Below are 53,523 nucleotides of genomic sequence, written 5' to 3'. Positions count from 1 at the left end.
CCAGGTTTCATTGCTGCTTCGTCGTCCGCCGGGACGTGAAGCCTACCCCGGCGACGTGTTCTACCTGCATTCGCGCCTGCTTGAGCGTGCAGCCCGCGTTTCCGCAGAATGGGTCGAGAAATTTACCAACGGCGAAGTCAAAGGCAAGACCGGCTCGCTGACGGCCCTGCCGATCATCGAGACACAAGCGGGTGACGTCTCCGCGTTTGTTCCGACCAACGTCATCTCGATTACCGACGGTCAGATCTTCCTCGATACCGACCTCTTCAATGCCGGCGTTCGTCCGGCCATGGATGCCGGTATCTCCGTTTCACGCGTCGGTGGCGCTGCCCAGACCAAAGTCATCAAGAAGCTCGGCGGTGGCGTCCGTCTGGCGCTTGCCCAGTACCGAGAGCTTGCCGCCTTTTCGCAGTTCGCGTCAGACCTCGACGAAGCGACGCGCAAACAGCTTGATCGTGGACGTCTGGTGACCGAGCTGATGAAGCAGCCGCAATACTCGCCAATGTCCATCTCCGAAATGGCGATCACCCTGCTGGCGCTCAACAAGGGTCTCCTGGATGATGTGGATGTGAAGAAGGCACTGGCCGTCGAGAAGCAGATGCATGGCTTCATCAAGCAGAAATACGCCGACCTCATCAGCAAGATCGAAACAACCAAGGATCTCGACGCTGACGGTGAGCAAAAGCTCACCAAGGCGATTGAGGAGTTCAAGGCCACACTGGCCTGATGATCGATCGAGGAGATTGCCATGCCTAGCGGCAAGGAAATCCGCAACAAGATCAAGAGCGTCGAGAGCACGGCCAAAATCACCAAGGCCATGCAGATGGTTGCCGCATCGAAGATGCGCAAGGCGCAGGACAGGATGCGAGCTGCCCGTCCTTATGGCGAGAAGATACGCCTGGTCGCTGGCAACCTTTCGCACGCCCTGACTGATTACCGCCATCCTTTCCTGACGGTACGTGAACAGGTGAAAGCCATCGGCTTGATCACCGTGACGTCTGACAAAGGACTGTGTGGCGGCCTGAACACCAACGTTCTGCGTCTCGCGCTGGCGAAGATGAAAGAGTGGGATGCCGAAGGCAAGAAGCTGCGGGTAACGGCAATCGGCAACAAGAGTTTGGGTTTCATGCAGCGCTCCGGTGCCAACATCGTATCGCAACTGACTGGAATAGGCGACACGCCGCACCTTGAAAAACTCATCGGCCCGGTCAAGGTTCAACTTGACGCCTACATCAAGGGCGAGATCGACGTTCTCTACATCGCCTTCACCCGTTTCATCAACACGATGAAGCAGGAGCCGACGCTTTATCAGTTGCTGCCGCTGTCCGGAGACCTCGTCGGGGGTGGGGAAAACCGCTGGGACTACCTCTACGAGCCTGATGCCAAGACGGTGATCGATGACCTGCTGGTGCGCTATGTAGAGGCGATGATCTACCAGTCGGTTGCCGAGAACATGGCTTCCGAGCAGAGTGCACGCATGGTCGCCATGAAATCGGCTTCGGACAACGCCAAGAATGTGATCGGCGAGCTCAAACTGATCTACAACAAGGCTCGCCAGGCCGCGATTACCCAAGAGATTTCAGAGATCGTCAGCGGCGCAGCGGCTGTCTGACCACGGCATAGTTTGTTTATTGATTAGGGATACGACGATGAGTCAAGGAAACATTGTTCAGTGTATCGGCGCCGTGGTGGACATCCAGTTCCCGCGTGACGCAATGCCCAACATCTACAACGCACTCCAGCTCGACAAGGCTGAAGAGTCGGACATGTGCGAAGCCGAGTTGATATTCGAAGTCCAGCAGCAGCTGGGTGACGGCGTCGTGCGCACGATCGCCATGGGGTCTTCCGATGGCCTCCGGCGCGGCATGAAAGTCAACGATACCGGTGCCGGCATCTCGGTACCGGTCGGTAATGCAACCGTTGGCCGCATCATGAATGTGCTGGGGCGACCGATCGATGAAGCCGGACCGATTGCGACCGACGAGCGTCGCGAGATTCACCAGCTGGCGCCGAAGTTCGATGAGCTGATGCCATCGGTAGACCTTCTGGAAACCGGAATCAAGGTTATCGACCTCGTCTGTCCTTTCGCCCGGGGCGGCAAGGTCGGTCTGTTCGGCGGCGCCGGCGTTGGCAAGACCGTCGCCATGATGGAGCTGATCAACAATATTGCCAAGCAACACTCGGGTCTTTCGGTCTTTGCCGGCGTCGGGGAGCGGACTCGCGAGGGCAACGACTTCTACCACGAAATGAAAGAGTCGAACGTCCTCGACAAGGTGGCGATGGTGTTTGGGCAGATGAACGAGCCGCCAGGCAATCGCCTGCGCGTTGCCCTGACCGGTTTGACGATGGCTGAACGTTTCCGTGACGATGGCCGTGACATTCTCTTCTTCGTAGACAACATCTATCGCTACACGCTGGCCGGTACCGAGGTCTCGGCGCTGCTTGGCCGGATGCCGTCGGCCGTGGGTTACCAGCCGACGCTGGCAGAAGAAATGGGCCGTCTCCAGGAACGGATCGCCTCTACCAAGGTGGGTTCGATCACGTCCATCCAGGCCGTTTATGTGCCCGCCGACGACCTGACCGACCCGTCGCCGGCAACCACCTTCCAGCACCTCGATTCGACCGTCGTGTTGTCGCGTGACATCGCATCGCTCGGTATCTATCCGGCCGTTGATCCGCTGGACTCGACCTCGCGCCAGCTCGACCCGCAGGTCGTTGGTGAGGAGCACTATCAGGTCGCCCGTGCGGTCCAGATGACCCTCCAGAAGTACAAGGAGTTACGCGACATCATCGCCATTCTGGGGATGGACGAGCTGTCGCCGGAAGACAAGCTTGCGGTCTATCGCGCGCGCAAGATCCAGCGCTTCCTTTCGCAGCCATTCAATGTGGCTGAAGTGTTCACCAACTCGCCGGGCAAGTACGTTCCGCTCAAGGAGACCATCAAGGGCTTCAAGATGATCGTCGATGGCGAATGTGACAATATCCCCGAACAGGCGTTCTACATGGTTGGCGGGATCGAAGAGGTATTCGAAAAGGCCAAGACACTCTAAAGCGGGATCAGGGAACGTCGAGTCCAACTGCCCGTCGGGCACGGGACTCGACCCAGCAAGGAAAACACCATGGCAATCAGAGTACATGTTGACGTCGTCAGCGCCGAAGAGCTCATCTTTTCCGGGCAGACGGACTTCGCCGTATTTCCAGGCGAGGCCGGTGAGCTCGGAATCTATCCGAGGCATACGCCGCTCCTGACGCGCATCAAACCGGGCACCATTCGTCTGAAGGTGCCCGATAGCGATGAGTACGAGTTGGTCTACGTCTCGGGTGGGATGTTGGAGGTGCAGCCGGCGCTGATTACCGTTCTGGCCGATACGGCAATCCGCGCACACGATCTGGATGAGGCCAAGGCAAGTGAAGCCAAGCGTCGTGCCGAAGAAGCGCTCAGAAATCGTACTTCAGACCTTAACCTGGCAACGGCAGAAGCCGAACTGGCGCAGGCAGTGGCCCAGCTGCAGGCGATCAAGAAGCTGCGCAACCGCCATTAGCCGATACCTGTTCCGATCGGACAACAAGAAAGGCAGCCCGCAAGGCTGCCTTTTCTTCTCACAAGGCTTTTTCTCAGCCCAATCTGACCCGTTCCAGCCTCTTTTCGCAGCGCGCAAGATCGTCGCGCAAAGCGTCGACCTCGGCGCAGAATCGCTCGATATCCTGTCGGCGAGCGATGGCAGGCGCTTCTTCGGTGAGGTACTCGGTCACAGACAGCGCAAAATTCCTCGCGCCCGACACCTGCCATCGTGCCAGGCGACCCATCAACTGTACGGCGCGGCGAGCGACAATATCGCCAACAACCTGCGACAAATCTTCTTCGATATCCCAGCGCAAGTTGCGATAGAGAAAGCCCAGTGTTTCCGCCAGATCGGCGGAGCCAGAAATCGTCGCTGCAGAAAGCAGGGAAGCGCTGTCGGTCAGCGCTCGCACAGGCGAATCCGCGGGGAGAATGATGCTGACCGTTGGGGGAGTATTCGCGTCAGCAACTTCGAGGAGACCCGACTCACTTATCCTGACAAGAAAAACGATGCCGCTACCCAACTGCAGGCGCGCCGTTTTGCCCGCAAAAGGCACGAGCTTGCAGCGCGCCCAATCTTCGCTCGCCAGGAGGTGATTGAGGACAGCGAGTGCGGGTTTTTCAAGCATTCCAGTCAGAACTTGAAACCGCGATGCAGAGCAACCACCCCGAGCGCCAGATTGAAATACTCGACCTGCTCCAGTCCCGCCTGTTCCATCAACGACTTCAGTGCATCCTGGTCCGGATGAACCCGGATCGACTCCGCTAGATAGCGGTAGCTCGCCTCGTCCTGCGTGATGAGCTGGCCAAGATGCGGGATCACCTTGAATGAATAGAAATCGTAGGCCGGGGCCAGGGGTTTCCAGATCTGTGAGAACTCCAGCACCAGCAGGCGCCCACCCGGTCTGAGTACGCGTTGCATCTCGGCCAGTGCCAGGTGCTTGTGGGTCATGTTTCGCAGACCGAAGGCAACCGTAACACAATCGAAGTAATCGTCGGGGAACGGGAGCTTCTCCGCGTCACACTGGGCAACGGGAACGATGAAGCCCCTGTCGCAAAGCCGGTCTCGTCCGCGGGCCAGCATCGCATGGTTGATGTCCGTCAGCCAGACTTGTCCTCGGCTTCCCAGTTTCCTGGCGAAGGCCAATGCCAGGTCGCCGGTACCTCCGGCGACGTCAAGCACGCGCCAACCCTCTCGCACATCGCTCTTGGCGATCGCAAATGCCTTCCACAGGCGGTGGAGTCCGCCCGACATCAGATCGTTCATCAGGTCGTAGCGCTGTGCGACGGAATCGAAAACCTCGGCGACGTGGCGCGCCTTCTCCGCCTCAGCCACTTCCTGATAGCCAAAGTGGGTCGTGTTTCTTTCTTTCATCAGTCAGTGCACGGGAATGGATCGGGCTGGATCAATGCTTGCGACAGGCGCCATGCGCGCCTGCGGAGGCGACGGCAGGGTGGTCGGCTGAATCGCGGCTGGCGTGCGCCTTCTCCAGACGGTCCAGATAGGTCTGCCAAAGCTGGTCGCGATTGAGCCCCAGATTGTAGAGCAGATCCCAGGAGTAGAGTCCGCTGTCGTGACCATCCGAAAAGACCGGCCTGATGGCGTAGTTCCCGACGGCTTCAACACGGTCGATGGCGACGTCTCGCTTGCCGACCTGCAGGACTTCCTGCCCCGGTCCATGGCCGCGCGCTTCAGCAGAAGGCGTAAAGACGCGCAGGAACTCGTAGCTCAACTCGAAACGCTCGCCACCCTCGAAGCTGACTTCAAGGATGCGGGACTTCTGGTGCAGCTTGATCTCGGTCGGGATCTTCGTGCTCTCGTCCAGGCCAGCCATGGCTCTCTCTGCGCAAAATTCGACGGACCATGATAGCGCAAATCAGCTGGCTTCTGCCGTTCTATACGCGGCCTGACGGCAGACGCCGTCCTCAGTCAACGACGAAGGTCGCGCGTTCAAATTCCGGACCGGCAGCGACGAGACGCTGCAGCCTCACGCGCATCAGGCTGTCCGTGTAAACCTCCAGAACGCGCTGCGGTCGGTACCAGCCTGCGGGAATGACCAGTGTCTGTTCCGCAGCGATGGCAGGAACGGCCGGGAGGATGAACGCCCGACCATAGAGACCAGAGAGCCCGGGTTCCGGCAGCAGAGGACGGGCTGCAGCGGCCTGCGGGCGACCAGGCAGGGCGGCGACCCCCGCGACCAGGTTGCCGCCTTGTTCCTGCAGCAGCCAGACGACCTGGGCCAGCAGTCGCGAGTTGCCGTCATGCGGGCAAATGGATAGCAGCTGCCCGGGCTCGACCTTCTTGCCGGCGACCGATCTCAGCAGACGAAAGCCATTGGCGCACTGGTCAAGTACTTCCCAGCTATCAAGGCCGACGCCAAGCTGTACCTGCCGGATTTCAAGCATTTGCGTCGGGTCAACCGTATGGCGAAAAGCAAACAGGTTGTCGAACTCCTGGCGCGAGTAGATGCGGGCGCTCTCGGGTTGGTTGAATTCCTCGCCGGAAATGTGGAAGTGCATGCCGACAAATCCAGAACACACTTTTGAGGTTCCCGATGCAACGTGGCGGCGGAACTTGCGTGTGGCGCGCAACATGCACCAAGGTCTGGAAAGCCGATTGAGCAGCTGGTGGCATTGCGCAGCCGTGCAGTCTTCGCCGAGGCCGATCTGCGCTGGCGACATTCTCTCCTGCAACTGCTTCCTGGCCTGGCTCATCTGCATGGCCAGGCGAGACGTGTCCAGGCGACGCAGTTGCTCGGTTTGCAGGCACTCACTTGCCGCACGCAGGCCGCAATCCTGCATCAGGTCGACGACAAATGGCGGCAGAGGCTCGTTCGGCACCGTCGGATGGATGCTGACCAGGGGTGACCAGTTGTGTGCCCAGCGCCGAACCAGACCCAACTGTTGCACCGAAAGGCTGTAGGGCCCCGCAAGGTCCGCCAGTAGCAGGCTGACAATGGCTGCCGTGCAATGCGTGCTGCGACCATGAGAATCAAGCGAGTCCGGAACGGGGACTGTTGCCACGCCCCATTCTTCGGCGCTGGCGTAATATCCGTGCAGGTTCAACCAGAGGCCGGGTGGCAGTTCCCGGCGAGCGCGATAGTGCTCGACTATCGCCATTCCCGTATAGTAGATGCAACGGTGCAGGATCAAGGCGATTCGCTCGCCATGGGCGGCACTGTCTGTTGGCGACTGCAACTGCGCACAATGCGCATAGGCGCGCGCCGCTTTCAGCCAGGTACCAACGACTTGCCGGAACGTGCGTTCCTCGGTGTCTCCGATCGGCAGCGGCTTGTTGGTGTAGCGCCGGGCCAGTTCTTCCTCGATGAAGCAGAGCGAAATCCGCGTCTGTTCGAGCAATTGCAGGTAGACATCCCCTTCTGGAGGCGCCTCCAGAAGGCTATCCAGGAAACGGTTTATTTCAATCTCGGCCTGTTCCGAATTGGCCAGCGGCAGGCGCGAAAGAATATGGAAACCGGCTTCCAGGTTGGAAATCTTCGTTGTTGCCGGGACTTTGGCAAGCACTGCGCTCATGATGCTCTCTCCTCTCTCCACCGTTGCGGACTATTTGGTACGTAGGGCGGTGATGATCTGATCACCCAACTGCCGCCCGTCGACCCGGCGTCGGCACGGGGACTCCGGCCGCTGCGGTTCTGCCCAGACGGGATTGGGAAAATGGCGGTCGTCGCGCCAGCGTGGAATCAGGTGCCAATGGACATGCGGCGTCATGTTGCCCAGGCTCGCAAGATTGACCTTGTCGGGCTGGTACAGGGTACGGATGGCGGTTTCCACGGCAAAGATCACGGTCATTAGCTGTATCCTCTCCTTCTGAGACAGGTCGGTCATCTCGCGCAGGTGCTGGTTGACGATGATTCGGCAGTAGCCGGGATAATCACGATCGCCGACCATGACCACGCGACACAAGTCGCTTTCCCACACCACCTCGCCACCTGGCGAGTCGCATAGATCACAATCCTCCAAAACCCGCTCACCCACTTCCTGACTCCTTGCTGAATTCTGGCCACCGATGCGCCGTCTTGAAGCGAACGATACGCAAGCGGGGCGTCGAGCGCTAGGAACTAGGTCACGGATCGGGCGATGTCGCGGTGAAGCGGAACGGGGCATGCGAGAAGGCACTTGCGATGTTCTGCCGGTCGTCGAGGGGTGATTGCCGATGCCGTCTCCGGCGTTCGCGGACGTCCGCCCGGCGCTGGCGATTGGTGTTGACATCGCCTTGGAATCCCAGGAAAGTGAAGACGTGCCGATACGCGAGAATGGTGGGATCGATCCGACAGACTATGCCGAGCGCGTCGCTGACCGCGATGGAGCCGCCGGTCACTTTTCATTGCCAACGCTCGGCTACCACTGCTGGCGGGACCTGGATTACCTTCCCGCAACCCGCGACATGCTGCCAGTGGCGCTGGCTGCACATGTTCGTGCCGGACAGCGTGCGCTCGATGTTGGCTGCCATCAGGGGGCGACCGCTTTTTACCTGGCGGCCCTGGGGCTGCGGGTTCTCGGCGTGGACATCAATCCACGGGCGATCGAGGCGGCTCGCCAGCGGCAGCCCGATGCCCCATCACTCTGTCGTCCCGAGTTCGTCGTCGCTGATTTTCTGCGGGATCGTGTGGCCGCCGCCGGAAGTCTCGATGTGGTCGTATTGAACCGCTTCCTCACCTGCCTGCCCGCAGTCGAGGACTGGCAAGACGCTTTGAGCCGCGCCCTCGAACTGTTGACGGAAGGAGGACTGATCTATGTCGGGGATTTCCTGCTGATGCCCGCCTGTCCGCACAATCGCAACCGCTATCGGCAGGCTCTCGCCAACGGTGGCCGCTGGGGCAACTTCGCTGTGCTCGACGATCACGGCAGGCCAAGCTTCGTCGCTCACCACCACAGTGCGCTGGAATTACGGCGCATTGCGTCACCGTATCGAGTGCTCTGTTTCAGGCGTTTCTCGACCCGCTCGCGGCACGGACACGCGAGCCGGATGTTTGAACTGATCGGCGTCAATGAGCGTTGCCCGGCCTGAAGGGGGTGGGTTGCCCGAGCCGGAGGCTTCCTTGGCCACTGCCAGCCGCGTCATTCTCGGCCTGTATCAGGGCTACAACGCCAACGCCTGCCTGCTGGTCGAGGGCGAACCGACGGTCATCGTGGAAAACGAGCGCCACACCCGGGTGAGGCACGCGTACGGCCCGTCTGCCGAGTGCGTCGAGGCCTGTTTGCGCGGCGCCGGCATGACCATCGGCGACGTAGACCGCGTCGCTTTTTGCGGGGCGTCGGATCTCGATACCGACTACGCTTACGACATTCCCGCCTCAGGCAAGGACGGCAACTGCTTTCCTGCGCTCGCCGGGACACGGCTGCTGTCTGCCGACTGCTTTCGCGAGACGCCGATTCGCGTTCTCGGACGAACGCTGCCCGGGGTGATTGTCGAGCATCACGTCGCGCATGCTGCCTCGGCCTTCTATACCTCGGGTTTTCAGCAGAGCGTGATTCTGGCGTTCGACGGGCTGGGTGATTTCGGGCGCTCTTGCCTGATCCTGCGCGGCAGCGGGACGCGGATCGACTGCCTTGAGTCGGTCCCGCTGCGCATTGGTCTGGCGTTCAAGAAGGCGGGAACGCACCTGTATCGGCTGGCCGGGACGGGCTTCGACGCGGCCGGCAAGCTGATGGCCCTGGCGGCGCTTGGCGAGCCGCGTTATCTGGGCGCTGCGCGCCTCTTCCTCGATCATGTGGACGTCTCTACCGGCACGCGCGAGTGGCTCCTGCCGGAACTCGGGAAGCTGCGGCAAGGGGCGCTGAGCGATCTGGACAGCAGTCCGGCGAGGGATTTTGCCGCGTCGCTGCAGGCGGTTTCGAGCGCTGCGACCCTGAATCTGCTGCGGCGATATCTACGACCGGGCGATCGCCTGTGTCTGGCCGGCGGTTGCGCGTTGAACGTCATCATCAACCGCGACCTGCTACGGGAATTGCCAATCGCTGCCCTCTACATTCCACCGTGCCCGCACGACGGCGGTCTGGGACTCGGCGCCAGCCTTTATCTGCGAAACCACATCGAGGGCGCCAGCAGCCGAAGCAACGGGCTCGATCCCTATCGTGGCCTGACCAACCTCGACGGAGTAGGTTCCAAGGCAATGCCCTGCCTCGGGGGCCCCAACGGTGGGCCGATCGGTGTCGCCGAGCGCGGCGCGGAAGAGCAGGTCGACGCAGCGGTTCGCCTGCTGGCGCAGGGCGAGGTGATAGGCTGGTGCCATGGTCGCTCGGAGGTCGGCCCGCGGGCGCTTGGCAACCGCAGTTTGCTGGCCGATCCTGCTCGCGACTGGATGGCCTCTCACCTCAACCGCCGCGTGAAGCATCGGGAATCGTTTCGCCCCTACGGCCTCTCGCTGCGCGAGGAGAACGTCGGGCGCGTCTTCGGCACGGACGCCGTGCGCTCACCCTACATGATGCTCGCCGCGACGATGACAGGAAACTGGTGCCAAGCGCTGCCGGCGGTGGTGCATGTGGACGGCAGCACCCGTTATCACACCGTGTCGCAGCAGGCCAATCCCCTCTTTTGGCAGCTGCTGGCGGCTTTCGAAGCGGCGACCGGCGTCCCCGGTCTGCTCAACACGTCCTACAATCTGCCCGGCGAGCCGATTGCCGAGAGCGCGGCCGATTGCCTGGCGGTCTTCCACGACACCGCGATCAATCACCTGTTCATTGGCAGACTACATCTTAGCAAAGGCTGACATGAGCCACGAGAATGCCGTCTTCGTCAGCTATGCGCATGGCGACGAACCCTGGAAGGACCTCCTGCTCGTTCAGTTGCGGGCGCTCGGGCAGGCGGTGCCGCTGGACGTATGGGACGACCGCCGCATCAAACAGGGCGATGACTGGTATCAGGCGATCAAGGAAGCGATGGCACGGGCGCGTTTCGCCATCTGTCTGATCAGCGGCCGTTTCCTTGGATCTTCCTTCTGCATGGAGGAAGAGATTCCGGATCTCCTGCGCAAGCGACAGGCGCAGGGCCTGGACCTGCTGCCGATCCTGATCGAGGACTGCCCGTGGGAAGCGCACCTGTGGCTGAAACGGCTGCAGATGCTGCCGCGCGATGGCAAGACGGTAAAGGTGGACTATCGGGACCACCCCGAGACTGTCTTCAGTGCCGTCGCCAGGCGCATCTACGAGGTCGTCAAGGCGCCGGCGGCGGCGAACGAAATCCGGCCGGCCCTACCGACCTCGGGCCTGGTTGACACGCACCGCTTGCCGCAAGCGGCATCTGCCTTGTTGGGGCGTCGCGACGAGATTCGCATTCTGATCGATGCGCTGACCGAGCCGCCATGGCGCCTGGTCGTGTTTCACGGCTGGGGGGGCGTGGGCAAATCGACGCTGCTTCGGGCCTGGGCCGATTCCCTCGGCGAGCAGGCCGGAGCCCTCTCGAGACCAGTGTATGCTTGGTCGTTTGCCAATCAATCGGCGTCCAGTCGTGAAACCTCGGCCGACGGCCTGGCGATCGCGGCGCTGCGCTTTTTCGGCGATGGTGCGCCAAGCCAGGGATTGCCGTGGGAAAAGGGCGAGCGGTTGGCCGGCCTCGTCGGCGCCCGCAACGCGATCCTTCTGCTCGATGGGCTCGAGCCGTTGCAGGACAGCGACGGCCGCCTGCGCGACCCGATCGTGCTCAGCTTCCTGCGTCAATTGATGCGCCAGGGCGCCGGGTTGTGCGTCGTCACCAGCCGCATCGAGTTGGCCGACTTCGCTGGCGAGGCCGACGCTGCCCGCGTCCAGCAACACGATGTAGAAGAAGTCTCGCCGTCTCTTGGTCGCGCGCTGCTGCGCAGCCGAGGGGTCGATGGAAAGGACGAGGAACTGGAGTCGACGGTACAAGACCTCGGCGGGCACGCGCTGGCAATCGATCTCTGGGCTTCGCTGTACAGTATCGGCGGGGCCAGCTTGCCGGCGCCGGCGAGCAAAGTCCCGGTCCGCACTCGCAGCGAGCATGTCCGTAGCGTCCTGGGCAAGCTCGCCGAGCAGTTGGGAAGCGGCGCCGAGGTCGGCCTGTTGCGCACCCTCGCGCTATTCGACCGGTCGGTCGCCATGCCGGAACTCGATACACTGCTGGCACCGCCCGCCCTCCCGGGAGCAACCGAATTCCTCGACGCTAGCCACGGCGCCCTGCTGTTTCAGCTGATCCAGCGGCTACGGAGACTCCATCTGATCACGGTCAGCGAGCGCGATCCGGTGACCATCGACATGCATCCGCTGGTTCGTCGGTACTTCATCGACGATTGGTCGCGTGCTGCGCCGCAGGCTTTTGTCACTGGCCATCAACGCCTCTATCACCTGTACCGGGGCCGGGTCCCGGCCGAGCCGAAAAGCGTCGACGAGTTCGAGAGACTTTTTCGCGCCATTGACCGAGGCTGCCAGGGCGGCCTCCATCAGGAGGCCTATCGCCTGTACCAGCAGGCAGCCAGGGCGCGCGGCCAGTCGTTGCTGCCTGCGGAGCACGGTCTGATCGGACTGGAACTGTCGGCACTGGCCGGCTTCTTCACACGGCGTTGGTCCGAAGTGGTGCCCGAGTTGCCGCTTGACGCCCGAATGGACCTCCTCCATCGGGTGTCGGAGTGTCTGCAGGCGCAGGGACGCGTGGCCGAGGCCGAAGCGCCGCTGCTACGATGTCTCGAGCAGGAGGCTGTTGCCGCTGCCGATCATTCGGCGGCGGAGACGGCGCAAAGTCTGAGCACCGTCAATCTGGTCCTCGGCGACCTGTCCCAGGCGAGGGTTTACTCGCAGCGTAGCGTCGAGTACGCAGCAGACCAGCCGGCCGACGAGCGGACCGTGTATTTCCTGGCTCGCCACGGCGACATCCTGCAGCTTATCGGCGAAATGGACGAGGCCGAGCCGATCCTGCAGCGCGCCGAGGCGCTCAACGCACAGCTCGATCCCGCGCATCCGCAGCTCCACGGTGTACCAAGCTTCTGGATCTGCGACTGGATGCTCGCTCAGGCCGAGCGATTGCTTGCCGCGTCAGGCCGCACGCCCGAGGGGATTGCCACCTATTGCCAGCGGCTCGACGAAGTTCAGCGGCGGGCGATGACGGCAGCGGCCCATGACCTGGGTGATTCCTTCGCGGTGTCCCTGCATGAGCTGTGTATCGGGAGAGCGATGATGCTCCAGGCGTTGGTCGACCCACACCGCCGCCTGGCCGATGCCGCCGAGCCGCTCGACCGCTGCATCAATGGCCTGCGACAGTCGGGACGGCAACACTGGTTGCCGCGCGGGCTGCTGGCACGCGCTGCCCTGCGTCGCGAGTCGGGCTGGCTGGTCGAGGCCGAAAGGGATATTGCGGAAGCCCTGGAGATCGCACAGCAGCAGCGCATCACCCCGATGCGGCTGCACATTGCCGATTGCCTGATCGAGCAGGCGCGGCTCGATCTCGCCGGCCGTCGCTTCGCTGCTGCCAGTGCGCGTTGTCGAGAGGCGCGCACGCTGGTGGACCGCATGCAGTATCACAGTCGTGACCACTTGCTGACAAGGCTGGAGGGCGAACTGTCGCCATGGTTGCACCCGCCTTCCGGTGACCGTTGACGAGCTGCCGGCTGTCGGGTTGGCGGGCACCGGCCGCTGCCGGTGGCCCTGGTTCCCGTCGAACGCGCTCTTCCCAGAGGGGGGGCCCTACAGAAGCACGCGCTCGATACCGCCGTTGTTGGCCCGGTGGACGTATTGTGTTAGCCACTGCTCACCGAGCAGACGCTTGACCATTTCGACGACGATGTAGTCGGCCTGCGTGCCAGCGTCGTCGTTGTAGCGGGACAATCCCTGCAGGCACGATGGGCAGGAAGTGAGCAGCTTGATCTCGCCCTGAAAGCCATCGGAGCGCAGTCTGCCGGCGCCTTTCTCGATCTCTTCCTGCTTGCGGAAGCGCACCTGGGTCGATACGTCGGGACGCGTGACGGCCAGAGTGCCCGACTCGCCACAGCAGCGCTCGGAAAGCTCGACCCGTTGCCCCAGCAGCTGGTTCACCACCTTGATCGCCGACATCGTCCGCATCGGGGCGTGACAGGGGTCGTGGTAGAGGTAACGGCTGCCGCTGACGCCATCTAGCCTGACCCCCTTCTCCAGCAGGTATTCGTGGATGTCCAGCAGACGACAGCCGGGAAAGATCTGCTCGAAATGGTATTTTTCGAGCTGGTCCATACAGGTGCCGCAGGAGACGATGACCGTCTTGATGTCGAGGTAGTTGAGCGTGTTGGCCACGCGGTGGAAGAGCACCCGGTTGTCGGTGGTGATCCGCAGGCCCTGGTCAGCCTCGCCGGCCGCCGTCTGCGGGTAGCCGCAGCACAGGTACCCCGGGGGCAGCACGGTTTGCGCACCGATTTCGTAGAGGATCGCCTGCGTCGCCAGCGAGACCTGCGAGAACAGGCGCTCGGATCCGCAGCCCGGGAAGTAAAAAACAGCGTCGCCATCGTAATCCGGTGCGCTGACCCGCTTCGGGTCGCGAATCACCGGGACAATCTTGTCATCCTCGATATCGAGCAGGGCGCGGGCCGTACGCCGCGGCAGCCCGGCCGGCATCGGCTTGTTGATGAAATGAATGATCTGCGAGCCGAGGGACGGTGCACCAAGGGTTGCCGGGGGTTGCCGGGTCTGCCCCTGAACCAGGTGAAAGGAACGGGCCAGCCGGTAGGCGAGCCGCTGCGCCCGGTAGCCCCAGTCGATCATCAGCTTGCGAACCAGCTTGATCGTCGCCGGATCCTTGATCGTCAGAAAGGCCATCGCCGCGGCTTTTGCCGGAACAAACTTCTTCCGGCCCTGCTCCCGCAGCAGATTGCGCATCCTGATCGACACATTGCCGAAGTCGATATCGACCGGACAGGGGGTAACACATTTGTGGCAGATGGTGCAGTGATCGGCGACGTCATTGAACTCGTCGAAATGCCTCAGCGATACGCCGCGTCGGGTCTGCTCCTCGTAGAGGAAAGCTTCGATCAGCAGGGACGTCGCGAGGATTTTGTTGCGCGGTGAATAGAGCAGGTTGGCGCGCGGCACATGCGTCGAGCAGGCCGGCTTGCATTTGCCGCAACGCAGGCAGTCCTTGACCATCGTCGAGATGTTGCCGATCTCCGACTGCTCCATGATCAGCGACTCGGTGCCGAGCAGGGAGAACGAGGGCGTGTAGGCGTTGGTCAGGTCGCCTCCGGGCAGCAGCTTGCCCTTGTTGAAGCGGCCTTCGGGGTCGACGCGGGCCTTGTAGTCACGGAACGGCTGGATTTCCTCCTCGGTGAGGAATTCAAGCTTGGTAATGCCGATGCCGTGTTCACCGGAGACGACCCCGTCAAGCCCGCGGGCCAGTGCCATGATGCGTTCGACGACGCCGTAGGCGGCCTGCAGCATCTCGTAATGGTCCGAGTTGACCGGGATGTTGGTGTGTACGTTGCCGTCGCCGGCGTGCATGTGCAGCGCCACAAACAGCCGGCTGCGCAGGGTCTCCTGGTGGATGGCCGCGATACGCTCGACCACCGGTCGGTAGACGATGCCGTTGAAGAGGTCCTCGAGCTGCGGCTTGAGTTCGCTTTTCCACGAGACGCGCAGCGAATAGTCCTGCAGGCGATGGAACAGCGTCGGCGACGAGGCGCGATTCCTCAGCTCATCCGCCTTGACACCGAACGTGGCAAACTGCGCTTCGGCCTCGGCCAGAGGCAGGTCGAGGTTGTCGAGCAGCCACTGCCAGCGTGCCTGGACGCCGGCGACGACCTCCAGCGCTGCCGGTCGACGCTCGCCGATCAGCAGCTCCTTGTCGAGGTCGGCGTCGCCGCGATGCAGCGGCAGGTCGCCCTTCAGGAATTCGGCCAGGGACTCACACAGCGACAGCTTGTTGCGGATCGACAGCTCGATATTGATGCGCTCGATGCCATCGCAGTACTCGCCCATGCGTGGCAGCGGAATCACCACATCCTCGTTCAACTTGAAGGCGTTGGTGTGGCGAGAGATGGCGGCGGTGCGCGAGCGATCCAGCCAGAATTTCCGGCGCGTCTCGGCGTCGACAGCGATGAAGCCTTCGGCACTGCGCAGGTTGCACATGCGCACCACCTCCGAGGCAGCGCTCATCACCGCCGCCTCGTCGTGCCCTACGATATCGCCGATCAGCACCATTTTCGGCCGGCCGGCGGTTTCCGCCCGGCGCTTGGCCTTGGTCGCGTAGCCGACGGCTCGCAGGTAGCGCTCGTCTAGGTGCTCGAGGCCGGCGAGGAGAACGCCCGTTTGCCGGCCGGCGCCGCCGGGCTTGAAGTAATCAGTGATTTCGACTATTGCCGGTACCGCCTCACGGACCTGCCCGAAGAACTCGAGGCAGACCGTCCGCGTATGTTCCGGCATGCGGTGGAGGACCCAGCGCGCGGCGACGATCAGGCCATCGGTCCCTTCCTTCTGGACGCCCGGCAGACCGGCCAGGAACTTGTCGGTGACGTCCTTGCCCAGGCCCGTCTTGCGAAATCGCGCGCCCGGGATCTCCAGGATTTCCGGTTGCCCGTACGCGGTTCTCCCATCCCGGCGAAAGCGCCTGATCTCGAAGCGCGCCGTCTCCTGTTCGTGAATCTTGCCGAAGTTGTGGTTGAGGCGCGTGACTTCCAGCTCGTGGCCACTCGGGTCGACCATCTTCCACCACGCCAGATTGTCGAGGGCCGTTCCCCAGAGCACCGCTTTCTTGCCGCCGGCGTTCATCGCGATGTTGCCGCCGATGCACGAGGCGTCAGCCGAGGTCGGGTCGACGGCAAAGACGCGGCCGGCTGCCGCTGCGGCCTCCGCGACCCGGGCGGTGACCACGCCGGCGCCGGTACGGATGGTCGCGCAAGGCCGCTCACAGGCCGGCAGCAGCACTTCTTCGACGGCACCGATGGTCATCAGCTTCTCGGTGTTGATCACTGCCGACAGCGCGGTCAGGGGAATGGCGCCGCCGGTATAACCGGTACCGCCACCACGCGGAATGATGGTCAGCCCGAGTTCGATGCAGCCGCGCACTAGCGGCGCGATTTCGTCCTCGCTGTCCGGGTGGAGAACGACGAAGGGGTATTCGATCCGCCAGTCGGTCGCGTCGGTCACGTGCGAGACGCGGGCCAGACCGTCGAAGGCGATGTTGTCGCGCCGGGTGGACCTGGCCAGAGTTCTGCTCACCCTGGTGCGCAGTCTGGCTGTGTCGTCGAAATGCTGTTCAAAGGCATTCACCGCCGCCTGCGTGGCGGTGATCAGCGGCGAGACCCGGTCGTTCCCTTGCCGACGTTTGTCGATTTCCCGCAAGCGGTGGCGCAGCGCTTCGACCAGGGCCTGGCGTCGCTGACTGTTGGCGAGCAGGTCGTCCTCCAGATACGGATTCCGCTGCACCACCCAGATGTCCCCGAGCACCTCATAAAGCATCCGCGCGGAGCGGCCCGTGACCCGTTGTGCACGCAGCTCGTCAAGCAGCGCCCACATCCCCGGTCCGAGCAGGCGGATGACGATCTCGCGGTCGGAAAACGAGGTGTAGTTGTACGGAATCTCGCGCAGACGTGCGTTCATCACTGCTCCCCGCGACTGCCAAAGATCGAATTCTAACTTACCGCAGTGCAGCATCACAGCCCGCTACTGTCCCGGGCGGCGGGCTCAGGGCATTGCCACATCGCCTGCGCGGCACGGTGGATCATCCTGGAGATGCGACATCAGGCGCCGCCGGCGTCCGACGCTGCCTCGCTCTTTGGGCCAGCAGGGTCGCTTCTGCTGCTAGAATCGAGCGCCTCGCCAAACGAACGCCCTTCTGCTGCCATGCCCGTGGATTACCTCGAAAGAATTCTCAGAGCACGTGTCTACGATGTCGCGATTGAGACCCCGCTTGATCCGGCGCCGGCGCTTTCGGCGCGTATCGGCAACCGGGTGCTCCTCAAGCGCGAAGACCTGCAGCCGGTGTTCTCCTTCAAGCTCCGCGGCGCTTACAACAAGATCGTCCATCTTTCGGCCGAAAAGCTCAGACGCGGCGTGATCTGTGCCTCAGCCGGCAACCACGCCCAGGGCGTCGCGCTGGCTGCGGCCAGGGTTGGCTGTCGGGCGGTGATCGTGATGCCGACGACCACCCCGCAGATCAAGGTACAGGCCGTCCAGGCGAGGGGCAGTGAAGTGGTGCTCGCAGGCGAGTCCTATGATGACGCCTACACGCATGCTCTCGAACTCGAGAAGAGCGAGAAGTTGTGCTTCGTGCACCCTTTCGACGACCCCGAAGTGATCGCCGGGCAGGGCACCATTGGCATGGAGATCCTGCGCCAGCATGCCAGGCCGATTCATGCCGTGTTCTGCTGTGTGGGCGGCGGCGGGCTGATTTCGGGTGTCGCTGCCTACATCAAGCGGGTCAGGCCGGAGACCAGGATCATTGGTGTGGAAGCCGTCGACGCCGATGCCATGGCGCGCTCGCTGCAGGCCGGCCGGCGCGTCCGGCTTGATCACGTCGGCCTGTTCGCCGATGGTGCGGCCGTCAAGTATGTCGGCGAGGAAACCTTCCGCCTCTGTCAGATGTATGTCGATGAAATGGTTCTGGTCGATACCGACGCGATCTGTGCGGCCATCAAGGATGTCTTCGAGGACACGCGGGCGGTGCTCGAACCGGCCGGGGCGCTGGCGGTTGCCGGCGCCAAGGAATACGTCAGCCAGCACAAGCTGACGGACCAGACGCTGGTCGCGACGGCGTCCGGCGCCAACATCAACTTTGACCGTCTGCGCTTCGTCGCCGAGCGGGCAGAGATCGGCGAGCAGCGCGAAGCCGTCTTTGCCGTCACGCTGCCGGAGCGTCCCGGCGCCTACAAGCAGTTCTTGTCGCTGATCGGGTCGCGCAACATCACCGAGTTCAACTACCGCTACAACGATCAGCGCGATGCGCATGTCTTTGTCGGCGTGCAGGTTGCTTCGCGTGCCGAATCGGTGCGGCTGCTGGGGCACCTGCGCAAGCACGATTACCCGACGCTCGATCTGACCGACGACGAGGTGGCCAAGGGCCATATTCGTCACCTGGTCGGTGGGCACTCGCCCAGGATCAACAACGAGATCGTCTACCGTTTCGAGTTTCCCGAGCGTCCCGGGGCGCTGATGAACTTCCTCAACCGCATGAGCGCCGGCTGGAACATCAGTCTTTTCCACTACCGCAACCACGGTGCCGACTATGGCCGGGTACTGGTCGGCATGCAGGTACCAGCGGGCGAGATGGGCGACTTCGAGGACTTCCTGAAGAAGCTCGGCTACGCGCACTGGAACGAGAGCAACAATCCGGCCTACAAGCTGTTCCTCGGTTAGCCATCAGGCAACAGCAAGTAGGTCGCAGCGAAAGGGGGGTTGGTCGGCCGGCATCGGCGATCGACCGAATTCAGACACGGTTTCCCGCTGGCCAAGAAACAACGGCCTTTCGGGGCCGACGCCACTTCTGGCGAGCAGAGCTGTCCAATCACGATCACTTCAAAGGAGGCCTTCGGATGCCCATGAATATCGCCAATAACGTCACCGACCTGATCGGCAACACGCCGCTCGTCCGACTCAACCGTCTCAGTGCCGGGATCGACGGCACCCTCTGCGTCAAGCTGGAGTTCTACAATCCGGCACACAGCGTCAAGGACCGGATCGCGGCGGCGATGATCGATGCCGCGCAGGTCGCCGGCAGGATCGGCGCTGAAACGGTGGTGCTCGAACCGACTTCAGGCAACACCGGCATTGGCCTGGCGATGGTCTGTGCCGCGCGTGGCATCAAGTGCTGCTTCGTGATGCCGGAAACCATGAGCCGCGAACGTCGCCTGCTGCTCAAGGCCTACGGCGCCGAACTGGTACTGACGCCCGGGCCGGACGGCATGGGTGGCGCCATCCGCCGTGCCGAGGAGATGGCGGCGACCGATTCCCGCTATTTCATCCCGCAGCAATTCGAGAATCCGGCCAATCCGGCCATCCATCGCAGCACAACCGCCGAGGAGATCTGGCGCGATACCGATGGGCAGATCGACATCTTCGTCTCCGGCATCGGCACCGGCGGCACGATCACCGGCGTCGGCGAGGTCCTCAAGGCCAGGAAGCCTGCGGTGCAGGTGATCGCCGTTGAACCCGATGCCTCGCCGGTGTTGTCGGGCGGCGTCAAGGGGCCGCATCCGATTCAGGGCATCGGCGCCGGCTTCGTGCCCAAGGTGCTGAACACGGAAATCTACGACGAAGTCCAGCGCGTCACGGCTGACGACGCCTTTGCCATCGCGCGCCGGATGGCGACCGAAGAAGGCCTGCTGGTCGGCATCTCGTCAGGGGCGGCCGTCTGGGCGGCGCTGGAAGTGGCGCGCCGGCCGGAGAATGCCGGCAAGCTGACGGTGGTGATCATTCCTTCGTTCGGTGAGCGCTATCTGTCGACCGCGCTCTACGCGCACCTCGACGTGTGAGTGGCTTCGACTTCGATCGCGTCATCGACCGCAGCGGCGGCGATTCGCTCAAATGGAACAAGTACGCCGGTCGCGACGTGCTTCCCTTGTGGGTGGCCGACATGGATTTTGCCGCGCCGCCGGCGATCATTGCCGCGCTCGAAAGGCGGGTCGCGCAGGGTTGTTTCGGCTACGCTCAGGAATGGCCCTCGCTCTACGAGGCCGTGCTGGACAACCTGCAGCGCGAGTACGGGTGGCAGGTTGAGGCGGACTGGCTGGTCTGGTTGCCGGGCCTGGTCACGGGGCTGAATGTCGCCTGCCGGGCTGTCGATGGCGACGTGCTGACGGCGACGCCGGTCTATCCGCCTTTCCTCTCGGCGCCGCGCCTGTCCGGCCGGCAGCTATCGACCGCCGCGCTGTGTCAGGCTGACGGCCGCTGGGGCTGGGATTTTGCCGCCATGGAGGCGGCGCTGATGCCGGGCAGCCGCCTGCTGCTGCTTTGCCACCCCCACAACCCGGTCGGGCGGGCCTGGGATGAGGACGAACTGAACGCAGTCGCCGCTTTTTGCAAGCGCCATGACCTGATCGTCTGCTCCGACGAAATCCACTGCGGTCTGTTGCTCGACGAGCACCGGCAGCATCTGCCGCTGGCGATGATCGACGCCGGCGCTGCCCGGCGCAGCATCACGCTGATGGCGCCGTCGAAAACCTGGAATATCCCCGGCCTGGGCTGCGCTTTTGCGGTGATTCCCGATGCCGCGCTTCGCCGCCGGTTTGGCGGTGCCATGCGCGGCATCGTCCCGCACGTCAATGTTCTCGGGCTGGCGGCAACCGAGGCCGCCTACCGCGACTGCGACGACTGGCGCCAGGTGCTGCTCAGGGTCCTGCGCGGCAATCGCGACCGCGTCGAAGCCGCCATTGCCGGTCTGCCCGGCCTCGCCATGAGCCATGTCGAGGCGACCTACCTGGCGTGGATCGACGCGCGTGGCCTTGGCGTCGCCGACCCGGCGGCCTTCTTCGAGGCGGCCGGCGTCGGCCTTTCCAGCGGTGTTGATTTCGGTCTGCCCGGCTGGGTCAGGCTCAATTTCGGCTGCCCACCGGCCACGCTTGCCGTCGCGCTTGAACGCATGACGGCGGCCCTGGCGGGCCGAACTCTCGACGCTTAGCGTTGCCGCCTGCGCCGGCGGCAGGCACCGGTGGTCGAATTGCCGTGGAAGGGAAATGGGGTAGAGTATTCACAACATGGAGAGGCAAGCACCCTGCCGCTGCGAGCGGCTTCCGATCAATGGGCTCACCTACCACGTCCGCCACTGGGGGCCGGACGATGCGCCGCTGCTCCTGATGCTGCATGGCTGGATGGATTCCTCGGCCAGCTTCCAGTTCACCGTCGATGCACTCCAGCGGTCGTGGCATGTGGTGGCGCCAGACTGGCGTGGTTACGGGCAGAGCGAGTGGCTGAACCGCCGCTACTGGTTCGCCGATTACTACGCCGACCTCGATTACCTGCTCGACCGCTACAGCCCTGGCGTGCCGGCACGCATCGTCGGCCACAGCATGGGCGGCGCGGTCGCCAGCATCTACGGCGGCGTCCGGCCCGAGCGGATTGCCGGTCTGTTGATGGTCGACTTCCTTGGCCTGCTGCCGAACGAAGCCCGGGAAGCGCCCGGCCGCATTCGCGACTGGCTCGACCGCTCGCGCGCGACGCCGAAACTGCGCGCCTACGCCAGCCGCGAACAGCTTGCGGCGCGCCTGTTGCAGTTCAATAAACGGCTCCTGCCCGAACGCGCCGCGTTTCTGGCGACGCACTGTGCAAGCCAGTTGCCCGACGGTCAGTGGGTGGTTGCCTGTGACCCCTGGCACAAGGTTACTTCGCCCCACCTCTACCGGATCGAGGAAGTCATGGCCTGCTGGCGCGCGATGACTGCGCCGGTCATGCTGGTGACGGCCGACGAAGGCTACGTCATGCAACGCTTCGGTCAGCATGCCGAAGAACTGCAGCGACGAATGGACTGCTTTGTCCACGGTCACATCACCCGCATCGACGACTGTGGCCACAACGTGCAGCACGATCGGCCGGAAAAGCTCGCCGAGCTGATCGAGTCCTTCTTCTGCTACCCGGAGAAGCCATGACCCAGAAAACGTTGCCGCTCGCCTGGCTGGGCCGCGCGCGCGCGCCGCGAGCGTCGGGCTCCCGAACCCTGGCGCGTCGCACCGCATGAAAACCATCGGCCTGCTCGGCGGCATGAGCTGGGAATCGACGCTCACCTACTATCGCCGGACCAACGAACTGGTGCGGCAGCGCCTGGGCGGCCTGCACTCGGCCCGGATCGTCCTCCACAGCGTTGACTTCGCCGACATCGAGGAACTGCAGCGCTGCGGTCAATGGGATGCAGCCGGCAGCCTGCTTGCCGCCGCTGCGCGCACTCTTGAAGCCGCTGGCGCGGATTTCCTGCTGCTGTGCACGAACACCATGCACAAGGTCGCGCCGGCCATCGAGGCGGCGGTGTCGATTCCCCTGCTGCACATCGCCGACCCCACCGCTGCCGCAATCCGTCAGGCGGGTCTGAGCACGGTCGGCCTTCTGGGAACGCGCTTCACGATGGAACAGGATTTCTATCGTTGCCGACTGGAAGCCCATCATGGTATCCAGGTCGTCGTCCCCGACGCGGACGACCGCGAACGCGTGCATCGCGTGATCTACGACGAACTCTGTCTCGGCGTGGTTTCGGAAGGGTCCCGCAACGCCTACCGTGAAGTCATCGCCGCGCTGGCCGGGCGCGGCGCGCAGGGAATCATTCTCGGCTGCACCGAAATTGCCCTGCTGATCTCGCCAGCCGACGCGTCGGTGCCGCTGTTCGATACCACCGAGCTGCATGCCGAAGGTGCGGTGGACCTGGCCTTGAACGGGCGATGACCGATCGACATCATCGGTTCCGGTTGTCGCCGGATCGCACGACCATGGCTGCGCCGACCACGAACATCGCAGCGAACAGCGCCAGCCAGGACCATGTGCCAACAGCGTTCCAGTCGACGCGTTTCACGCTCGCGTCGACCCAGACGAGTCCGAAGATCGGCAGCAGCCCCCAGCCGGCCTGCGTCAGGCCCAGCGTCAGCCACTCGCAGCGCGCCGCGCCGCGCAGCAGGACCCAGGCGCCCAGCGCCGGTGTCAGGAAGGTGACGCTGTAGAGCTGCGCGTGGAAGGTGTCGAGCTTCCACGGCCAGAACGACGACGCGGCAGCGGGCGCGACGAGCAGCGCGAGGCCGTAAGCGCCGAGCAGCAGGACCTCGATCGACAGCAACACGCGCAGCACGCCCTGCGGCCGAGTGGGGTCTGGCGGCGGCAGTTGGCGGTAAAGCCAGAGATGAACGCCGGCGTTGATGCAGACGCCGACGTAAAGGACAAACCAGATCCACGCCTCGACGCGGTGCAGGTCGAAGCGCTCGAGATGGGCGAAAGAAAAGATCGTCACGACCAGCGTGAAGACGAAGATCATCGGCATCACCACGCGCGCCGGCGACCAGCGCCCCGACCATGCCTGCAGGAGCGCGGCGACCAGCGCCGCGGTATACAGCGCTCCCAGATAACGCAGATTGAAGGGTGCCAGCGGCCAGGGCCAGAAGGGCGCCATGATCGGCGGGTAGAAGAGGAGTCCGCCACCCGCCCAGGCGAGAATCGCGACTTCCAGCCAGGTCACCGCGCGCAGCACGACGCTGATGCGTGGATTGGTCTTGGTGTGCATGTGGCGCTCCCGGTGGCTGCTGCGCAGGTGTTATGAATGATGGCCGCAGCAGCAGTCAGTCCAGCGCGTCGGGTCGCCCGACGTGCTGCCAATGGCCGCCGGCTTGATCAGCTAGCGGCCGCCCTTGCTGCCGCCCTTGTCCCAGCCATAACGCGCCGTCCGCTGCCAGCGGGTTTCCGGCTGGCGTCTGCCGGTGGCTGGTGGCGGCACGGGTGGCTTGGCCGGAGCTTTGCTGGCTGATCTGGATCGAGGGGTGGGTTTGCCGGTCATCGCGGTGGGCTCCGAGGGGGTGTCTGGCGCAATGGCAGACTCGGCGCCAATTCTAACGCGGTCGGCTGGCCGATCGGTGGCAAATCCCCCAGGGCTGGCCAGCGGTGATCGCAGGCACCGAGGGCGCCGAGATTCCGTTGGCTGTTCAGGAGCACACGAGCCCGAATCTGAAATTGACGCTGCTTGCTGGGGGCTCATATACTGCCTGCAGTGATCGCTGGATTGTCGGGCTTTATCCGTCCAACCCCATTCTTCCCGAACACATGGAAACCCTGCCCTCAACCAATCACTTCGACGCCAGCGCCAGAACCTGGGACTGCGATCCCGTCAAACAGGCTCGGGCCCTGGCGGTCGCCGAAGGCATCCGAAGCCTGGTACCCATTGCGCCCCACATGCACGCGCTGGAATATGGCTGTGGTACGGGTCTGCTGAGCTTTGCCCTGCAGCCACATCTCGAACACATTTCGCTGGCCGATAGCTCGGAAGGAATGCTGGCGGTGCTCGACGAGAAGATCACCGCCAACCGTATCACGAACATGCATCCCCGCCAGTTGGACCTCGTCACCGACCCCCTGCCAGCGGAGCGCTATGATTTGATCTATACCCTGATGACCTGCCATCACATCCAGGACACCACCGGCCTGCTCAGGAATCTCCACACGCTGCTGGCTTCTTCAGGCCATCTCTGTCTCGCCGATCTCGATGCCGAGGACGGATCCTTTCACGGGCAGGGATTTTCTGGTCACAACGGCTTTGATCGCGGCGCGCTCGGCGCCATCGCCGAATCCGTCGGGTTCCGGGATATCCGCTTCGCGACCGTATTTCGCATGACCAAGGGCGAGGGTCCGGATGCGAAGGAATACCCAATCTTCCTGATGGTTGCCCGGAAGTGATTGGCCAGCGCGGTAGTTCTTCCCTGATTAACCGAGTCCATTCAACACAGCGCCGCATGCCTCGCATGCTCGCCCAACTCAGCTCAGGAGCAGGTCAATGCGCTGGCCGTCATCCCCGCGAAAGCGGGGATCCACCGTTCGGCCCAATGCAGGACAGACGCTGGACTGGATTCCCGATTGCGCGGGAATGACGGAACTCCTGGAGGTTTTGGGATGGCAATTCCTGGAATCTGCCTAACGGTCATTGCGGTTGCCGCCGCCCCGGATGATGAAAGAAGATACGGGTTGGGAAGCGGCGGGTAGAGGTCGCGCAATATTTTGGCGGCTTGACCCCGCAAGCTAACGTGACCCGCTGAACCGACTCGTACCCCGGATTGCTGCCATCGAGCGCACACATTAAAAGGGCCGTTGGCGACCCGTCGCCTTCAGGCAATATCGGTTCTGGCACCCACCGCCTCCCGCCTTCAAGTTTATGGCGAAAGGAGACGGTATGGAACTGGTTCCGATCCACAAGCGGGTCATTGGGCTGGATATTCATCAGGCCCAGGTCACGGCGTGCGCGATCATCGAGGAATCGGGTGGCGAGACACGAATCGAGCAGCGGCAATTTGGCGCGTTCAAACGCGACCGGCGGGAGCTGGCGGTCTGGGCGGCGGCGCTTGATCCGGACGAAGTCGTCATGGAAAGCACGGGCATCTACTGGAAGAGTCCGTATGCGGCGCTGGAGGCGGTCGGTATCCGGGCGACGGTGGTCAATGCCCGTCACGTCAAGCAGGTGCCGGGACGCAAGACGGATGTCGGAGATGCCCAGTGGCTGGCCACCCTGGCGCGAGCCGGTCTGCTCCGAGGGTCTTTCGTGCCGCCGGCCCAACTGCGCGAACTGCGTCTGATCGCCCGGCAACGGCAGAAGCTGGTCGGGTTGCTCTCGTCCGAGAAGAACCGCATGCACAAAGTGCTGACCGATGCCGGCATCCGGCTGGGCGTGGTGGTCAGCGATATCCATGGTCAGTCGGCACGCGCGATGATCAAGGGGATTCTCCGGGGGCAGGCTCCGCATGAGGTTCTTCAACTCGCCAGTCGACGTCTCAAAGCCAGCCGCGAGGAATTGCACGATGCCCTGCAGGGCGAATTGACCGCGAGTCACGTGTTCGTTCTAGACGAACTGTTGCGGCATATCGAGGAACTCGAAGCGCGCATCGCCCGTTTCGACGCCCGCCTGCTCGCCGAATTGGCGAGCGAGCACAATGCGCTCGCCCTGTTGCAAACCTTGCCTGGCGTCGATCTCATCGGCGCCGCCATGCTGCTGGTGGAGATCGGCAGCGACATGAGCGTCTTCGGCACCTCGGACCGCTTGGCCTCCTGGGTTGGCCTCTGTCCGGGCAACAACGAGTCGGCCGGGAAGCGCAAATCGGGACGCGTCCGCAAGGGCAATCCCTACGTCCGCCGACTCCTCTGTGAGTTCGCTCACGCCGCCAGCCGCACAAAATCGGCGTTCCAGGCCAAGTTCCAGTCGCTGATCGTTCGTCGTGGTCACAAACGCGCCATCGTCGCTTTGGCTCACAAGATCTTGCGCACTTTTTTTTCATGCTCAAGCGTGGCGAACATTACCGGGATTCCGCCACCAACTATGAGCAGCTCTCCGTGCACCGCAACGCTTCTCGCTGGATCAAGGCTCTCACTCGCTTCGGCTTCATCCCCGTAGCCGCCTGATTCACGACAACCAATCTCCATGACCGCTCGCGGTCAGGTACTCGCGCGCTTGGAGACTGGGTTCTTTCACATTAAGGGTTAGCCGCGCTATTGTCAGTAGCCCGACCACTCACTTCTTCGATATCTCCAACTTGTAGACCTTTTCGGTTCCCGTCTTGTCAGACTTCGTTCCGTAGTAGTCGCTCCCGGCACGGATGATGTAGCGACACCACTCCTCCGTTTCCACAGTCTTCCACTCGATCAGTACGCAGTAGCGACCGTCATCCGAGATATTCCACTTCCCTCGCGCTGTGGAGGACCCTTTGCCTCGATCCTTGTTGTCCGAGGAGATAACGAAGGTTCCGTCAGAATCATTCGTCCAGAAGTGCGTGTTGCCCTTCGCGCTAACACGACTCATGCTTGCCCCAGGAAGCAACTGCCCAAGTTCTTCCTTCGACAGAGTGACCCTGCCGGCCGCGTCAAGATCACGAAGGACCGCCGGCGCCTGTGCAAGTGCCGTTGTGCACGCGACGGCGGTGAGGGCAAGAAGAACGTGAGTGACAGGCTTCATGGGTACTCCCAGTGATGTGTGAGGCGGCTAGCCTTGTAAGTTAACGTCCTGACGCTAACGATCGTGTGCAGCTGTGTCTAACGTGAGGAAGCATATCACCATAACAGTGTCCTTGCGGATAGTCAGGGTGCCCCACCCCGGGGGTTACATACAGCAGGCCCGCTCGCTTGAACAAGCCCACCACCCCTCACATCCGCTCAGCCGAGTGTACAACGGAGTGTACAATCCCCCGGGTGAATTCAAGGGAGGCCACCATGCATGTCACGCTCGTCCACGTCCGCGTCAGACCTGAGGATGTCGATGCCTTCATCGCCGCAACGCGGATCAATCACCAGGCGTCGGTCAGGGAGCCGGGCAACCGGCGCTTCGACGTTCTTCAGGCGCCCGATGACCCTGCGCGCTTCATTCTCTACGAGGCCTACGCTTCGGCTGCCGACGCAGCCGCGCACAAGGAGACCGCGCACTACCTCGCCTGGCGCGACGCCGTTGCCGGCATGATGGCCGAGCCGCGTCGCGGCGAGCCGATGAACGGACTCCTGCCCGCATGAACAACGACTTCGCCCCTTTTTCGATCGCCCGCCTGCCGCGCATTGAATTCGGCAGCGGCGCCCTCGACAAGCTCCCCGACATCGCTGCCGGTTACGGCCGTCATCTGCTGCTCGTCACCGGCGCGCGTTCGTTTGTCGAATCGGAAGCCGGGGCGCGGCTGTTCGCGGATCTCCGTGCGCACCACCTCTCCTGGGAGCAGGTCAGCGTCGCCGGCGAACCGTCGCCGGCGTTCATCGATGCGACCGTCGCCGCCTTGCAGGCCTCACGATTTGACGCCGTGGTCGGCATCGGCGGCGGCAGCGCCCTCGATGCAGCCAAAGCGATCGCCGGGCTGCTGCGGCCGGGTAACCCGGTGATGGACCATCTTGAGGGCGTTGGCCCGGAACTGCCCTATCGCGGACCGACGACGCCGTTCATCGCCGTGCCGAGTACCGCCGGCACTGGCTCGGAGTCGACGAAGAATGCCGTGCTGTCGGCACCCGGTGGCTTCAAGAAGTCGTTTCGCGACGACAAGCTGGTTGCCGAATGGGCGATCGTCGATCCGGATTTGCTCGCCACCTGCCCGCCAGCGCTGATCGCTGCCGACGGACTGGACGCCTTTACGCAGCTCCTCGAATCCTTCGTCTCGACGCGCGCCAACCCGATGACCGATGCGCTCGCCCGCTCGGGGATGATGGCCGCGCGCGATGCCCTGCCGGCTCTCCATCGCCAGCAGTCGGCTGCGGCGCGCTCACAGATGGCCTACGCCTCGCTGATGTCGGGCATCTGTCTGGCACAGGCTGGGCTCGGTGCGGTGCATGGCCTGGCCTCTCCGCTCGGCGCTTTCTTCCCGATTCCGCATGGCGTTGTCTGCGGCACGCTGGTGGCGAGCGCCACGGCCTGCAACGTCGCTGCGCTCGAAGCACGCGACCCTGGCAACGCGGCGCTGGCGAAATACGCCGAGGTTGGCCGCCGCTTCGCCATGCAGAAGGGCCTCAACGGAGTGGACGCGCGCCGTTTTCTCGTAGACACCCTGCGGCGCTGGGAAGCCGAACTCGACCTGCCGCGCCTCTCGGCCTACGGCATCGGGGAGGACGATCTGGCGCGCATCGTCGCCGCCAGTCGCGGCGGCAGCATGAAGACCAATCCGATCGCGCTCAGCGACGCGGAACTGACGCATATCCTCGCTTCCCGGTTCTGAGATCCACGCCAACCGGGTCGCGCGCAACCAACGTCCGGTGCGCCTTTCGAGCGTTTCTGTCCCGTCTTCGCTTCGCCTCAGTTGCCGCGCATCAAGGCCGCAGATCGTCGGTCGATGGCCGCCGCCAGGTCGAGGTAGTGGCGACCAGTGGCCCCGGGTGCGTATGGCGCTGTGGTAGACTCGCCGCCAATTCCAATGCTCAAGAGGCTGCCATGTCCGGCAACACCATCGGCACCCTGTTTGCCGTGACGTCATTTGGCGAGTCACACGGGTCGGCGATCGGCTGCGTGGTCGATGGCTGCCCTCCCGGACTGGCCATCAGCGCCGCTGATATTCAGGCCGAACTCGACCGTCGCAAGCCTGGTACTTCGCGCCACGTGACGCAGCGGCGCGAGCCTGATGAAGTCGAGATCCTCTCCGGGGTGTTCGCCGGCCGGACGACGGGGGCTCCAATTGCACTGCTGATTCGCAATCAGGATCAGCGCAGCAAGGATTACGGCAATATTGCCGAGACCTTCCGGCCTGGGCATGCCGACTACGTTTATACCCGGAAGTACGGGTTTCGCGATCACCGCGGCGGCGGCCGTTCCTCGGCGCGCGAGACAGCAGTGCGCGTCGCCGCCGGGGCGATCGCCCGCAAGTGGCTGGCCGAGCGTTACGGTGTCAGCATCCGCGGCTGGATGAGCCAGCTCGGGCCGATCGAGATTCCCTTTGTTGCCGCTGCCGAGATCGACGGCAATCCCTTCTTTGCTCCGAATGCGGCCATCGTGCCGGAACTCGAGTGTTTCATGGACCAATTGCGCAAGTCCGGGGATTCGGTCGGGGCGAAGATCACGGTGACGGCCAGCGGCGTACCTCCGGGCTGGGGCGAACCGGTTTATGACCGGCTCGACGCCGAGATCGCCTACGCGATGATGAGCATCAACGCGGTCAAGGGAGTCGAGATCGGCGCCGGTTTTGCGAGCGTCGTCCAGAAGGGCAGCGAGCATGGCGACGAGATGACACCCCGGGGTTTCCTCAGCAACCATGCTGGCGGTGTGCTGGGAGGAATTTCCACGGGCCAGGACTTGATCGTCAACCTGGCCGTCAAGCCGACCTCGAGCATTCGCCTGCCCCGCCGCTCGGTGACTCTGGCCGGCCAGCCGGTGCTGGTCGAGACGCACGGTCGACACGACCCCTGCGTGGGTATCCGGGCAACGCCGATTGCCGAGGCCATGCTCGCCCTGGTGCTGATCGATCAGGCCCTGCGTCATCGCGCCCAGTGCGCCGACGTGGTGTGTTCCACGCCACTCATTCCGGGTAGTCCGGTGGGGTGACGGGCAGCTGTGGCAATGGTTATAATCGCGTTGTCTGGTCGCGCATGGGGCGGGCCAGGATCAGCAAGAGGCGATGACCATGCTAGTTGAGCACCACGACCTTCACCATGAGTTTCCCGAGTATCTGGATCATATTCACTCATTGAAAACCTCGAGCGAGCAGTTCGGCCACCTGTACGATGAGTACCATCACCTGACCAGGGAGGTCGAACGCCTCGAAGAAGAGGACCTGCCGGTCGACGATTTCACCATCGAGAACATGAAAAAGCAGCGCGTCTGGCTCAAGGACCAGATGTACCGAATGCTGGTTGCCTGCAAGAACGGCGACTGATCGTATTCGCGCCAGGATCCCCGGGTGCATTCGGTAAAATTGCCGGATGCATACCTTGCCCTATTGGCGCCTTTCAGGCTACTACTTCTTCTATTTCGCCTTCATCGGCGCGTTTTCGCCGTATTTCGGGCTTTACCTCCAGTCATTGTCGTTTTCGGCCTGGGATATCGGTCTGCTGATGTCCCAGATGCAGTTGATGCGCCTGTCTGCGCCTTTTATCTGTGGCGTGCTCGCCGATCGCATGGCGCAGCGGATCGTGGTTGTGCGCCTGGCAGCCCTGCTCAGCCTGCTGGGTTTCCTGGCCTTTTTTACCGTTCGCAGCTTCGAGGCCATGCTGATCGCCATGGCACTGCTGGCGTTTTTCTGGAGCGCCGCGCTGCCGCTGGTCGAAACGGTGACTTTCGATCATCTGCGCGAGGATCCGGCGCGGTACAGCCGGATCAGGCTATGGGGCTCGATCGGCTTCATCGTCGCCGTGATGGGCACCGGTGCCGTGCTCGACAGCCTGCCCCTGCCAAGCCTGCTGTGGGTGATCGTCGGCACCCTGATCGGCATTCTGATCTACGCGCTGGCAGTTCCCGAGGCGCCTTCGCAGCATTTGGCCCGCGAGCACCTGCCGGTGGCAACGATCTTGCGCCAGACGCGTGTCAGGGCGTTGTTTGCTGCCTGCTTCGCGATGTCGGCGGCGCACGGTGCGCTGTATGTGTTCTACTCGATCCACCTCGCGGATCACCACTACAGCACGTTTCTGGTCGGTAGCCTGTGGTCGCTCGGCGTCCTGACCGAGATCGTGGTTTTCTTCTTCATGGGTGGCCTGTTAAGCCGCTTCGGCCTGCGCGCGATTCTGCTGGTCAGTTTTGCCGCGGCGGTGGTGCGATTCCTGATGATTGGCTGGGGGGTTGCGTGGCTGTCGGTGATTGTGCTTGCCCAACTGTTGCATGGGCTGACTTTTGGTGCCTACCATGCGGCGGCGATTGCTGCGATCAATCGCTGGTTTCCGGGTCGCTGCCAAGCGCGCGGACAGGCGTTGTATTCGAGTGTCTCGTTTGGCGCCGGTGGCCTGGTGGGCAGTCTGCTCAGCGGCTGGACCTGGGAGCGCTGGGGAGCAGGGCCGACCTATGCCCTGAGTTCGGCCTTTGCGCTGGTCGGCTTGCTTTTCGTCGCGCGGTGGGTCAAGCGGACGGATCTCGACGAAGTCAGCGAGAAAGAACCCCTGCGCGTTGCTGATGGTTCACACCCGTAGGGAGTCCGTGCATGCGGCATTCACTCGACATCAGATGCTTGTGGTACGTGGCGCTGGCCGCCATGCTCACGGTTGGCTGTGCGACGACCCGTACGACCGCTGGCGGCAAGGTGGGCGTGGAACGTGAGCAGACGATGCTGGTGTCGTCGGCCGAGGTCAATCGCGCTGCCGCCAAGGCTTATCAGGAAACCTTGCGCGAGGCGCAGGGCAAGAACGTGCTCAATCGCGATCTGCGACAAGTGGCTCGGGTGCGGCAGATTGCCGTTCGGCTGATTCCGGCCACTGCCGTGTTCCGCAGCGATGCCCCGAGCTGGCGATGGGAAGTCAACGTCATCAGTTCCCGGGAACTCAACGCCTGGTGCATGCCAGGCGGCAAGGTCGCGGTGTATACCGGACTGATCGAACAACTGCAGCTCACCGACGACGAACTTGCCGCGGTGATGGCGCACGAGATTGCTCACGCCCTGCGTGAGCACGGACGCGAAAAGGCCGGTCAGGCGGCCGGCGTCAGCGCCGCCGCGGCCATCGGCGGGGCCCTGCTTGGCGCCTATTTCGGGGTCGATGCGGGTCTCGGGCAGAGCATGGTCGGCACTGTCGGCGATTTTGCCTTCATGCGACCGAACTCGCGCCAGATGGAGCAGGAGGCTGACCGTATTGGCGTCGAACTGGCCGCGCGCGGCGGCTACGACCCCAGCGCCGCGGTCACGCTGTGGGAGAAGATGGGCCGTACGGTGAGCGGACAGCCGCCGCAATGGCTGTCTACTCATCCCTCGCACGAGTCGCGTATCGCCGACTTGCGGGTCTATGCCGAGCGCGTGCAACCCCTGTTTGTTGGCGCCCGCGCATCGCCCTGACGCGCCGAGCACCCGCCGCCGACAGTCGCCGACAGTCGCTGCCACGCTGACAGCGGCGACGGCGCTGTGACATAATCCCGTTCTTCCGGTTACCCATGGGGGCCGGACCTCGCCGGATAGACAAGCCATGCCGCAGACCGTGTACGAAAAGAAAAGATCTGGCCAGACCATGTCGTTCCTCAGGAAGCTGACGGCAGGGCACTGGCGGATGGACACACCTGGTCGGTCCGGAAATGGCTGCCGCGGCGGCGATTTCCGGGCATTTCTGTGATGTCGGGCAGAGGCTGGATGTGAGGAAGCAGGCATGAACAGGCTGGCGTTGATTGTAATGGCGATCGCTATGGCGGCTTCGCTGACTGCGTGCAACACCGTGCAGGGTATCGGCAAGGACATTGAAAAAGGCGGTCAGGCGATAGGCAAGGCGGCCAGATGAGCCGCTCTTGGCAGAAGGAATATGGACAGGTTTGTTCGCCTTGAGGGATTGCAGGCCATGGGTGACGCAGTTCTGGTGGTGCTTTGAGTGCGCGTACGGGAAAGAGGTGGAGAAATGAAGAAGCTTGGTCTGGTTGGTTGGCGCGGCATGGTGGGCTCGGTCCTGATGCAGCGGATGCTGGAAGAGGGGGATTTCGAGCATGTCGAGCCGCTCTATTTCTCGACTTCCGCGGTCGGTGAAAGGGCGCCGGTCCTCGCCGGCAAGGAAGCCGGGATGCTGCACGACGCGATGTCAATCGAGACCCTGGGCGGGATGGATATCATCATCACCTGCCAGGGTGGCGATTACACCAAGGCGGTTTTCGCCCGGCTGCGTGCAGCGGGCTGGAAGGGTCACTGGATCGACGCTGCGTCTACACTGCGGATGCACGATGACGCGGTGATCATTCTCGATCCGGTGAACCTCGATGTGATCAAGGGAGCGCTGGCCAGGGGCGGTCGCAACTGGATTGGCGGCAACTGCACGGTTTCTCTCATGTTGATGGGCCTTGGCGGGCTGTTCAGGCATGACCTCGTCGAGTGGATCAGCGCCATGACCTACCAGGCGGCTTCGGGCGCCGGGGCGCAGAACATGCGCGAACTGCTGCTCCAGATGGGCGCTCTGCATGAAGCGGTGAAGGGGCAGCTCGCGAACCCGGCTTCGGCAATTCTCGATGTTGATCGCCAGGTTGCCGCAACCATGCGCTCGCCAGACTTTCCAACCGCTCATTTTCGTCAGACGGCGCTGGCCGGAAGCGTGATCCCGTGGATCGACGTACCGGTTGAGGGCGGTCAGTCTAAGGAAGAGTGGAAGGGCGGAGCGGAGTGCAACAAGATCCTCGGTCGCCCGGCGTTCCGCACGCCGGGCAGCATTCCGGTGGATGGCCTGTGCGTGCGCGTTGGTGCCATGCGCTGCCATTCGCAGGCACTGACCATCAAGCTCAAGCGCAACGCGCCTCTGGATGAACTGGCGGACATCATCGGGCAGGCCAACCCCTGGGTACAGGTGGTTGCCAATGAACGCGAGCTGACCGAGCGGGATCTGACGCCGGCGGCCGTTACTGGTACCCTGGCTATCCCAGTCGGCCGTCTGCACAAACTGGCGATGGGGCCCGAGTATCTCGCTGCCTTCACGGTGGGTGATCAGTTGCTGTGGGGGGCGGCTGAGCCACTCCGCCGGATGCTCCGCATTCTGCTCGAAGATTGATGGCAGGATCATCAGGAAACCGGGTCCGAGGCCCGGGCTCCGGGTGCTGGCGCGAGCCTCGGAGTCAGAAGAATGTTTAGCTTGCATGGCTAACTTCATGATGTTATTTTAATAATTCCGATTTCGACGCTCAGGGTCGCGACGTGGCCAAAAAAACACATCACACATCAATGAACCTTAGACTGCGGAGCTCGGTTTGGGCCGTCGCATCCTCTTTGGCGCTTGCAGCCTGGCCTTTGACGACTGAAGCTGCCGGGCTAGGCAAGGTCAATGTCTTTTCGGCTCTCGGGCAACCTCTGCGGGCTGAACTGGAAATCTTTGCGACTCGCGAAGAGCTGTCAGGAATGAAGGCGCAGCTCGCTTCTCCGGAGGCCTTCAGGCAGGCTGGCGTGGACTACACTGCGACGCTGTCGGGCATCACGCTGAGTATCGACAAGCGACCGAATGGTCAACCGATCATCAGGTTGAGTTCAGCCAAGCCAATCAACGATCCGTTTGTGGATCTGCTGCTTGAACTCAACTGGCCAACAGGTCGCTTGCTTCGCGAGTACACTTTCCTGCTTGATCCGCCGGAGTTTTCGGCGAAAGCCGCAGCTGGCGCGGGACCGGCCATCGTCAGGCCCGTCACGGCCGCCAGGCAGCCTGCCGAAGCGCGACCGCTCACGGACAGGCCGATACGGGCGCCCAAGCCGCGGGCGAGCGAGCCGCAGCCGATGCCGTCAGGCGGTGGTGGCACCCATGAGGTCAAGCGCGGTGAAACGCTGAGCAGTATCGCAACGGATCTCCGGCCTGAGGGCGTGTCACTTGACCAGATGCTGCTGGCGCTTTTTCGAGCCAATCCGGATGCCTTCGACCGAGGCAACATCAACCGGCTGAAGGCCGGCAAGATTCTTTCGGTGCCGGACAAGGCCGCCCTCGAGGCGATCCCGAAGGGTGAGGCGCGGACTGTCATCGTCGCGCAGTCTTCGGACTGGGGCAATTACCGTCGAAAACTCGCTGCCGTTGCAGGCGATGCCCCCAGTAAGGACGAGGGGGCAAAGCAGCAGGCGGTCGGCAAGATCACGACCAAGGTGGAAGACAAGGCAGGAACTGCTGCCGAGCCCAAGGATCAATTGAAGGTCTCGAAGACCGAGCTTCCCGGCGCCAAGCAAGTGCCAGCGACTGGTCGCTCCGATGAGGAACTGATTGCCAAGGAGAAGGCGCTCAAGGATGCCAACGAGCGCCTAGCGACTCTTGAGCGGAGTGTGGCCGAACTGCAGAGGCTGGTTGAACTCAAGAGCCAGAGTCTGGCCGATCTGGAAAGACAGTCTGCCGGCAAGTCAGCATCCGCTCTCGACGCGAAGAAGCCCCAGGACGAAGCCAGAACGACGGCGGCTGTGTCAGCAGGGGCGCAGCCCGCATCCGGGCCCGCTACCGCCCCTCCTCCCACCGGAGTGGCGCCCGTTGCTCCGATCCCAGGGGTGTCTTCGGCGCCTTCCGAGGCCGCCCCTGGTCAGCCAGCAGAGGGCAGACCGGCGGAACCGGCTGGCCAGGTCGTTGCCGCACCGGCGGAAGCAAAGACAGAGATCAAGGCGGAGGCGCCAAAGCCGGTCGAAGCGCCAAAACCCGCAGCTGTTGCACCACCACCTCCACCAGAAGAGCCCGGCTTTTTCGAAGAGCTGCTCGGTAGCCCGGCTGCCTTGGCCGGTGGCGGTGCAATTGCAGCCCTTCTCGCTGCTTACTGGGTCGTTAAACGTCGTCGCGAGAGTACCGGCGAGACGCCGCTTGCTGAGAGTAGTACGCTGGCACCCGCAATTGACAGCGTGGCAGCCAAGTCCGTATTCCGCAGCACGGGGGGACAGAGTGTCGATACCTCGAACTCGCTCGGGCAAACCGATTTCAGCCAGGCGGGCCCCGGCAGCATCGATACTGATGAGGTGGATCCGGTTGCTGAAGCAGACGTCTACATGGCCTATGGCCGTGACGCACAGGCTGAAGAGATTCTCCTCGAGGCCAAGCAGAAGGACCCCAGGCGTTTTGCCATTCATCTCAAGCTGCTTGAGATTTACCTGAGCCGCAAGGACGTCAAACCGTTTGATCTGCTGGCAACGGAACTCTTCAAGGGTACCGGGGGATTCGGTCCCGAGTGGGAAAAAGCGGTGGCTATGGGCCTGCAGCTTGATCCCAGGAATCCGCTCTTTGCTTCTGGCCAGCAAGCTGCGCCGGAGTCTCGCGGTCCTCAAGAGACGATCATCGAGACATCGGCTGCACCAAGTGACGCCTTTGCCAGGCCCGGTCAACCGTCTCAGATGACGGTGGCCGCGCGTGCAGAGCCGGTGCGGCCGGGCCTTGCCAGCGAGACGCTGGCCGAGGCGAAGCCCGAGCCGGTTGATCTTGCCGATCTTGATTTCGATCTCGGCAGCAGGGACGCTCAGCCCAGCGAAGCTGGCGACGGTTACCTTGAAACCACACTGGCTTTCCCGAATACTGCGCAAGGGGATGCGCTGGATTTCGATCTGGCGACTTCCTTGCCGGAGGCCGTGGCACCGACTCCAGATTCGGCCACGGATGGTGTGCGACTGGTGGAGGACGCCAGTTCTCTTGAGGAAACGATGCTGGTGGCGCCGGAGACGCAGAGCAGTTCCTCGCGGGCTGATGCCGGTCTCGACTTTGAGTTTGACCTCGGACCGGAGCCCCCTACTGATTCGACCTGGGAGGCGGAGACGCTGACGCGGGGCGAAGCCACCGAGGTGCTTGACGTGGGATCGGCGGCGGCTGAGGCGCTGGAGTTCGACGTCAGTCTGACCGAGTCGACCGTCCTTGGTGATGCAATGCAGCATCCAGCGTTTGACATGTCGTCGATCAGCCTAGACTTGGCCGAGGCCGATAGGGAGAGTGTTGCCCCGCTGCCAACGGCCGGCGCTTCACTGGACTTCACTTTCGAGGCTGAGCAGGAGGATACGCTGGTCAACCCGAATTTTTCGATCGAGCAGACGGATACCGAACTCAATACACAGTTCGGTGCTGCCACTGAGTTGGCTACGCAGACCGAAATCAGTTCCAGCGAAGAGGTGGCCACCAAGCTCGACCTGGCCAAGGCCTATCAGGAAATGGGTGACCTGGAGGGGGCCCGGGAGCTTCTGCAGGAGGTCGTCAATGAAGGTGACGCCGCCCAGCGGGAGGCCGCGCTCAACCTCCTTTCTGGACTACGCGAGTAGTCGCACGGTTGAACACACGGCCGTAGCGCCTTCGGGCCTACGGCCTTTTTGTTATCGCCTTCTGGACTCGAGAAGCTGCCGTGCATCCAAGTGCCCGACTTGTCGTATGGCTCCTGATGTTGCTGCTTAGCCAAGGCATGGATGATAGACTGCTGATGGCTGCCATTCTGCTTCTGCCGCTGTTCGGCAGGTCGGTCCTGAGTCGCTTTTGGCAACTCGCCTGGGGTGCGCGCTGGCTCTTCCTGTCGCTGTTTGTCATCCTCGCGTGGGGGGGAATCGGTGAGGCTGCCTGGAATGGACCCATGGCGCCGAGTCGGGAAGGGTTACTTGACGCATCGGCGCATGTGGGACGTCTGCTGATGGCCTTGCTGGCGGTGGCGGTATTACGTGAGTGGATGTCTACAACGGACCTGCTGACCGGCATTCACCGGCTGCTGGAGCCGATGCGGCGCTGCGGCCTGGATTCCGATCGAGGCCTTGTGCGGCTGTTATTGGTCTTGAACTACATCGAGACCATGCCGAAGCCGCGCGACTGGCGCATGCTGCTCGATGTCCCTGCAAGCAGCAATTCTGAGGTGTTCCAACTAGTTGATCAGCCACTTGCCGTTCGGGACTACCTGATCATCGCTTTGGCGCTGGTCGGTGCCGTGCCGCTCCTCTATCTTGTCCAGGGGTGAGGGATGAGGATCGCTCTGGCTGTCGAGTACGACGGCAGTGGCTTTCGTGGCTGGCAGAAGCAGCCGGGTGGCGGGACCGTGCAGGATGCTCTGCAGGACGCGTTGCAGCAGTTTGCCGGGGTCCCGGTGCATGTCATCTGCGCCGGTCGGACCGATGCCGGCGTCCATGCCATCGGGCAGGTGGTGCATTTTGACACCACCATCGAGCGCTCAATGTTCGCCTGGGTGCGTGGTCTCAATACCTTCCTGCCGCCCGCCGTCGCGGTCCGTTGGGCGCAGGTGGTCGCGGACAACTTCCATGCCAGGTCTTCGGCCTATTCTCGGCGCTATCGCTATCTCCTGCTCAACCGGCCACACCGACCGGGTGCATGGCAGGGACGGGTGGGTTGGCATCATCATCCACTCGATCTGCCGAGGATGCAGTCGGCCGCGGGATACCTGCTTGGCGAGCGCGATTTTTCCGCCTTTCGGGCGGCCGAGTGTCAGGCCAGTTCGCCTGTGAAAATCATGCGCCGGGCCGACATCGGGTGTTCTGGCGATCTCGTGATCTTCGATTTCGAGGCCTCCGCTTTCCTTCACCACATGGTGCGCAACCTGGTTGGCAGTCTGGTTGCTGTCGGTCAGGGCAAGCATCCACCGGAATGGATTGCCGAGTTGCTGGCCAAGGGCGACCGCCGCCTGGCGGCGCCGACATTTGCTGCCGCTGGTCTGTATCTGCTGGTTGTCAGATACCCTCCGCAGTGGGGTTTGCCGGTTGCCGACGAGACGGTATATCTGCCTTTTGCTGCCGACCTCTGCAGCGCAGTCCAGGCTGGCCGATGAAGCCGCGCATCAAGATTTGTGGGTTGACGCGCATCGAGGACCTGCAGCAGGCCGTGCAGGCCGGAGCTGATGCGATTGGCCTAGTGTTCTACCCGCCGAGCAGGCGCTGCGTTGATCTGCTGACGGCAGCGCGGCTGGCACGCGGGGTGCCGCCCTTTGTCAGCATTGTCGGGCTTTTCGTCAACGCGGATCCGGCTACGGTACGGGCGACTCTGGCCGCAGTACCGATTCACCTGCTGCAGTTGCACGGCGACGAAGATGAGGCCTACTGTCGTCAGTTCGATCGACCTTACATCAAGGCGGCGCGCGTCAGGCCGGGCATGGATTTGGTACAATACGCGGCCGCCTTCCCGTCGGCGCAGGCGATCCTTCTCGATGCCTTCGTGGACGGATACGGCGGCGGGGGCAGGATGTTCGACTGGTCGTTGGTGCCTCCCTCGCTGGGCAAGCCCTTGGTTCTCTCGGGTGGGCTGACTGCAGATAATGTCGGCGAGGCGGTGCGTCGCTTTCGCCCCGAGGCGGTTGATGTCTCGTCGGGTGTCGAGGTCCGCAAGGGAATCAAGGATGCCGACAAGATCCGTGCCTTCGTGGCCGCAGTCCGGGCGAGCGAATTCTGAGCAACGTTTGATGCGGAATGTATTCACGGGATTGATCATGCGCAGGAACTCTGGCGGTCTGACGCGAACCTGCTGGCGACACCACTTGGCCAAGCACACCTGAGGCGGCATCTGGCGTTGTCTACCGGATGCTGTGAAAACATTTTGTCGCAACAGGTTGCAAGGAGGTTGGGCCGTGCATGATCATGATTTACCTGACGCTAGTGGCCATTTTGGCCCTTACGGTGGCGTCTTCGTCGCTGAAACCCTGATCGCTGCGCTGGATGAACTGAAAGAGGCGTATGCGGCTGCCCAGCGCGATCCGGAGTTCATCGCCGAAATCGATTATGAACTCAAGCATTATGTCGGTCGGCCAAGTCCGATCTATCACGCCAGGCACTTGTCGGACGTGCTCGGCGGAGCACAGATCTACCTGAAGCGCGAGGATCTGAACCATACGGGTGCACACAAGATCAATAATTGCATCGGTCAGGCCTTGCTTGCCCGGCGTATGCGCAAGCCGCGGGTCATCGCCGAGACCGGTGCCGGCCAGCATGGTGTGGCGACGGCGACGGTGGCCGCGCGCTACGGCATGGAATGTGTGGTTTACATGGGTTCGGAAGACATTCGGCGGCAGGCTGCCAATGTCTACCGCATGAAGCTGCTGGGAGCGAGCGTGGTGCCCGTGGAGAGTGGTTCGAGGACACTCAAGGATGCCTTGAATGAAGCCATGCGCGACTGGGTGACCAACGTCGCCGAAACTTTCTACATCATCGGGACGGTGGCCGGTCCGCATCCCTATCCGATGATGGTGCGTGATTTCCAGTCCGTCATTGGTCGTGAGTCGATCACTCAGATGCAGGAACAGTGTGGTCGTCAGCCTGATGCCGTAATTGCCTGCGTGGGCGGCGGTTCCAATGCCATGGGAATTTTCTATCCCTACATCCCGGTCGCTGGTGTGCGTCTGATTGGTGTCGAGGCGGCGGGTGAGGGGATTGAGACAGGACGTCACGCCGCCTCATTGACGGCTGGTCGGCCAGGCGTGCTGCACGGCAACCGGACCTATCTGCTTCAGGACGACAATGGGCAGATCATCGAGACGCACTCGATCTCGGCCGGCCTCGACTATCCGGGTGTTGGCCCTGAGCACGCGTGGCTGAAAGACAGCGGTCGTGCCGAGTACGTCAGCGTCAGCGATGTTGAGGCGCTTGCTGCGTTTCATGACCTGTGCCGTCTCGAAGGCATCATCCCGGCGCTCGAATCGAGCCATGCCCTGGCCTACGCAGCGAGGCTGGCGCCGACCCTGCCCAAGGACAAGCTCTTGCTGGTCAACCTCTCCGGCCGTGGTGACAAGGATATGCACACCGTAGCCGAAAAATCAGGTATCAAATTCTGACCATGGCGAGAATAAAGGCTGTATTCGAGCGCCTGCAGGCGCAGGGGCGAAAGGCGCTGATTCCGTTCATCACGGCGGGCGATCCGGATCCGAGACTGACCGTGCCTCTGCTGCATGCGCTGGTCCGTGCCGGGGCTGACATCATCGAGTTGGGTGTGCCCTTCTCTGATCCGATGGCCGACGGACCAACCATCCAGAGGGCTTCCGAGCGAGCCCTGGCGAAAGGGGTCAGCCTGCGCCAGGTGCTCATGCAGGTGACCGATTTTCGCGCCGACAACCAGCAGACGCCGATTGTCCTCATGGGCTATGCCAATCCGATTGAGGCCATGGGCGTCGAAGCCTTTGCCGCTGCTGCCTGCGCGGCCGGGGTGGACGGGGTCCTGGTGGTCGACTATCCACCCGAGGAAGGTGTCGAGTTTGCACAGACCCTACGCCGTTACGCGCTCGATCCAATTTTTCTGCTGGCCCCGACTTCGAGCGATGCCCGTATTGCCCAGGTTGGCGCTCTGGCCAGTGGCTATATTTATTACGTTTCGCTGAAGGGGGTTACCGGCTCGGCGTCTCTTGACGTCGCTGCCGTGGCCGCCCGCATTCCGGAAATCCGGGCGCGTACCGGGGTCCCGGTGGGGGTCGGTTTTGGTATCCGCGACGCGGCGACTGCCGCTGCCGTGGCTGAGATTGCCGATGCGGTTGTCGTTGGCAGCCGGATCATCGAAGAAATCGAGCGGTCCGCATCGGACAAGGCGTGTGCCAACGTGATCACCCTGGTGGCAGACATCCGTCGTGGCATGGATGGTGTAGCAGAGGCTTAGAGAGGAACAACATGGGCTGGCTGAACAAACTGCTGCCGCCAAAAATCAAGCGCAACGACAGTGGTGTGGCGCGAAAATCGTCGCTGCCGGAGGGCTTGTGGAGCAAGTGCCCGGCGTGCGAAGCGGTCCTCTATGCGACCGATTTGGCGAAAAACTGCAACGTCTGTCCCAAGTGCGGTCATCACCAGCGCCTGGAATCGCGCGCCCGCATCGATCTGCTGCTGGATGCGGAGGGACGTTGCGAGATTGCTTCGGAGGTGCTGCCGGTCGATTCGCTCTCGTTCAAGGACAGCCGCCGCTATCCGGAGCGCTTGCGGGACGCCACCAAGGCGACCGGCGAAACCGACGCGCTGGTGGTGGTGCGGGGCTCGATCAGGACCTTGCCGGTGGTCATCGCTGTTTTCGAGTTCGACTTCATGGGCGGCTCAATGGGGTCCGTGCTTGGCGAGCGCTTCGTGCGCGGGGTGCAGGCCGCGGTCGCGCACGGCCTGCCGTTTATCTGTGTCACCGCGTCGGGCGGTGCGCGCATGCAGGAGGGTCTGTTCTCACTGATGCAGATGGCCAAGACGACGGCGATATTGACCCGTCTTTCGCAAGCGAAGCTCCCGTTCATCTCGATTCTTACTGACCCAACGATGGGTGGCGTGTCGGCGTCCTTTGCTTTCATCGGCGATGTGGTGATTGCCGAACCGGGTGCCTTGATCGGCTTTGCTGGCCCGCGGGTCATCGAACAGACCGTTCGCGAGACCCTGCCGGAGGGTTTCCAGCGTTCCGAATTCCTGCTCGACAAAGGAGCAATCGACATGATCGTGGATCGTCGAGAAATGAGGGACCGGGTTGCTCGGTTGCTCACTTTGCTTCAGAAGCGGCCCGTAACGCAGTGATGAGCAGCGCGTGAGTGATGACCAGGGCCGAGCGCAGCCTCCAGCAGATCCGCTAGCGCTCTCCGACGCCAGCCTGACGTCCTGGCTGGCACATCTGGAGAGCCTCCACCCGAGCGGGCAGTGTGGCATCGAACTGGGTCTGGAGCGAGTCCTTCGCGTCAAGGATGTGTTGTCTCAGGATCTGCAATGTCCGGTGATCACGGTTGGTGGTACCAACGGCAAGGGTTCGACCTGCGCTTACCTGGAAGCCATGTACAGCTTTGCCGGTTACCGAGTAGGCTGCTACACCTCGCCGCATCTGCTCGAATACAACGAGCGGGTGCGGATTGGCCGGCTGCCGGTAGACGACAGTGGTCTGTGCGAGGCCTTTGCCCGGGTTGAGGCGGCGAGGCAGGCTGCCGGTGGCATAGCCCTGACCTACTTCGAGTTCGGTACACTTGCTGCCATCGAGGTCTTTTCCAGTCGTCAGGTCGAAGTCCTCATCCTCGAAGTCGGGCTGGGTGGGCGCCTGGACGCGGTCAATGCCTACGACGCCGATTGCGCGGTGATAACCGGTATTGCGCTGGATCATACCAACTGGCTGGGGCCGACACGCGAATCGATTGCTTTCGAGAAGGCAGGCATCTTTCGTGCTGGTAGGCCGGCAATCTGTGCCGATCCCGATCCGCCACAGTCGCTCCTCGACCAGGCGCGGGCAATCGGCGCCGATGTCCACTTGCTCGGCCGCGATTTCGGCTATTTTGGCGACCAGTTACAGTGGACCTTCTGGGCCCGCAGGGGTCTGCGGCGCAGTGGCCTGGCAAATCCAGCCTTGCGGGGGGCGGGCCAGTTGCGTAATGCCTCTGCTGCGCTCGACGCCATCGAGTTGCTCAGGGAGCCGCTGCCAGTCCCGATGCAGGCGATAAGGCGGGGGCTGATCGAGCTGGATTTGCCGGGGCGCTTTCAGGTTATCCCTGGGCGTCCGGTCGTTGTCCTCGATGTGGCGCACAATCCGCAGGCTTTAGCAGGTCTCGCCGCCAGGCTCGGCGAAATGCCTTTTTGCGCGAGGACGATGGCCGTCGTCGGCATGCTCGGTGACAAGGACATAGCGGGCTCGTTGGCGCCACTGGCGGGCAAGGTTGACCTGTGGCTGCTGGCTGACCTCAAGGTGCCACGGGGTACGTCGTCGGAAGTTCTCGAGGCGGTGGTGAAAGGGACTGGCCTGGGTGGCTGCGTCGAGCGCTTCGCTTCGCCAGACGAAGCCTTCGCGCGTTCTGCCGAGCTGGCCGGTGAAAATGATAGAATTGTCGTCTTTGGATCGTTCTACACGGTCGCGGCCGTCATGCGCAGCATGCAGAATGGTCGCTGATTGAAGCGATGCGAGTGGATCCCCGATACCGATGAGTGAATCACCTGACCCGCAGCTGCAGTTGAAGAAACGGGCGCGTCGCCGCCTCGTCGGGGCGGTGGCGTTTGCCGCACTGGCGGCCGTGGTCCTGCCCATGGTTATGGACGAGGAACCAAAGCGACCGATCCAGGACGTCCAGATACGAATTCCCGGCCAGGACCAAGTGCCGTTCCGGCCGAAGGAACTGGCCGAAAGAGCGACACCTTCCCTGCCCGCTGCAGCGAGTGAGGCGGGAGGCGAGAAACACAGCGCACTGGCCTCCTCATCCGGCGAAGCCCCAGCGGCGCTGGCGGAAAAGGCTGCGGTCATTGCGGCGGTCCGGTCAGGCGAGAAGACAGACGAGAAGGCGAGCGAAAAGAAATCTGCCAAGTCGGCTGATAAGCCCCCAGAAAAGGCGGACAAGAAAGGCATCAAGTCGGCTGAGAAGATGCAGGAAAAGCCGGCTGAAAAGAAAGTCAGCAAGCCCGCCGAGAAGGCGCCTGAAAAGGCGGTGGAGAAGCCTGTCGCGAAAGTCACGGACAAGGTGCCGGAAAAGCCACCCGTAAAGAAGGCCGACAAGCCGGCTGAGAAGCCACCCGAGACGGGTGCAGACGAGGTGGGCAAACCACCTGCTGACGACCTCCAACGTTCCGCTACGGTCCCCGCCGGCAAGCCGTCCGAAGCCGCGCCGGCAAGATCGGGCGCTGGTGGGCCGGCGGTGATTCTCATCGGAGCCTTTGCCAATCCCGAGAACGCCAAACAGTTACAGGGAAAAATCAACGGCGCCGGTGTCAGTACCTATACAGAAATTCTCGATACGCCGGACGGCAAGAAAACACGCGTGCGCGCCGGACCCTTCCCCAATCGAGAGACTGCCGAGAAGGCGCTCGAGAAGTTGAAAAAGATTGGCGTCAGCGGGGTCGTCGCCGGTAGGCAATGACTGTCTTTGATTACCTTGTGCTGTGTATCGTCGTCGTCTCGCTCCTGCTGGGGATGTGGCGGGGTGTGGTGGGTGAGATCATCGCTCTGGCGGCCTGGGTGCTCGCTTTCTTCGCAGCCAAGTGGTGGGGCGAACAGTTTGCTCAATGGTTCGTAGGCATTGCCGACCCGGCCCTCCGCCTCGTCGCCGCCTGGGTGACGGTGTTCGTGGCCGTGCTGTTTGCCATGGCGCTGCTTCGCCTGGCAGTGCGCGGCTTGCTCAAGGCATTGGGCATGACCTTGAGCGATCGCCTGTTGGGGATCATCTTCGGGGTCGCCAGGGGCTTGTTGATCGTTATGGTCCTCGTTGCTGTTGGTGGGATGACGGCGCTGCCGAAGGAAAAGTGGTGGAGTGAGGCGTATTTTTCCGCTCCCCTTGAAACAGCCGTTCTGGCAAGCAAGCCTTGGCTGCCAACCGACGTGGCTAGACGAATCAGGTTTGGGTAGGTAAAGATTATGTGCGGAATTCTTGGGGTTGTCGCAACCACGCCGGTCAATCAGCTGCTCTATGATGGCTTGATGGTCTTGCAGCATCGAGGGCAGGACGCGGCCGGCATCGTGACAGTCGAGGACGATGCCTTTCACATGCACAAGGGGTCGGGACTGGTGCGCGACGTGTTTCGGACGCGCAACATGCGGGCTTTGCCGGGTAACATGGGGATCGCCCATTGCCGTTACCCGACTGCCGGTTCGGCGTTCGACGCGGCCCTCTCGCAGCCCTTCTATGTCAACTCCCCGTTCGGCATCGTTCTCGGACACAACGGCAACCTGACCAATGCCGAGCAACTCAAGCAGGAGATGTTCCTTCAGGATCTGCGACACATCAACACCGGATCTGATTCCGAGGTTCTGCTCAACACGCTGGCACATGAACTGCAGACCACAGCCAGCGGGTGTCGGCTGGATCTCGATACGATTTTTGCCGCAGTTTCTGCAGTGCATCGACGCTGTCGGGGGGCTTACGCAGTGGTGGCGATGATCGCTGGTCACGGCATGCTTGCCTTCCGTGATCCCTTCGGGATTCGACCCCTGATCTTCGGTATCAACGAGACGTCCGCAGGTCCCGAGTACCTGTTTGCTTCCGAGTCGGTGGCGCTGGATACCCTGGGTTTTCAGGTGCTGCGCGATGTCGCACCGGGTGAGGCGGTCTTCATCGATCTCGAGCACCGTCTGCACCAACGTCAATGTGCGACGAATGCGGCCCTGTCTCCCTGTATTTTTGAGTTTGTCTATCTCGCCCGGCCGGACTCGGTGATCGACGGCGTATCGGTCTACGAAGCACGTTTGCGTATGGGTGAGCATCTGGCCGACAAACTCGTGAAGCACATTCCTGTTGAGCAGATTGATGTCGTCATCCCGATCCCCGATTCGAGTCGTCCGTCGGCGATGCAGCTGGCGCAGCGCATCGGCGTCCCGTATCGTGAAGGCTTTGTCAAGAACCGCTACATCGGTCGCACCTTCATAATGCCCGGTCAGGCGACGCGCGCGCGGTCGGTTCGCCAGAAGCTCAACACCGTGGCACAGGAGTTCAGGGGCAAGCGTGTCCTGCTCGTCGACGATTCGATCGTGCGCGGCACGACCAGCCGCGAGATTGTCGAGATGGCCCGTGCTGCCGGTGCACTAATGGTTTACTTTGCTTCTGCTTCGCCGCCCGTGCGCTACCCCAATGTCTATGGCATCGACATGCCGACGCGTGCGGAACTGATTGCCACCGGTCGTACTGGCGAGGAGATAGGCGTCGAAATTGGTGCCGACGCTCTGGTCTATCAGGACCTGGAAGCGTTGAAGGCTTCGGTTCGTGACCTCAAACCCTCGCTGTGTCACTTCGATACCTCGTGCTTTGATGGCTCTTACGTAACCGGCGATGTCAGCCCGGAGTACCTGATGGCCATCGAGATGGCCAGAGAAGGTCACCGTACAACGACCAAGGAAGAGCGCCGGGCGTCGCGGCAGTTGCAGTTGAACCTGATGTCTGCAGGCTGAAGGAGATGGACACCAGCCCAAAATACGCCCTGGAGACGCTGGCAGTGCGTGCCGGGCAGGAACGGAGCCAGTTCAACGAGCACAGTGAAGCGTTGTATCTGACGTCGAGTTTTGTCTTTACCACTGCGGCGCAGGCCGCCGCTCGTTTCTCGGGCGAGGAAGAAGGCAATGTGTACTCGCGTTTCACCAATCCGACGGTCTCCGCCTTCCAGCATCGTCTGGCCGCCCTGGAAGGTGCGGAGGCTTGCGTTGCCACCGCTTCCGGAATGTCGGCCATTCTCTCGCTGGTGATGGCGCTATGCAGCAGCGGCGATCACATCGTCGCCTCGACAGGTTTGTTCGGCGCAACCCAGCAGTTGCTCGGCACCATCCTGCCGCGTTTCGGAATCGGGACCAGCTTCGTCGCCCAAACCGACGTCGCTGCGTGGCAAGCCGCGATGCGGCCGGAAACCAAGCTCTTCTTTCTTGAAACGCCGTCGAATCCTCTGACCGAAATCGCCGACATCGGCGCTCTGGTGACAGTTGCACACGCGCAGGGGGTGTTGCTGGCGGTTGACAACTGCTTCTGCACGCCGATCTTGCAGCGACCACTTGATCTTGGTGCTGATCTGGTTGTCCATTCGGCGACCAAGTTCCTCGATGGGCAGGGGCGCGTCCTCGGCGGCGCCGTCGCCGGGCCAAAAAGGTTGACCGACGAGGTCTTCAAGTTCTTGCGCACCGCCGGGCCGACGCTCTCCGCTTTCAACGCCTGGGTCTTGCTGAAAGGGCTGGAGACACTTCAGATTCGCCTCGAAGCGCAGTCGTCAAGAGCACTGCAGCTTGCGCTGTGGCTGGAGAAACATCCCCGGGTCAGGCGGGTCTACTACCCTGGCTTGCCGTCTCACCCGCAGTTCGACCTTGCGCGTCGCCAGCAGAAAAGCGGCGGCGCGATTGTCTCCTTCGTCGTCGACGGCGCGCGGGCCGAAGCCTGGAAGGTGGTGGACAGCTGTCGTTTGCTGTCGATCACGGCCAATCTCGGGGACACCAAGACCACTCTGACGCATCCGGCCTCAACCACGCATGCTCGCATCACCCCGGAGCAGCGCGCGGCGGCCGGCATCGGCGAGGACTTGCTGCGGATCGCGGTTGGACTCGAAGCCGTGGTGGATCTGCAGAACGACCTCGACTCCGGCTTGTCGTCGATCTAGCTGCTGCCGGCGGGTTCCCGGCGCTTGGGTCGGGCCAAGTCTTCGCGCTCGCTGGCGGCTTTCCTGAGCGCCTCCTTGGCGACGCTCGGCATCATGAAGTAAGTCATCAGGCTCGAGCAAATGCAGACCAGCCAGAAGAGAAAGAAGCCAGTAGAGTAGGTGGCCGTCGCCGACCATTCGACACGTTCTCCGAACAGGTATAGCTGCGCCGGATCGATCATCGTGAAGAAAAGCACTTCTGCGATTCCCGCCGCGATGAACGCCGGCCACAGTACCCAGATCACGTGCTTCATGTCTTCTCCCTGTTGCTGATGTTGGAAAGGAGGCTGGTTCCGCAAAACCGCCTGCCACGGCAGGCCGGAGCCGTATGACCGATCATGGCTGGAGGTTCAACGAGGTCGAGCTGTCCTTGGTGTCCGAAATGTCGCACAGAGCGCGCCCTCTTTCAAGAAGGAAATTCGTTCTACGATGCGGGAGGCAGACGCTCGGGGCTGGATTGGCAGCCACGGGGGCGTTCGCCTGGTAACCAATACCCCGGATCAGCGTGTCTTGGCTGGCCTGGAGACAAACAGCTCCGGATCGACCATGGTGCCGTTTAGAATCACGCTCCAGTGGAGGTGTGGGCCGGTCGCGCGGCCGGTCATCCCCACCAGTCCGAGCCGCTGTCCCTTGCTGACCGCCTCCCCGGGCTGTACATCGATGCGGTCGAGATGGCAGTACATGCTGATCAGACCATTGCCGTGATCGACGAACACGGTCTTGCCGTTGAAGAAATAGTCATCGCTGGCCAGCACGATACCCGGCGCATTGGCCTTGACGGGCGACCCGCGCGCGGCAGCGATGTCGAAGCCGGCATGCGGCGAACGTGGCTCGCCGTTGAAGAACCGGCGCACGCCGAACCGCCCGGTCAGCCGTCCGTCCGCTGGCAGGACGAAACTCGTGTCAGCATCTTCTGTGCCGCGCCAATGACGCTTGAGTTTCCGGATGGCGGCGATCTCGCCCTCCACGCGCTCCAGGTCGGTGGGCGAAAGTTGCACCTTGCCGGTATCCTTGAGCGTGATCCGCTGTTCCGGATAGTTCTTCGCGGCAACACTGAAGGCGATGCTGCGCGTTTCGCGCTCTCCCGTTGCGACCCGCAGTTCGTGTTCGCCTGGCTCGGTATCGAGCGCCAGTCCGACCACGGCGAACCACTGACCGGCCTCCGCAGCAACCAGAACAGGCTGCTCGCCAAGCCAGGCGCGCGGCTGGCCCACCTCAGCGAAAACCGGGCCGAGCGAAACCAGGGCCACCCCGCCGGGGACGCTGGCCGCCCGGGGCAAGGCCGCGCGCGCGGGCGGCGGCAGGAAGAGCAACAGGCTCAAGCAAATAGCAGCGACCCCGCAGCGGGCGAGCATGGTCGGTTCGGATTCCCGCTGGCTAAAGCGACGCCGCATTGAACGTATCGCACTGCCGCACGTCACCCGACTCCATTCCTCGTTTGAACCAGCGCACGCGTTGCTCGGAAGTGCCGTGGGTGAACGACTCGGGGACGATCTGGCCCTGCGTCTGCCTTTGCAGGCGATCGTCACCGATTGCCGAGGCGGCCGTGAGCGCCTGCTCGGTTTCGCCTGGTTCAAGGATCTTCTGCATGCTGTCGGCGCGATGTCCCCAGACGCCGGCGAAGCAGTCCGCCTGCAGTTCGAGCCGCACCGACAACTCATTCGCCGCGGCCTTGTTGCCACTGCGCTGCTGTGCCGCGTGGACCTTGTCGGAAATACCGAGCAGGTTCTGCACATGGTGACCGACCTCGTGCGCGATCACGTAGGCCTGGGCAAACTCGCCAGGGGCGTGAAAGCGCTCCCTGAGGTCGCGGTAGAACGCCAGGTCGATGTAGACCTTCTGATCGGCGGGGCAGTAGAACGGGCCCATCGCCGACTTTCCCGTGCCACATGCCGTCGGCGTGGAGCCGGTAAACAGCACCAGCTTTGGTTCCCGGTAGCGACGCCCGGCCTCACTGAAAACCATCTGCCAGGTGGTCTCGGTGCTGCCGAGCACCTTGGCAACAAAGGTGGCCATCTCGTCGCTGGCCGGCGGTTTCTGTGCGGGTCGTATTGCTGGCGTGGAGGGACCAGGGCTCGATGCCAATCCGAGGATCACCGCCGGATCGATGCCAAAAAAATAGCCGGCAGCGAGCGCTATGACCAGCGTGCCGATACCGACGCTTCCCCGTCCGATACCCCCTCCGCCACCCCTTCTGTCCTCGACGTTCTGACTCGCCTGCTGGTCATCCAGACGCATGATCTTTCCCTGAGTGCGTTTCGATCGGGCTTAATTCTACTTTGTCAGATTCGTATTCGCCTTCCTGTGATCTGCGTTTGTCATGTGCTAGAATGCCATACGTCGTGATTGTTTAATCTATTCATGGAGTTGTAAATGACAATGTCAACTCCATTACGTCGATAGCATATCTTCGCTGGTCGCTTCGGCACTCGAGCACTTCGATTCGCACTTCGCGCCCTATCTCCATTGCTTTCGAAGCCGGACCCGTTCGGTAGAAGACACCGCGCGCCGGTATCTGCACGGGCTGTTCCAGAGTTCGCGCCGTAACCTGGAGTGCATGGCGGAAACCGTATCCGACAGCCGCTATCAGCCACTGCATCATATGCTTAGCGAATCCAATTGGGATCGGCGCGCGGTGCGTCGGCAACTGGTGGTCGATGCCAACGCCCACTTCGGCTATCCCAGCGCTCTACTCCTGGACGAGAGCGCGTTCGGGAAGAAGGGAAACATGTCCGCGGGCGTGGCGCGGCAGTGGAACGGTCGCTTGGGGAAGGTCGATAACTGTCAGGTGGGCGTCTTCGCGGCGGTGACGCGCGATGGCGTAGCAAGCGTGGTGGATGCCGACTTGTATCTGCCGGAGAAGTGGGCCAAAGATACGACACGTTGCGAGGCGGTGGGGGTGCCTGAGGAGGCGCAGACGTTCCGCACCAAGGGCGAGATCGCTCTGGACATGGTAATTCGCCTGAGGCGGGAAGGCTTGCACTTCTCTTTCGTCGCCTTTGATGGCGGCTACGGGCACTTGCCCTGGCTGCTCGGGGAACTGGATGTCGAGGGAGAGATCTTCTTCGCTGAGGTGCATTCGGATCAGGCGATCTATCTCCAGGATCCCGCACCCGCGGTGGCGGCTCGTCGTTCGTCGAAGGGTCGAGCGCCCCGTCGGCTGCGGACCACGGCGGTGCCCATGACGGTGGCCGCGTGGGCAGCCACGCAGTCGGCATCCGCCTGGGGGCGTCTGTCGATCCGTGACGGCGAGAAGGGCGAGGTGATGGCCGACTATCTCACCCAGCGGGTGTGGGTCTGGGACGGCGAGGCGCCGTCGGCGAGCCGTTGGCATCTCCTGGTACGACGGGAACTCGATGGGACGAAACTCAAATTCGGCCTGTCCAATGCCAAGCCCAGGGCGTCTTTGCGCCGCTTGGCGGAAATGCAGGGAGCGCGCCATTTCGTCGAGCAGTCCTTCCGAGAGGCCAAGAGCGCCTGCGGCATGGCCGAGTATCAGGTCCGCCGCTGGCAGGCGTGGCACCATCACATGGCCCTGGTCATGATCGCCACCATGTTCCTGGCCAAGGAGCGCCTGGCCCATCGCGAGACGGCTGAACTGCTCTCCTGCCGTGACTTGATAGAGATCATGCGCCATCGGCTGCCTACCAAGATCGTCACCGACGAAGACCTCGCGGCATCCATCATCGATAGGCATCGACGGCGGCACAAAGCCATGGAATCCGCCTACAGAAAGCAAGCCGCCATGCTCTCAGCATTAGATTGAAAGACAATCTGACAAAGTAGAATTAATGTTAGCAGAATGGTGGGCAAAGGACCGAGCTCCTGCCAATGCATGATTCATCCTCCGCATGTGATTCCGCCGTCGGCATCATGAACAAAATGTGGACAAAGCTCGATTTTCGTGCGTAATCCGCGCACTTTTTACAAGAAGCGGGCCGACGAGGCACGTTCACAGGAAGGGTGCGTATGGATACTCTATTTTGGCTTGCCGTAGCGACCGTTATCATCGTGTTGTTCTTCGATTACACCAACGGCTTTCACGATGCCGCGAACATCGTGGCGACCATCATCGCTTCGCGGGCAATGACGCCGGCACAGGCGGTCATGGTTGTCGGGGTTTTCGAATTCCTCGGACCACTGCTCGGGGGGACGGCGGTAGCCAACACGATTGGCAAGTTCGTCGATCTGTCGACCGTTGACGCCCACCTGGCGGTGCTGATCCTCTTCTGCGGCTTGCTCGGTGCCATTGTCTGGAATCTCGCGACCTGGTGGTTCGGCATTCCATCATCGTCATCGCATGCGTTGGTTGGTGGCCTTGCGGGTGCCGTGGTGGCGGCCGTCGGCTCCGAGTACGTGATCTGGGGCTGGTCGCCTCTGATGCAGGACGGCAAGCTTATCGGCGTGATGAAGGTGCTGGTGTCGCTGTTCCTCTCGCCGCTGCTCGGCTTCTGGGTCGGATTCCTGGTTTTCCGTATCGGGCGGAAGCTGATGGCCGGCGCCAGGCCGACCGCCAACAACACTCTGCGCAAGCTGCAGTTCCTCAGCGCGGCGACCCTGGCCTTCTCGCACGGCGCCAACGACGCGCAGAAAAGCATGGGCATGCTGACGCTGGTGCTGCTGCTCGGCGGTTTCATCCCGAAATTCGAGGTACCGTTCTGGGTGGTCCTGGCATGCGCCACAGCGATCACCCTCGGCATCCTGTCCGGCGGCTGGCGGATTGTGCGGACGCTCGGCTTTGCCATCTACCGTGTACGACCGCTGCACGCCTTGTCTTCGCAGCTCACTTCCGGGCTGCTGATTCTCTCCGCCTCGGTGGTCGGGGCACCGGTATCGACGACGCACGTGGTCGCCACCTCGATCATGGGCATCGGCTATTCCGAGCGCCCACGCGCCGTGCGCTGGAAAAAGGCGGTTGACATTGCCAAGACCTGGGTGATCACCATCCCGGCTTCAGCACTGACTGCCATTGTTTGCTACGCCCTGGCCAGAATCATACTTGGCCAACACTAACTGAGGAGATGAACCATGGACGACAATCAAACCGAAGACAACAAGCCCATTTTCCGCCGTCTCTATGAGCGCGTCTTCCCAACCGTTGCCGACTTCTTCGGCATGCTCGCCGAGCAGAGCGCGAACGCGGCGGAGACCACCCGCCTGCTGGTCGAGTTCATGGAAACCGGCGACGTTTCGGTCAGCCAGAGGGTCCGCGACGACGAGCACGAAGCCGACCGGATCAAGGCCGCGAACCTCAGTGTCCTGAGCGACGCCTTCTCGACACCGGTCGACCGTGAAGACCTCTTCCGGGCGATCACGACGCTTGACGACATC

The 53,523-nt window shown here is 62.6% G+C and carries 47 protein-coding genes and 2 pseudogenes (1 of these 49 only partly in view); 37 read left to right on the top strand and 12 right to left on the bottom strand.

The window, feature by feature from the left end; translation table 11 throughout:
- From V5B44_RS25210 to V5B44_RS25195, 4 genes and pseudogenes are all read left to right on the top strand, one after another.
- Positions 1-727: pseudogene (locus tag V5B44_RS25210) on the top strand (F0F1 ATP synthase subunit alpha); the annotation flags it as partial.
- Between the two features lie 21 nt (positions 728-748).
- On the top strand, positions 749-1,612 hold the full coding sequence (atpG, locus tag V5B44_RS25205) for a F0F1 ATP synthase subunit gamma (protein WP_332361992.1): 864 nt from the start codon (positions 749-751) through the stop codon (positions 1,610-1,612).
- Between the two features lie 37 nt (positions 1,613-1,649).
- The gene (gene atpD, locus V5B44_RS25200; RefSeq protein WP_332361990.1) at positions 1,650-3,050 is read left to right on the top strand and encodes a F0F1 ATP synthase subunit beta; all 1,401 of its coding nucleotides are present in this window, start codon (positions 1,650-1,652) and stop codon (positions 3,048-3,050) included.
- 69 nt (positions 3,051-3,119) lie between these two features.
- Positions 3,120-3,542 carry a F0F1 ATP synthase subunit epsilon gene (locus tag V5B44_RS25195; protein ID WP_287635079.1) on the top strand — a complete coding sequence of 141 codons (423 nt, stop codon included), beginning with the start codon at positions 3,120-3,122 and terminating at the stop codon, positions 3,540-3,542.
- A 73-nt stretch (positions 3,543-3,615) separates the two neighbouring features.
- Here V5B44_RS25195 and V5B44_RS25190 read toward each other — a convergent pair whose 3' ends face one another.
- The 5 genes from V5B44_RS25190 to V5B44_RS25170 form a co-directional block, all read right to left on the bottom strand.
- On the bottom strand, positions 3,616-4,191 hold the full coding sequence (locus tag V5B44_RS25190; protein WP_332361987.1) for a ubiquinone biosynthesis accessory factor UbiJ: 576 nt from the start codon (positions 4,189-4,191) through the stop codon (positions 3,616-3,618).
- 5 nt (positions 4,192-4,196) lie between these two features.
- Complete coding sequence (ubiE, locus tag V5B44_RS25185; RefSeq protein WP_332361985.1) at positions 4,197-4,937, bottom strand: bifunctional demethylmenaquinone methyltransferase/2-methoxy-6-polyprenyl-1,4-benzoquinol methylase UbiE; 741 nt, start codon at positions 4,935-4,937, stop codon at positions 4,197-4,199.
- Positions 4,938-4,968: 31 nt separating this feature from the next.
- On the bottom strand, positions 4,969-5,397 hold the full coding sequence (locus V5B44_RS25180; RefSeq protein ID WP_332361983.1) for a DUF971 domain-containing protein: 429 nt from the start codon (positions 5,395-5,397) through the stop codon (positions 4,969-4,971).
- A 91-nt stretch (positions 5,398-5,488) separates the two neighbouring features.
- Positions 5,489-7,096 (bottom strand): hypothetical protein, encoded by a 1,608-nt coding sequence (locus V5B44_RS25175; RefSeq protein ID WP_332361981.1) that lies wholly within the window; start codon positions 7,094-7,096, stop codon positions 5,489-5,491.
- A gap of 30 nt (positions 7,097-7,126) precedes the next feature.
- Complete coding sequence (locus V5B44_RS25170) at positions 7,127-7,558, bottom strand: HIT family protein (protein ID WP_332361979.1); 432 nt, start codon at positions 7,556-7,558, stop codon at positions 7,127-7,129.
- Between the two features lie 178 nt (positions 7,559-7,736).
- Between V5B44_RS25170 and V5B44_RS25165 the strand changes: the two genes are divergently transcribed.
- From V5B44_RS25165 to V5B44_RS25155, 3 genes are read left to right on the top strand one after another with little or no spacing between them, the layout of a single operon-like run.
- Positions 7,737-8,591: a class I SAM-dependent methyltransferase gene (locus V5B44_RS25165; RefSeq protein WP_332361976.1), complete on the top strand. Its 855-nt coding sequence runs from the start codon at positions 7,737-7,739 to the stop codon at positions 8,589-8,591.
- A 31-nt stretch (positions 8,592-8,622) separates the two neighbouring features.
- The gene (locus V5B44_RS25160; protein ID WP_332361974.1) at positions 8,623-10,293 is read left to right on the top strand and encodes a carbamoyltransferase C-terminal domain-containing protein; all 1,671 of its coding nucleotides are present in this window, start codon (positions 8,623-8,625) and stop codon (positions 10,291-10,293) included.
- A 1-nt stretch (position 10,294) separates the two neighbouring features.
- A complete protein-coding gene (locus tag V5B44_RS25155; protein ID WP_332361971.1) occupies positions 10,295-13,129 on the top strand; it encodes a toll/interleukin-1 receptor domain-containing protein in 2,835 nt (944 codons plus the stop codon).
- 87 nt (positions 13,130-13,216) lie between these two features.
- On the opposite strand, the gene V5B44_RS25150 is transcribed toward V5B44_RS25155, so the two are convergent.
- Positions 13,217-17,092, bottom strand: coding sequence for a DUF3683 domain-containing protein (locus tag V5B44_RS25150; RefSeq protein WP_332361969.1), 3,876 nt, complete (start codon positions 17,090-17,092; stop codon positions 13,217-13,219).
- A gap of 132 nt (positions 17,093-17,224) precedes the next feature.
- Between V5B44_RS25150 and ilvA the strand changes: the two genes are divergently transcribed.
- The 5 genes from ilvA (at position 17,225) to V5B44_RS25125 (ending at position 22,855) form a co-directional block, all read left to right on the top strand.
- Complete coding sequence (gene ilvA / locus V5B44_RS25145; RefSeq protein ID WP_434735529.1) at positions 17,225-18,847, top strand: threonine ammonia-lyase, biosynthetic; 1,623 nt, start codon at positions 17,225-17,227, stop codon at positions 18,845-18,847.
- 182 nt (positions 18,848-19,029) lie between these two features.
- The gene (gene cysK / locus V5B44_RS25140; protein WP_332362000.1) at positions 19,030-19,962 is read left to right on the top strand and encodes a cysteine synthase A; all 933 of its coding nucleotides are present in this window, start codon (positions 19,030-19,032) and stop codon (positions 19,960-19,962) included.
- Complete coding sequence (locus V5B44_RS25135) at positions 19,959-21,107, top strand: MalY/PatB family protein (protein WP_332361967.1); 1,149 nt, start codon at positions 19,959-19,961, stop codon at positions 21,105-21,107. The genes cysK and V5B44_RS25135 overlap by 4 nt, the downstream gene beginning before the upstream one ends.
- A gap of 76 nt (positions 21,108-21,183) precedes the next feature.
- On the top strand, positions 21,184-22,071 hold the full coding sequence (locus tag V5B44_RS25130) for an alpha/beta fold hydrolase (protein WP_332361957.1): 888 nt from the start codon (positions 21,184-21,186) through the stop codon (positions 22,069-22,071).
- An 85-nt stretch (positions 22,072-22,156) separates the two neighbouring features.
- Positions 22,157-22,855 (top strand): aspartate/glutamate racemase family protein, encoded by a 699-nt coding sequence (locus V5B44_RS25125; RefSeq protein WP_332361955.1) that lies wholly within the window; start codon positions 22,157-22,159, stop codon positions 22,853-22,855.
- Positions 22,856-22,865: 10 nt separating this feature from the next.
- On the opposite strand, the gene V5B44_RS25120 is transcribed toward V5B44_RS25125, so the two are convergent.
- Positions 22,866-23,681, bottom strand: coding sequence for a hypothetical protein (locus tag V5B44_RS25120; RefSeq protein ID WP_332361953.1), 816 nt, complete (start codon positions 23,679-23,681; stop codon positions 22,866-22,868).
- Positions 23,682-23,792: 111 nt separating this feature from the next.
- Positions 23,793-23,951 (bottom strand): hypothetical protein, encoded by a 159-nt coding sequence (locus tag V5B44_RS25115; protein WP_332361951.1) that lies wholly within the window; start codon positions 23,949-23,951, stop codon positions 23,793-23,795.
- Positions 23,952-24,055: 104 nt separating this feature from the next.
- On the opposite strand from V5B44_RS25115, the gene V5B44_RS25110 reads away from it, so the two are divergent.
- Together V5B44_RS25110 and V5B44_RS25105 are read left to right on the top strand one after the other, a co-directional pair.
- Positions 24,056-24,844, top strand: coding sequence for a class I SAM-dependent DNA methyltransferase (locus V5B44_RS25110; protein ID WP_332361949.1), 789 nt, complete (start codon positions 24,056-24,058; stop codon positions 24,842-24,844).
- Positions 24,845-25,334: 490 nt separating this feature from the next.
- Positions 25,335-26,554 (top strand): annotated as a pseudogene (locus tag V5B44_RS25105) (IS110 family transposase).
- Positions 26,555-26,663: 109 nt separating this feature from the next.
- On the opposite strand, the gene V5B44_RS25100 reads toward V5B44_RS25105, so the two are convergent.
- A complete protein-coding gene (locus V5B44_RS25100) occupies positions 26,664-27,104 on the bottom strand; it encodes a DUF995 domain-containing protein (RefSeq protein WP_332361946.1) in 441 nt (146 codons plus the stop codon).
- 254 nt (positions 27,105-27,358) lie between these two features.
- Here V5B44_RS25100 and V5B44_RS25095 point away from each other — a divergent pair, with 254 nt between their 5' ends.
- The 20 genes from V5B44_RS25095 (at position 27,359) to V5B44_RS25000 (ending at position 48,153) form a co-directional block, all read left to right on the top strand.
- Positions 27,359-27,652, top strand: a complete 294-nt coding sequence (locus tag V5B44_RS25095) for an antibiotic biosynthesis monooxygenase (RefSeq protein ID WP_332361944.1) — start codon at positions 27,359-27,361, stop codon at positions 27,650-27,652.
- Positions 27,649-28,833 (top strand): iron-containing alcohol dehydrogenase, encoded by a 1,185-nt coding sequence (locus V5B44_RS25090; protein WP_332361942.1) that lies wholly within the window; start codon positions 27,649-27,651, stop codon positions 28,831-28,833. Before V5B44_RS25095 ends, V5B44_RS25090 begins: the two co-directional genes overlap by 4 nt.
- Before the next feature lie 212 nt (positions 28,834-29,045).
- A complete protein-coding gene (gene aroC, locus V5B44_RS25085) occupies positions 29,046-30,149 on the top strand; it encodes a chorismate synthase (protein WP_332361940.1) in 1,104 nt (367 codons plus the stop codon).
- A 73-nt stretch (positions 30,150-30,222) separates the two neighbouring features.
- On the top strand, positions 30,223-30,480 hold the full coding sequence (locus tag V5B44_RS25080) for a YdcH family protein (protein ID WP_332361938.1): 258 nt from the start codon (positions 30,223-30,225) through the stop codon (positions 30,478-30,480).
- Positions 30,481-30,526: 46 nt separating this feature from the next.
- Complete coding sequence (locus V5B44_RS25075; RefSeq protein WP_332361936.1) at positions 30,527-31,723, top strand: MFS transporter; 1,197 nt, start codon at positions 30,527-30,529, stop codon at positions 31,721-31,723.
- 11 nt (positions 31,724-31,734) lie between these two features.
- Entirely contained in the window at positions 31,735-32,577 is an 843-nt protein-coding gene (locus V5B44_RS25070; protein WP_332361934.1) for a M48 family metallopeptidase, read from the top strand.
- Positions 32,578-32,881: 304 nt separating this feature from the next.
- Positions 32,882-33,010, top strand: a complete 129-nt coding sequence (locus V5B44_RS25065) for an entericidin A/B family lipoprotein (RefSeq protein WP_332361932.1) — start codon at positions 32,882-32,884, stop codon at positions 33,008-33,010.
- 114 nt (positions 33,011-33,124) lie between these two features.
- Complete coding sequence (gene asd / locus V5B44_RS25060) at positions 33,125-34,255, top strand: aspartate-semialdehyde dehydrogenase (RefSeq protein WP_332361930.1); 1,131 nt, start codon at positions 33,125-33,127, stop codon at positions 34,253-34,255.
- Positions 34,256-34,491: 236 nt separating this feature from the next.
- Positions 34,492-37,452, top strand: a complete 2,961-nt coding sequence (locus tag V5B44_RS25055; protein ID WP_332361928.1) for a FimV/HubP family polar landmark protein — start codon at positions 34,492-34,494, stop codon at positions 37,450-37,452.
- A gap of 137 nt (positions 37,453-37,589) precedes the next feature.
- Positions 37,590-38,129 carry a hypothetical protein gene (locus tag V5B44_RS25050; RefSeq protein WP_332361926.1) on the top strand — a complete coding sequence of 180 codons (540 nt, stop codon included), beginning with the start codon at positions 37,590-37,592 and terminating at the stop codon, positions 38,127-38,129.
- A gap of 3 nt (positions 38,130-38,132) precedes the next feature.
- Entirely contained in the window at positions 38,133-38,951 is an 819-nt protein-coding gene (gene truA / locus V5B44_RS25045) for a tRNA pseudouridine(38-40) synthase TruA (RefSeq protein ID WP_332361924.1), read from the top strand.
- Complete coding sequence (locus V5B44_RS25040; protein WP_332361922.1) at positions 38,948-39,568, top strand: phosphoribosylanthranilate isomerase; 621 nt, start codon at positions 38,948-38,950, stop codon at positions 39,566-39,568. Before truA ends, V5B44_RS25040 begins: the two co-directional genes overlap by 4 nt.
- Before the next feature lie 175 nt (positions 39,569-39,743).
- The gene (gene trpB, locus V5B44_RS25035; RefSeq protein WP_332361920.1) at positions 39,744-40,943 is read left to right on the top strand and encodes a tryptophan synthase subunit beta; all 1,200 of its coding nucleotides are present in this window, start codon (positions 39,744-39,746) and stop codon (positions 40,941-40,943) included.
- A 2-nt stretch (positions 40,944-40,945) separates the two neighbouring features.
- A complete protein-coding gene (gene trpA / locus V5B44_RS25030) occupies positions 40,946-41,755 on the top strand; it encodes a tryptophan synthase subunit alpha (protein WP_332361918.1) in 810 nt (269 codons plus the stop codon).
- A gap of 11 nt (positions 41,756-41,766) precedes the next feature.
- Positions 41,767-42,639 (top strand): acetyl-CoA carboxylase, carboxyltransferase subunit beta, encoded by an 873-nt coding sequence (accD, locus tag V5B44_RS25025; RefSeq protein WP_332361916.1) that lies wholly within the window; start codon positions 41,767-41,769, stop codon positions 42,637-42,639.
- A gap of 10 nt (positions 42,640-42,649) precedes the next feature.
- A complete protein-coding gene (gene folC, locus V5B44_RS25020) occupies positions 42,650-43,987 on the top strand; it encodes a bifunctional tetrahydrofolate synthase/dihydrofolate synthase (RefSeq protein WP_332361914.1) in 1,338 nt (445 codons plus the stop codon).
- Positions 43,988-44,018: 31 nt separating this feature from the next.
- The gene (locus V5B44_RS25015) at positions 44,019-44,945 is read left to right on the top strand and encodes an SPOR domain-containing protein (RefSeq protein ID WP_332361912.1); all 927 of its coding nucleotides are present in this window, start codon (positions 44,019-44,021) and stop codon (positions 44,943-44,945) included.
- Positions 44,942-45,430, top strand: a complete 489-nt coding sequence (locus V5B44_RS25010) for a CvpA family protein (protein ID WP_332361910.1) — start codon at positions 44,942-44,944, stop codon at positions 45,428-45,430. Before V5B44_RS25015 ends, V5B44_RS25010 begins: the two co-directional genes overlap by 4 nt.
- A gap of 9 nt (positions 45,431-45,439) precedes the next feature.
- Positions 45,440-46,966 carry an amidophosphoribosyltransferase gene (gene purF, locus V5B44_RS25005; protein WP_332361909.1) on the top strand — a complete coding sequence of 509 codons (1,527 nt, stop codon included), beginning with the start codon at positions 45,440-45,442 and terminating at the stop codon, positions 46,964-46,966.
- Positions 46,967-46,971: 5 nt separating this feature from the next.
- Positions 46,972-48,153 carry an O-succinylhomoserine sulfhydrylase gene (locus V5B44_RS25000; RefSeq protein ID WP_332361907.1) on the top strand — a complete coding sequence of 394 codons (1,182 nt, stop codon included), beginning with the start codon at positions 46,972-46,974 and terminating at the stop codon, positions 48,151-48,153.
- Here V5B44_RS25000 and V5B44_RS24995 read toward each other — a convergent pair.
- The 3 genes from V5B44_RS24995 to ypfJ all read right to left on the bottom strand — a co-directional run bounded on the left by V5B44_RS24995 (position 48,150) and on the right by ypfJ (position 50,430).
- Positions 48,150-48,446 (bottom strand): hypothetical protein, encoded by a 297-nt coding sequence (locus V5B44_RS24995; protein ID WP_287632047.1) that lies wholly within the window; start codon positions 48,444-48,446, stop codon positions 48,150-48,152. The two genes, V5B44_RS25000 and V5B44_RS24995, sit on opposite strands and share 4 nt — an antisense overlap.
- Positions 48,447-48,692: 246 nt before the next feature.
- Positions 48,693-49,586, bottom strand: a complete 894-nt coding sequence (locus V5B44_RS24990) for a peptidoglycan DD-metalloendopeptidase family protein (RefSeq protein WP_332361903.1) — start codon at positions 49,584-49,586, stop codon at positions 48,693-48,695.
- A complete protein-coding gene (ypfJ, locus tag V5B44_RS24985; RefSeq protein WP_332361901.1) occupies positions 49,570-50,430 on the bottom strand; it encodes a KPN_02809 family neutral zinc metallopeptidase in 861 nt (286 codons plus the stop codon). The genes V5B44_RS24990 and ypfJ overlap by 17 nt, the downstream gene beginning before the upstream one ends.
- Before the next feature lie 166 nt (positions 50,431-50,596).
- Between ypfJ and V5B44_RS24980 the strand changes: the two genes are divergently transcribed.
- The 3 genes from V5B44_RS24980 to V5B44_RS24970 form a co-directional block, all read left to right on the top strand.
- Positions 50,597-51,958, top strand: a complete 1,362-nt coding sequence (locus V5B44_RS24980) for an IS701 family transposase (protein ID WP_332361447.1) — start codon at positions 50,597-50,599, stop codon at positions 51,956-51,958.
- Between the two features lie 203 nt (positions 51,959-52,161).
- On the top strand, positions 52,162-53,205 hold the full coding sequence (locus V5B44_RS24975; RefSeq protein WP_332361899.1) for an inorganic phosphate transporter: 1,044 nt from the start codon (positions 52,162-52,164) through the stop codon (positions 53,203-53,205).
- Between the two features lie 15 nt (positions 53,206-53,220).
- Positions 53,221-53,523, top strand: the 5' portion of a protein-coding gene (locus V5B44_RS24970; RefSeq protein ID WP_332361897.1) for a DUF47 domain-containing protein. It continues 351 nt past the right edge of the window; 303 of the gene's 654 nt are visible here — the first part of the coding sequence; it begins with the start codon at positions 53,221-53,223; its stop codon lies beyond the right edge, outside the window.

It is taken from the genome of Candidatus Accumulibacter necessarius (assembly GCF_036625085.1).
The sequence above is the reverse complement of the archived record's forward strand: the minus strand, read 5'-3'. Positions and strand labels throughout refer to the sequence as shown.

What these genes read in the sequence shown, in the direction of transcription:
- V5B44_RS25000 (WP_332361907.1), top strand. Translation starts at nt 46,972, where the DNA reads ATGGACACCAGCCCAAAATACGCCCTGGAGACGCTGGCAGTGCGTGCC.
- purF (WP_332361909.1), top strand. Translation starts at nt 45,440, where the DNA reads ATGTGCGGAATTCTTGGGGTTGTCGCAACCACGCCGGTCAATCAGCTG.
- atpG (WP_332361992.1), top strand. Translation starts at nt 749, where the DNA reads ATGCCTAGCGGCAAGGAAATCCGCAACAAGATCAAGAGCGTCGAGAGC.
- V5B44_RS25125 (WP_332361955.1), top strand. Translation starts at nt 22,157, where the DNA reads ATGAAAACCATCGGCCTGCTCGGCGGCATGAGCTGGGAATCGACGCTC.
- cysK (WP_332362000.1), top strand. Translation starts at nt 19,030, where the DNA reads ATGAATATCGCCAATAACGTCACCGACCTGATCGGCAACACGCCGCTC.
- V5B44_RS25195 (WP_287635079.1), top strand. Translation starts at nt 3,120, where the DNA reads ATGGCAATCAGAGTACATGTTGACGTCGTCAGCGCCGAAGAGCTCATC.
- V5B44_RS25080 (WP_332361938.1), top strand. Translation starts at nt 30,223, where the DNA reads ATGACCATGCTAGTTGAGCACCACGACCTTCACCATGAGTTTCCCGAG.
- V5B44_RS25150 (WP_332361969.1), bottom strand. Translation starts at nt 17,092, where the DNA reads ATGAACGCACGTCTGCGCGAGATTCCGTACAACTACACCTCGTTTTCC.
- V5B44_RS25090 (WP_332361942.1), top strand. Translation starts at nt 27,649, where the DNA reads ATGAACAACGACTTCGCCCCTTTTTCGATCGCCCGCCTGCCGCGCATT.
- V5B44_RS25095 (WP_332361944.1), top strand. Translation starts at nt 27,359, where the DNA reads ATGCATGTCACGCTCGTCCACGTCCGCGTCAGACCTGAGGATGTCGAT.
- V5B44_RS25120 (WP_332361953.1), bottom strand. Translation starts at nt 23,681, where the DNA reads ATGCACACCAAGACCAATCCACGCATCAGCGTCGTGCTGCGCGCGGTG.
- V5B44_RS25075 (WP_332361936.1), top strand. Translation starts at nt 30,527, where the DNA reads ATGCATACCTTGCCCTATTGGCGCCTTTCAGGCTACTACTTCTTCTAT.
- V5B44_RS25065 (WP_332361932.1), top strand. Translation starts at nt 32,882, where the DNA reads ATGAACAGGCTGGCGTTGATTGTAATGGCGATCGCTATGGCGGCTTCG.
- ypfJ (WP_332361901.1), bottom strand. Translation starts at nt 50,430, where the DNA reads ATGCGTCTGGATGACCAGCAGGCGAGTCAGAACGTCGAGGACAGAAGG.
- atpD (WP_332361990.1), top strand. Translation starts at nt 1,650, where the DNA reads ATGAGTCAAGGAAACATTGTTCAGTGTATCGGCGCCGTGGTGGACATC.
- ilvA (WP_434735529.1), top strand. Translation starts at nt 17,225, where the DNA reads ATGCGACATCAGGCGCCGCCGGCGTCCGACGCTGCCTCGCTCTTTGGG.
- V5B44_RS25155 (WP_332361971.1), top strand. Translation starts at nt 10,295, where the DNA reads ATGAGCCACGAGAATGCCGTCTTCGTCAGCTATGCGCATGGCGACGAA.
- V5B44_RS25180 (WP_332361983.1), bottom strand. Translation starts at nt 5,397, where the DNA reads ATGGCTGGCCTGGACGAGAGCACGAAGATCCCGACCGAGATCAAGCTG.
- V5B44_RS25050 (WP_332361926.1), top strand. Translation starts at nt 37,590, where the DNA reads ATGGATGATAGACTGCTGATGGCTGCCATTCTGCTTCTGCCGCTGTTC.
- V5B44_RS25165 (WP_332361976.1), top strand. Translation starts at nt 7,737, where the DNA reads ATGCCGTCTCCGGCGTTCGCGGACGTCCGCCCGGCGCTGGCGATTGGT.
- V5B44_RS24990 (WP_332361903.1), bottom strand. Translation starts at nt 49,586, where the DNA reads ATGCGGCGTCGCTTTAGCCAGCGGGAATCCGAACCGACCATGCTCGCC.
- V5B44_RS25190 (WP_332361987.1), bottom strand. Translation starts at nt 4,191, where the DNA reads ATGCTTGAAAAACCCGCACTCGCTGTCCTCAATCACCTCCTGGCGAGC.
- asd (WP_332361930.1), top strand. Translation starts at nt 33,125, where the DNA reads ATGAAGAAGCTTGGTCTGGTTGGTTGGCGCGGCATGGTGGGCTCGGTC.
- aroC (WP_332361940.1), top strand. Translation starts at nt 29,046, where the DNA reads ATGTCCGGCAACACCATCGGCACCCTGTTTGCCGTGACGTCATTTGGC.
- V5B44_RS25015 (WP_332361912.1), top strand. Translation starts at nt 44,019, where the DNA reads ATGAGTGAATCACCTGACCCGCAGCTGCAGTTGAAGAAACGGGCGCGT.
- V5B44_RS25115 (WP_332361951.1), bottom strand. Translation starts at nt 23,951, where the DNA reads ATGACCGGCAAACCCACCCCTCGATCCAGATCAGCCAGCAAAGCTCCG.
- V5B44_RS25100 (WP_332361946.1), bottom strand. Translation starts at nt 27,104, where the DNA reads ATGAAGCCTGTCACTCACGTTCTTCTTGCCCTCACCGCCGTCGCGTGC.
- V5B44_RS25130 (WP_332361957.1), top strand. Translation starts at nt 21,184, where the DNA reads ATGGAGAGGCAAGCACCCTGCCGCTGCGAGCGGCTTCCGATCAATGGG.
- V5B44_RS25040 (WP_332361922.1), top strand. Translation starts at nt 38,948, where the DNA reads ATGAAGCCGCGCATCAAGATTTGTGGGTTGACGCGCATCGAGGACCTG.
- V5B44_RS24975 (WP_332361899.1), top strand. Translation starts at nt 52,162, where the DNA reads ATGGATACTCTATTTTGGCTTGCCGTAGCGACCGTTATCATCGTGTTG.
- V5B44_RS25070 (WP_332361934.1), top strand. Translation starts at nt 31,735, where the DNA reads ATGCGGCATTCACTCGACATCAGATGCTTGTGGTACGTGGCGCTGGCC.
- trpA (WP_332361918.1), top strand. Translation starts at nt 40,946, where the DNA reads ATGGCGAGAATAAAGGCTGTATTCGAGCGCCTGCAGGCGCAGGGGCGA.
- V5B44_RS24995 (WP_287632047.1), bottom strand. Translation starts at nt 48,446, where the DNA reads ATGAAGCACGTGATCTGGGTACTGTGGCCGGCGTTCATCGCGGCGGGA.
- V5B44_RS25010 (WP_332361910.1), top strand. Translation starts at nt 44,942, where the DNA reads ATGACTGTCTTTGATTACCTTGTGCTGTGTATCGTCGTCGTCTCGCTC.
- truA (WP_332361924.1), top strand. Translation starts at nt 38,133, where the DNA reads ATGAGGATCGCTCTGGCTGTCGAGTACGACGGCAGTGGCTTTCGTGGC.
- accD (WP_332361916.1), top strand. Translation starts at nt 41,767, where the DNA reads ATGGGCTGGCTGAACAAACTGCTGCCGCCAAAAATCAAGCGCAACGAC.
- V5B44_RS25175 (WP_332361981.1), bottom strand. Translation starts at nt 7,096, where the DNA reads ATGAGCGCAGTGCTTGCCAAAGTCCCGGCAACAACGAAGATTTCCAAC.
- ubiE (WP_332361985.1), bottom strand. Translation starts at nt 4,937, where the DNA reads ATGAAAGAAAGAAACACGACCCACTTTGGCTATCAGGAAGTGGCTGAG.